This window comes from Massilia aurea (genome assembly GCF_014200505.1).
In the GTDB taxonomy this organism is placed as follows: Bacteria; Pseudomonadota; Gammaproteobacteria; order Burkholderiales; family Burkholderiaceae_D; genus Telluria; species Telluria aurea_B.
Genome location: NZ_JACHBX010000001.1, coordinates 1,659,887 through 1,717,557 on the forward strand (window position 1 = coordinate 1,659,887; position 57,671 = coordinate 1,717,557).

Annotated in this window: 44 protein-coding genes (2 of these 44 running past the window's edge); 20 read left to right on the forward strand and 24 right to left on the reverse strand. The window is 63.1% G+C overall.

Features of this window, described 5'->3' with window-relative positions; translation table 11 throughout:
• The 4 genes from HD842_RS07375 to HD842_RS07390 all read right to left on the reverse strand — a co-directional run.
• Positions 1-1,000: the 5' portion of an MFS transporter gene (locus HD842_RS07375; protein ID WP_183552719.1), read on the reverse strand. It extends 389 nt beyond the left edge of the window; the window shows 1,000 of its 1,389 coding nt (coding positions 1-1,000); its start codon is at positions 998-1,000; the stop codon falls past the left edge of the window.
• A gap of 73 nt (positions 1,001-1,073) precedes the next feature.
• Entirely contained in the window at positions 1,074-2,660 is a 1,587-nt protein-coding gene (locus HD842_RS07380; RefSeq protein ID WP_183552721.1) for an aldehyde dehydrogenase (NADP(+)), read from the reverse strand.
• Positions 2,661-2,662: 2 nt separating this feature from the next.
• Positions 2,663-3,574 (reverse strand): 5-dehydro-4-deoxyglucarate dehydratase, encoded by a 912-nt coding sequence (gene kdgD, locus HD842_RS07385; protein WP_183552723.1) that lies wholly within the window; start codon positions 3,572-3,574, stop codon positions 2,663-2,665.
• A 107-nt stretch (positions 3,575-3,681) separates the two neighbouring features.
• On the reverse strand, positions 3,682-4,410 hold the full coding sequence (locus HD842_RS07390) for a FadR/GntR family transcriptional regulator (RefSeq protein ID WP_183552725.1): 729 nt from the start codon (positions 4,408-4,410) through the stop codon (positions 3,682-3,684).
• A 164-nt stretch (positions 4,411-4,574) separates the two neighbouring features.
• Here HD842_RS07390 and HD842_RS07395 point away from each other — a divergent pair, with 164 nt between their 5' ends.
• The 4 genes from HD842_RS07395 to HD842_RS07410 all read left to right on the forward strand — a co-directional run bounded on the left by HD842_RS07395 (position 4,575) and on the right by HD842_RS07410 (position 12,402).
• Positions 4,575-5,318, forward strand: a complete 744-nt coding sequence (locus HD842_RS07395; protein ID WP_370660798.1) for a rhamnogalacturonan acetylesterase — start codon at positions 4,575-4,577, stop codon at positions 5,316-5,318.
• Positions 5,315-8,473, forward strand: coding sequence for a pectinesterase family protein (locus HD842_RS07400; protein WP_183552727.1), 3,159 nt, complete (start codon positions 5,315-5,317; stop codon positions 8,471-8,473). The genes HD842_RS07395 and HD842_RS07400 overlap by 4 nt, the downstream gene beginning before the upstream one ends.
• A gap of 112 nt (positions 8,474-8,585) precedes the next feature.
• Positions 8,586-9,284, forward strand: a complete 699-nt coding sequence (locus tag HD842_RS07405) for a FadR/GntR family transcriptional regulator (RefSeq protein WP_183552730.1) — start codon at positions 8,586-8,588, stop codon at positions 9,282-9,284.
• A gap of 307 nt (positions 9,285-9,591) precedes the next feature.
• Positions 9,592-12,402 carry a TonB-dependent receptor plug domain-containing protein gene (locus HD842_RS07410; protein ID WP_183552732.1) on the forward strand — a complete coding sequence of 937 codons (2,811 nt, stop codon included), beginning with the start codon at positions 9,592-9,594 and terminating at the stop codon, positions 12,400-12,402.
• A 275-nt stretch (positions 12,403-12,677) separates the two neighbouring features.
• On the opposite strand, the gene HD842_RS07415 is transcribed toward HD842_RS07410, so the two are convergent.
• Positions 12,678-13,352, reverse strand: a complete 675-nt coding sequence (locus HD842_RS07415; protein ID WP_183552734.1) for a hypothetical protein — start codon at positions 13,350-13,352, stop codon at positions 12,678-12,680.
• Positions 13,353-13,572: 220 nt separating this feature from the next.
• Here HD842_RS07415 and HD842_RS07420 point away from each other — a divergent pair, with 220 nt between their 5' ends.
• Complete coding sequence (locus tag HD842_RS07420; RefSeq protein ID WP_183552736.1) at positions 13,573-13,929, forward strand: hypothetical protein; 357 nt, start codon at positions 13,573-13,575, stop codon at positions 13,927-13,929.
• A 167-nt stretch (positions 13,930-14,096) separates the two neighbouring features.
• Here the strand turns inward: HD842_RS07420 and HD842_RS23995 are convergent, their stop codons facing one another.
• The 10 genes from HD842_RS23995 to HD842_RS07470 form a co-directional block, all read right to left on the reverse strand.
• Complete coding sequence (locus HD842_RS23995) at positions 14,097-16,532, reverse strand: alpha/beta fold hydrolase (RefSeq protein WP_183552738.1); 2,436 nt, start codon at positions 16,530-16,532, stop codon at positions 14,097-14,099.
• A gap of 42 nt (positions 16,533-16,574) precedes the next feature.
• Positions 16,575-18,116, reverse strand: coding sequence for a galactarate dehydratase (garD, locus tag HD842_RS07430; RefSeq protein ID WP_183552740.1), 1,542 nt, complete (start codon positions 18,114-18,116; stop codon positions 16,575-16,577).
• Positions 18,117-18,475: 359 nt separating this feature from the next.
• Complete coding sequence (locus HD842_RS07435; RefSeq protein WP_183552742.1) at positions 18,476-20,053, reverse strand: methyl-accepting chemotaxis protein; 1,578 nt, start codon at positions 20,051-20,053, stop codon at positions 18,476-18,478.
• Between the two features lie 57 nt (positions 20,054-20,110).
• Positions 20,111-20,518, reverse strand: coding sequence for a hypothetical protein (locus HD842_RS07440; RefSeq protein ID WP_183552745.1), 408 nt, complete (start codon positions 20,516-20,518; stop codon positions 20,111-20,113).
• Between the two features lie 10 nt (positions 20,519-20,528).
• The gene (locus tag HD842_RS07445; protein WP_183552746.1) at positions 20,529-21,767 is read right to left on the reverse strand and encodes a porin; all 1,239 of its coding nucleotides are present in this window, start codon (positions 21,765-21,767) and stop codon (positions 20,529-20,531) included.
• A gap of 444 nt (positions 21,768-22,211) precedes the next feature.
• Positions 22,212-22,907: a putative type VI secretion system effector gene (locus tag HD842_RS07450; RefSeq protein ID WP_183552748.1), complete on the reverse strand. Its 696-nt coding sequence runs from the start codon at positions 22,905-22,907 to the stop codon at positions 22,212-22,214.
• 12 nt (positions 22,908-22,919) lie between these two features.
• On the reverse strand, positions 22,920-23,615 hold the full coding sequence (locus tag HD842_RS07455) for a putative type VI secretion system effector (protein ID WP_183552750.1): 696 nt from the start codon (positions 23,613-23,615) through the stop codon (positions 22,920-22,922).
• Positions 23,616-23,627: 12 nt separating this feature from the next.
• On the reverse strand, positions 23,628-24,323 hold the full coding sequence (locus HD842_RS07460; RefSeq protein ID WP_183552752.1) for a putative type VI secretion system effector: 696 nt from the start codon (positions 24,321-24,323) through the stop codon (positions 23,628-23,630).
• A gap of 105 nt (positions 24,324-24,428) precedes the next feature.
• Complete coding sequence (locus tag HD842_RS07465) at positions 24,429-25,118, reverse strand: putative type VI secretion system effector (RefSeq protein WP_183552753.1); 690 nt, start codon at positions 25,116-25,118, stop codon at positions 24,429-24,431.
• A gap of 148 nt (positions 25,119-25,266) precedes the next feature.
• Complete coding sequence (locus HD842_RS07470; RefSeq protein WP_183552754.1) at positions 25,267-25,938, reverse strand: hypothetical protein; 672 nt, start codon at positions 25,936-25,938, stop codon at positions 25,267-25,269.
• A 340-nt stretch (positions 25,939-26,278) separates the two neighbouring features.
• Between HD842_RS07470 and HD842_RS07475 the strand changes: the two genes are divergently transcribed.
• Together HD842_RS07475 and HD842_RS07480 are read left to right on the forward strand one after the other, a co-directional pair.
• A complete protein-coding gene (locus HD842_RS07475; RefSeq protein ID WP_183552755.1) occupies positions 26,279-27,346 on the forward strand; it encodes an OmpA family protein in 1,068 nt (355 codons plus the stop codon).
• 364 nt (positions 27,347-27,710) lie between these two features.
• On the forward strand, positions 27,711-28,679 hold the full coding sequence (locus HD842_RS07480) for an IS1595 family transposase (RefSeq protein ID WP_183552756.1): 969 nt from the start codon (positions 27,711-27,713) through the stop codon (positions 28,677-28,679).
• Between the two features lie 62 nt (positions 28,680-28,741).
• Here HD842_RS07480 and HD842_RS07485 read toward each other — a convergent pair whose 3' ends face one another.
• The 4 genes from HD842_RS07485 to HD842_RS07500 form a co-directional block, all read right to left on the reverse strand.
• Positions 28,742-29,593 carry a lysozyme inhibitor LprI family protein gene (locus tag HD842_RS07485; protein ID WP_183552757.1) on the reverse strand — a complete coding sequence of 284 codons (852 nt, stop codon included), beginning with the start codon at positions 29,591-29,593 and terminating at the stop codon, positions 28,742-28,744.
• Positions 29,594-29,648: 55 nt separating this feature from the next.
• A complete protein-coding gene (locus HD842_RS07490) occupies positions 29,649-30,656 on the reverse strand; it encodes a hypothetical protein (protein ID WP_183552758.1) in 1,008 nt (335 codons plus the stop codon).
• Positions 30,657-30,834: 178 nt separating this feature from the next.
• Positions 30,835-31,710 carry an aldose 1-epimerase gene (locus tag HD842_RS07495; protein ID WP_183552759.1) on the reverse strand — a complete coding sequence of 292 codons (876 nt, stop codon included), beginning with the start codon at positions 31,708-31,710 and terminating at the stop codon, positions 30,835-30,837.
• A gap of 17 nt (positions 31,711-31,727) precedes the next feature.
• The gene (locus tag HD842_RS07500; protein WP_183552761.1) at positions 31,728-32,552 is read right to left on the reverse strand and encodes an NAD-dependent epimerase/dehydratase family protein; all 825 of its coding nucleotides are present in this window, start codon (positions 32,550-32,552) and stop codon (positions 31,728-31,730) included.
• Positions 32,553-32,751: 199 nt separating this feature from the next.
• On the opposite strand from HD842_RS07500, the gene HD842_RS07505 reads away from it, so the two are divergent.
• The 5 genes from HD842_RS07505 (at position 32,752) to zwf (ending at position 42,001) form a co-directional block, all read left to right on the forward strand.
• A complete protein-coding gene (locus HD842_RS07505) occupies positions 32,752-34,149 on the forward strand; it encodes a glycoside hydrolase family 88/105 protein (protein WP_183552763.1) in 1,398 nt (465 codons plus the stop codon).
• Between the two features lie 15 nt (positions 34,150-34,164).
• Complete coding sequence (locus tag HD842_RS07510; protein WP_183552765.1) at positions 34,165-35,385, forward strand: DUF4861 family protein; 1,221 nt, start codon at positions 34,165-34,167, stop codon at positions 35,383-35,385.
• 2 nt (positions 35,386-35,387) lie between these two features.
• On the forward strand, positions 35,388-37,229 hold the full coding sequence (locus tag HD842_RS07515; RefSeq protein WP_183552767.1) for a glycoside hydrolase family 28 protein: 1,842 nt from the start codon (positions 35,388-35,390) through the stop codon (positions 37,227-37,229).
• A 156-nt stretch (positions 37,230-37,385) separates the two neighbouring features.
• Positions 37,386-40,334 (forward strand): TonB-dependent receptor, encoded by a 2,949-nt coding sequence (locus tag HD842_RS07520; protein WP_221290147.1) that lies wholly within the window; start codon positions 37,386-37,388, stop codon positions 40,332-40,334.
• A 200-nt stretch (positions 40,335-40,534) separates the two neighbouring features.
• The gene (gene zwf, locus HD842_RS07525) at positions 40,535-42,001 is read left to right on the forward strand and encodes a glucose-6-phosphate dehydrogenase (RefSeq protein ID WP_183552769.1); all 1,467 of its coding nucleotides are present in this window, start codon (positions 40,535-40,537) and stop codon (positions 41,999-42,001) included.
• 26 nt (positions 42,002-42,027) lie between these two features.
• Here zwf and HD842_RS07530 read toward each other — a convergent pair whose 3' ends face one another.
• The gene (locus HD842_RS07530; RefSeq protein ID WP_183552771.1) at positions 42,028-42,504 is read right to left on the reverse strand and encodes a MarR family winged helix-turn-helix transcriptional regulator; all 477 of its coding nucleotides are present in this window, start codon (positions 42,502-42,504) and stop codon (positions 42,028-42,030) included.
• 37 nt (positions 42,505-42,541) lie between these two features.
• On the opposite strand from HD842_RS07530, the gene HD842_RS07535 reads away from it, so the two are divergent.
• Positions 42,542-43,270: a siderophore-interacting protein gene (locus tag HD842_RS07535; RefSeq protein ID WP_183552773.1), complete on the forward strand. Its 729-nt coding sequence runs from the start codon at positions 42,542-42,544 to the stop codon at positions 43,268-43,270.
• 12 nt (positions 43,271-43,282) lie between these two features.
• Here the strand turns inward: HD842_RS07535 and HD842_RS07540 are convergent, their stop codons facing one another.
• Together HD842_RS07540 and HD842_RS07545 are read right to left on the reverse strand one after the other, a co-directional pair.
• Complete coding sequence (locus tag HD842_RS07540) at positions 43,283-43,918, reverse strand: SAM-dependent methyltransferase (RefSeq protein ID WP_183552775.1); 636 nt, start codon at positions 43,916-43,918, stop codon at positions 43,283-43,285.
• Between the two features lie 70 nt (positions 43,919-43,988).
• Entirely contained in the window at positions 43,989-44,939 is a 951-nt protein-coding gene (locus tag HD842_RS07545; RefSeq protein ID WP_183552778.1) for a 2-hydroxyacid dehydrogenase, read from the reverse strand.
• Between the two features lie 114 nt (positions 44,940-45,053).
• Here HD842_RS07545 and HD842_RS07550 point away from each other — a divergent pair, with 114 nt between their 5' ends.
• From HD842_RS07550 to HD842_RS07560, 3 genes are all read left to right on the forward strand, one after another.
• Entirely contained in the window at positions 45,054-46,199 is a 1,146-nt protein-coding gene (locus HD842_RS07550) for a DUF1624 domain-containing protein (RefSeq protein ID WP_441898950.1), read from the forward strand.
• A gap of 146 nt (positions 46,200-46,345) precedes the next feature.
• Positions 46,346-47,440, forward strand: coding sequence for an alpha/beta fold hydrolase (locus HD842_RS07555; protein ID WP_183552782.1), 1,095 nt, complete (start codon positions 46,346-46,348; stop codon positions 47,438-47,440).
• Between the two features lie 266 nt (positions 47,441-47,706).
• Positions 47,707-49,920, forward strand: coding sequence for a TonB-dependent siderophore receptor (locus HD842_RS07560; RefSeq protein WP_183552784.1), 2,214 nt, complete (start codon positions 47,707-47,709; stop codon positions 49,918-49,920).
• 13 nt (positions 49,921-49,933) lie between these two features.
• Here HD842_RS07560 and HD842_RS07565 read toward each other — a convergent pair whose 3' ends face one another.
• Positions 49,934-50,467: a hypothetical protein gene (locus HD842_RS07565; protein ID WP_183552786.1), complete on the reverse strand. Its 534-nt coding sequence runs from the start codon at positions 50,465-50,467 to the stop codon at positions 49,934-49,936.
• Between the two features lie 119 nt (positions 50,468-50,586).
• Here HD842_RS07565 and HD842_RS07570 point away from each other — a divergent pair, with 119 nt between their 5' ends.
• Positions 50,587-51,654, forward strand: a complete 1,068-nt coding sequence (locus HD842_RS07570; protein WP_183552787.1) for an SDR family oxidoreductase — start codon at positions 50,587-50,589, stop codon at positions 51,652-51,654.
• Positions 51,655-51,706: 52 nt separating this feature from the next.
• Here HD842_RS07570 and HD842_RS07575 read toward each other — a convergent pair whose 3' ends face one another.
• Entirely contained in the window at positions 51,707-53,311 is a 1,605-nt protein-coding gene (locus tag HD842_RS07575; RefSeq protein ID WP_308638234.1) for a methyl-accepting chemotaxis protein, read from the reverse strand.
• Between the two features lie 342 nt (positions 53,312-53,653).
• Between HD842_RS07575 and HD842_RS07580 the strand changes: the two genes are divergently transcribed.
• The 3 genes from HD842_RS07580 to HD842_RS07590 all read left to right on the forward strand — a co-directional run.
• The gene (locus HD842_RS07580; protein ID WP_183552791.1) at positions 53,654-55,975 is read left to right on the forward strand and encodes a putative bifunctional diguanylate cyclase/phosphodiesterase; all 2,322 of its coding nucleotides are present in this window, start codon (positions 53,654-53,656) and stop codon (positions 55,973-55,975) included.
• Between the two features lie 202 nt (positions 55,976-56,177).
• Entirely contained in the window at positions 56,178-57,311 is a 1,134-nt protein-coding gene (locus tag HD842_RS07585) for a PQQ-dependent sugar dehydrogenase (RefSeq protein WP_183552793.1), read from the forward strand.
• Between the two features lie 85 nt (positions 57,312-57,396).
• On the forward strand, positions 57,397-57,671 hold the beginning of the coding sequence (locus tag HD842_RS07590) for an IS1595 family transposase (RefSeq protein ID WP_183552795.1). It continues 700 nt past the right edge of the window; only the first 275 of its 975 coding nucleotides appear in the window; its start codon is at positions 57,397-57,399; its stop codon lies beyond the right edge, outside the window.

Below are 57,671 nucleotides of genomic sequence, written 5' to 3' on the forward strand. Positions count from 1 at the left end.
TGCGGCCATGATAGATGTCGGCACCCCGGTTCAGGAACCAGGTCGGCAGCCAGCCGCCACCGATACTGCCCACCATCGTCATGCTGTACAAAACAGCGAGCGGGATGATCATGTCGGTGGCCGACATGCCGTATTGAGCCGACATGTATTTGGGGAGCCAGAACAGGAAGAACCACCACACGCCGTCGGTCATGAATTTGCCGAAGGCGAAGGCCCAGGTCTGGCGGTAGCCCAGCAGCTTGAACCACGAGCCTTTGACTGGCGTGCCGGTGGGCGCCACCGTGACACCGGCGTCGCTGTTGATGTAGGCCAGTTCGGCCGCCTTCAAACGCGGCTGCTGTTCCGGCGCATCGTATAGCCAGATCCACAGGCCCATCCACAGGAAGCCGATGCCGCCGATGACGATGAAAGCCGACTGCCAGCCCCAGTGCGCAGCGATCAGCGGCACGGTCAGTGGCGCCAGGATCGCGCCGACGTTGGCGCCCGAATTGAAGATGCCGGTGGCGAACGAGCGCTCGCGTTTCGGGAAGTATTCGGCGGTCGCCTTGATCGCGGCCGGGAAGTTACCGGCTTCACCGACTGCCAGTACCGCGCGGCCGATCATGAAGCCGGCCACGGACACGGGCACGACGGCCAGGCCGATACTGGTGAAGACCGTGTTGACCGCTTCGCCGATGCCGATCGCGTACGCGTGGCCGATCGCGCCCAGCGACCAGATGACGATGGCCAGCACATAGGCGCGCTTGGTGCCCATGCGGTCGATCACGCGCCCGGCGAACAGCATCGAGATCGCGTAGACGAACTGGAAGGTCGCCGTGATGTTGGCGTAGTCGGTATTGGTCCAGTTGAACTGCTCGGTGAGCACCGGTGCGAGCAGGCTCAGGACCTGGCGGTCCAGGTAATTGATGGTGGTGGCGAAGAACAGCAGCGCGCAGATCGTCCAGCGATACCTGCCCACCACCGACTGCGCCGGTGTTACGTCGATGACTTGCTGATTCATGGTGATCAGTTCTTTTCAAGTTGGGTGACAGCCGGCGTCTCCTCCGGCTGGTACTGCGTTCAGGCGTCGTGTGTTACTTCCCTCCGCCCACTTGCAACGTGCCATCCTGCAGGCGCGACAGGCCCAGCGGATTGTCGTCACGCAGCGCCTCCGGCAGCAGGCTGCCCGGCACGTTCTGGTAGCAGACCGGCCGCAGGAAGCGGTCGATCGCGCTGGCACCAACCGACGTCGTACGGCTGTCGCTGGTTGCCGGGAACGGGCCGCCGTGCACCATCGCGTGCGCCACTTCGACGCCGGTCGGGAACCCGTTGAACAGCACGCGGCCCGCCTTGCGCTCGACGATCGGCAGCAGCTTGGCGGCCAGGTCGAGGTCGCCCTCGCGCGCGTGGACCGTGACGGTCAGTTGCCCGTGCAGGTGTTCGGCTGCCTGCAGCATCTGGGCAGCATCGGTAAAGCGTACCAGCACCGCACATGGGCCGAACACTTCATCTTCCAGTGCCGGGTTGCCCATGTAGGTGGCGGCGTCGCACACGTACAGCGCAGCCTGCGCAGCGCAGCCATTGCCTTCGGTCGTGCCTTGCGCAACCAGTTGCAGGCCGTCGACGGTGTTGAACGCCGTCACGCCCTTCGTGTAGGCGTCGTGGATGCCGGCGGTGAGCATCGTGCCGGCGCCCTTGGCACCCAGTGCCTGCGCGCTCGCGGCGACGAAGGCATCAAGCTCGGCGCCGGCCAGGGCAAACACCAGGCCCGGGTTCGTGCAGAACTGGCCGACGCCCAGCGTCAGCGAATCGACGAAGCCCTGCGCCAGCGTCGCACCACCGGCCTGCACTGCCGCTGGCAGCAGGAACACGGGATTGACGCTGCTCATTTCTGCGTACACGGGAATCGGTTCAGGGCGCGCCGCAGCCGTGCGCAGCAGCGCCAGGCCGCCCTGGCGCGAACCGGTAAAGCCCACAGCCTTGATGGCCGGGTGCGACACCAGTTGCTGGCCGACCGTGCGGCCATCGCCGAACAGCATCGAGAACACGCCTTCCGGCAGGCCGCATGCTTTTACTGCGCGCTGCACGGCGCGTCCGACCAGTTCCGACGTGCCGGGATGGGCGCTGTGCGCCTTGACCACGACCGGGCAACCGGCGGCCAGGGCCGATGCCGTATCGCCGCCCGCGACCGAAAACGCGAGCGGGAAGTTACTGGCACCGAACACGACGACCGGACCGAGGCCGATCTTGCGCAGACGCAGATCGGGCCGCGGCGGCGCGCGCTCTGGCAAAGCGCTGTCGATGGTTGCGTCCATGAAGTAACCGTCGCGCACGACCTTGGCAAACAGGCGCAGCTGGGTCACGGTGCGCATGCGCTCACCTTCCAGGCGCGCCTGCGGCAGGCCGGTCTCGAGCTGGGCGCGCTCGATCAGCTCGGGGCCGATCGCCAGGATTTCTTCGGCCACCATCTCGAGGAACGCGGCGCGCCCTTCAAGCGGCAGCGCGCGATACGGGTCGAACGCTTCGCTGGCCAGCGCGCAGGCGCGCTCGACGTCGTCACCGGTGGCCTGGCCGAAGCCGGGCTGCAGGTCTTCGCGCGTGGCCGGGTTGAAACCAAACACTTCCGTGCCGGCGCCGCGCACGCTGTGCGCGCCAATGATCATTTCACCGAGAATCGCCATGATCAGACCACCCCGTTCTTCTTGAGCAGGGCCAGCAGCATCGCGTCTTCTTCGGCCGTCAGGTCGGTCAGCGGTGGACGCACCGGACCAGCGCCATGGCCGACCAGGCGTGCGCCGGCCTTGACGATGCTGACCGCGTAGCCGGCCTTGCGGTTGCGAATCTCCAGGTACGGCAGGAAGAAATCGTCGATCAGGCGGTTGGTGGTGGCGAAATCGTCAGCGACGGTGGCGTGATAGAAGTCCATCGCCAGTTGCGGCACGAAGTTGAACACGGCCGACGAATACACCGGGGTGCCCAGCGCCTTGTAGGCGCCGGCGTAGACTTCGGCGGTCGGCAGGCCACCCAGGTAGCTGAAGCGGTCGCCCATGCGGCGCCAGATCGAGACCATCAGTTCGATGTCGCCGTTACCGTCCTTGAAGCCGATCAGGTTCGGGCAGCGATCGGCCAGCTTTTCCAGCGAATCCGGCGTCAGGCGGCAGTTCGCGCGGTTGTAGACCACGACGCCGATCTTCACCGAGCGGCACACCGCTTCAACGTGGGCGATCAGGCCATCCTGGCTGGCTTCGGTCAGATAGTGCGGCAGCAGCAGCAGGCCCTTGGCGCCCTGGCGCTCGGCTTCCTGGGCGTGCGCGATGGCGGTGCGGGTCGGGCCGCCGCAACCGGCGAGGATCGGCACGACGCCGGCGCAGGTGTCGACTGCCGTCTTGATGATCTGGCCGTATTCTTCGCCATGCAGCGAGAAGTACTCGCCGGTGCCGCCGGCGGCGAACAGCGCGGTGGCGCCGAACGGGGCGAGCCACTCCAGGCGCGCGGCATAGCCTTTTGGATCGAAATCACCCTGCGCATCGAAATCGGTGATCGGGAACGACAGCAAGCCGTGGGAAAGGACTTGCTTGAGTTCGTTTGGTTGCATCGTGCTGTCTCCGCTATCTGGTTGTTGGACGAGATACCTGCCATCGAGCAGGTTGTAAGTCATCGTACAACTGGTTGCGGTCATCCGCAAGCACAAAATGCGGAAATTCAGTTCATCGTGCTTTCCAGGCGGCGCTGCGCTTCCACCAGCCGTTCGCGGCTGTTGGACAGATGGGTGCGCATCGCCGCGCGCGCGGCTTCCGGGTCGCGTCGCTCGATAGCGCGGTAGATATCGTCGTGCTCGCGGCTGACGCGCTCGAGGAAACCGGCGGGCTTGTCCTGGTCGAGCACGGGCGTGTTGAGCCGCGCGCGCGGGATGAAGGCATTGCCCAGGCGGGTCAGGATATCGACGAAGTACCGGTTACCGGTCGATTGCGCAATCAGCAGGTGGAAGCGTTTATCCGCTTCGACTGCCGGCCTGCCCTCGGCCATCGCCTGCTGCATCTCGCGCAGCGCAGCGGCCAGCTCGTCCGCCTGCTCCTGGCTACGACGGCTGGCTGCGAGGCCTGCCGTCTCGGTCTCGACGCCGATGCGCAACTCCAGCACGGCCAGCACATCGCGCAGCGTCACGATATTCTCGGACTCCAGGCCCAGCCCCGCCTGCGCGCGCTCGATCACGAAGGTGCCGATGCCGTGGCGGGTCTGGACCAGCCCGGCTGCCTGAAGATGGGTGATCGCTTCACGCACCACGGTGCGACTCACGCCGTGCTGCCCCATCAAGGACGACTCCGTCGGCAATTTGTCGCCTGGCTTGAGCACGCCCTGCTGGATCGTGGCGCTGATCTGCTCGACCACTCCCTGGGACAGACTGCGGTGCTTGCGTTGCGGGAGCGTCATGATGGGAAATCGCGATGAATGGGATAGCCCAGATTATACGCGAAGCGCAAGTTGTACGACATCCTATAACTAGCAAAACTGGTATAGCTATCTGCGGTATAGCCACGTTGCAAAATTGGTCCGACCAACCTAGAATCGGATGATCATAAAAATATGGAGACACCGTGGCCAACATCCGCTCTTCTGCCCTGACCCTGCTATGCCTGCCGTTATGGTTATTGGGCGGCGCCGCCACGGCCACGCCACCCGTCCACGACCGCGTGATCCTGGTGGGCGACTCCACCATGGCCAGCACCACCGGCTACGGCGACGCGCTGTGCGAACGATTCACGTCCGAGACGGCCTGTCTGAATCTGGCACGTGGCGGGCGCAGTTCGGGCAGCTTCCGGGCCGAGGGCCGCTGGGACGAGGTGACCGGCCTGCTGCGCGCCGGCGGCTACCGGCGCACTTTTGTGCTGATCCAGTTCGGCCACAACGACCAGCCGGGCAAGCCGGGCCGCTCGACCGACTACGTGACCGAGTTCCCCGCCAATATGCAGCGTTACGTGATTGAGGCACGCGCTCTGGGTGCGGTACCGGTGCTGGTCACGCCACTCACGCGGCGCAGCTTCAAGGGAGGCTATGTACAGGATGACCTGGCGCCATGGGCGGCCACCGTGCGCAACATTGCCGCGGCCACGGCCACCCCGTTGATCGAATTGAATGCGCTGTCGCTGGCGGCCGTGCAGGCCATGGGACCGGACGAGGCCGACAAACTGGCGCGCGTCGGCGAGAACTTCGACCGCACGCACGTGGGACCGCTGGGTGCCCGGCGCTTTGCGGACATCGTCGCGCGCGAGATCGTACGCAAGGTGCCGCAACTGGCTGACGACCTCGTGGCTGCCGACGGCGCCGGAGGCGCGCAATGAACGCCGCGCTGACGGCGGCCGCACTGGCACTGGCACTGGCGGCGGTGCAACCCGTCCACGCACAGACCCTGGCGCCGGCAAGCGCCGAGCGCCAGCACGCACCGGCCGATGGCTGGGCCGCGCAAGAAGGCGGCACTCGGGGCGGCGCACTGGCGCTGCCTGCCCATGTGTACACGGTGCGCAACCGCGCCGAACTGGTCGCGGCGCTTCAGGCGTCGGCGCCTTCGCGTATCGTCCGGGTGGCGGCAACGGTCGACATGACCGAAGGCCGGCCGTTTACCGACAGCGCCGATCAGGCGCGGCGCGGCGCCGTGACCATTCCTTCCAATACCACGCTGCTGGGCGTGACGTCCGGGGCCGGCTTCGTCAACGCCAGCTTGACGATCGACGGGGTCGAACAGGTGATCGTGCGTCATCTGGCGATCCGCAATCCGTGCGACATCCAGCCGGCATGGGACCCGCACGACGGCCCGCAAGGCAACTGGAATTCGGATTACGACGGCATCACGGTGCGGGCCGCGCGCCATGTCTGGATCGACCATAACAGCTTCACCGATGCGCCCGACACGGACGACCGCGCGCCGGTCGAGAAAGGCAAGATCAAGCAATGCCACGACGGGGCACTGGATATCTCGCAGGGCGCGGACCTGGTCAGCGTCACTTACAACCATTTTGCCGATCACGAAAAGAACATGCTGATCGGCGCCAGCGACCGCGCCACCGGTGACACGGACCGGCTGCGCATCACGCTCAAGGGAAATCTGTTCGAGCACGTCGCCGAGCGCGCGCCGCGGGTACGCTACGGCCAGGTGCACCTTTTCAATAATTATTATGTGGGCGAGCGCAAGCGAGCCGTCTACCGTCACCACTACAGCATCGGCGTGGGACACCAGGCACTGGTGCGCTCCGACGCCAATGCCTTCGATGTGACCGGCGCCCGGGGCTGCGCGGACGTGGTGCGCGACCCGGGGTCGAGCCACGGCGTGTTTGCTGACAGCGGCTCGCTGCTCAATGGCCAGCCGCTAGGCGCCTGTCCGTTTGGCGGGCCTTCCATGGCGCCCCTGCCCTACACCCATACGGCGCTCCCGGCCCAGCTGGTGCCCGAGCACGTGCGCACCAACGCCGGCCCGCGGCCGACCCAGGGTGGCGACGGGATCGCCGAAGCGCGCCTGTCGTTGGCGCCAGGTGCTCCGTTCGTGCTGCGCGCGCGCCGTCAGGCGAATGGCGACTGGCAGGGCGTGAGCGTGCAACTGGCCGATGAAGAAAAAACCCTCCAGGTCGAACTGCTGGCGTCGCGCAGCGGCAAGGTCGAACGCCTCAAGCAGGTGCGGCGCCGTCTTGCGCCAGCGTTCGTGGCATCCCGCACCCCGCTGACCGTGGGCCTGACATCCGAGGGCGGTGTCCTGTTTGCGCTGATCGATGGCGAACGCGTCACGAGTGCGCTGGAAACGCCGTTGCCGGCAACCCTGCCGCTCGACTGGGAAGCAGGCGCGCACAAGGTGCTCGACGTGCGCACCGGGCCGGAAGGTACGGTGCCGGCCCGCGTGACCCCGCAGGTCGCCGACAACCGGATCGCGCTGCAGGCCGGCGATCCGGCCGAGACGGTCGGCATCGGCGGCGCGGTCGACCTGGTCGCGGTGGTGGCCGATCCGCGCATCGCGAAGGCTGCGGTGGTCGATGGCGCGCTGCAGATCACGCCGCTGACGCCCGGTCAAACCACGGTTGCACTGACCAGCGCGAGCGACCCATGGGCCGGGGCGAATCTGGCCGTGGCCGTCGGCCCGCGCTTTGCCGAACCGACGGGCGCGCCGGTCGGCATCGGCATCGATCCGGCGCGCGGCGCACGCGGCGTACCGCCAGACACGCTGCTCCGCCTGATGCTGGCACCGGGCGCGCAACTAACCGGCGAAGGCAGCATTCGAGTCTGGCGCAAGCGCGATGGCGCGCTGGTTGGCGTGATCCGCCCCGGCGAGACGGTGAGCAGGATCGGACCGGCGCCGCGTCAGCGCCTGGTGCGCGAGCATCGGCTGAGGCTGGTCGACGGGCAGTTGCGCGCCCGCTTGCCGCAAGCGCTTGACTACGATACCGAGTATGTCGCAACGGCCGAAGCGCGCCTGGTGCGCGGCGCGGACTTCGCCGGCGCACGCTGGGCGTTTCGCACGACCCCGCACCGCCCGGTGGGCGACAGCATCACCGTGGCCAGCACGGGCCGTGCCCACTTCCGCACCGTGCAGGGCGCGCTCGACTATGCGATGAGCCTGCCCCGCGCCCTGCCGCTGACGGTCAATGTGCGCGACGGCGTCTATCCCGAGCTGCTGTACCTGCGCGACAAGGACCGCTTGACCCTGCGCGGCGCCAGCCGCGAAGCGACGATCATCCGCGCCACCAACAGCGACACGCTCAATCCCGGCTCCGGCAGCGGTCAGGCGCCGCAAGAGCCTGGGCTGCTGGGCGGGCGCGCGCTGTTCCTGGCCCAGGACAGCGACCTGCTCGAACTCCGTGACATCGCCCTGCACAACAGCACGCTGCGCAGCGATGGCCATTCGCCGCAGGCCGAGACGCTGTTCTTCAACAGCCCGGACGGGCACCTGGCGGTGCGCAATGCGCACTTTTCGAGCGAGCAGGATACGCTGCAACTGAAAGGCTATGCGTGGATCTACAAATCGCTGGTCGAAGGCAATGTCGACTTCGTCTGGGGGAACAACCGGACGACACTGTTCGAAGACAGCGAAATCCGCACGGTCGGCGACAGCGCGAATCCCGACAGCGGTGGCTACATCGTCCAGGCGCGCACGGTCGGCCCCGCCGAGACGGGGTTTGTCTTCCTGCGCTCGCGCCTGACCCGCGGCCCCGGACCGACGGGCAACCTGCCCCCGAATGGCAGCGCCTACCTGGCGCGCTCGCCGGGAACGGCGAACACCTGGGACCACGTCGCCTTCATCGAGTGCACCATCGGCCCGCACATCGCGGCCGACGGCTGGCTGCGCCGTCCGGCGCCCAATCCGCTGCAGGGCGGCTGGCGCGAATACGGCAACCGCACGCCGGATGGCCAGCCGCGCGACTACGGCGGCGCGGTCCTGGACGCCACGCAGGCGGCGCGCTACCGCACCCGGGCCGCTGTCTTTGCCGGCAGCGGCTGGGATCCGCAGCCATGAGCGGGTAGTAACCACGATAACTATTTGCCGCGAGCCCTTGCCACATCAGGCCGGCCAAACTAAGATTCGCTAGTTTTGGCAGAGCTGCCAATTATCCAGGACGAACCGACCGATGAAGATTACTCCAGCGCCGAATGAACCAGGCACCACCGAGCCGCGGCTGTACCGGGTCGTGGCGGCCAGGATCGAAGAACTGATCCGTGCCGAGAACATCCGCGGTGGCGAGCGCCTGCCGGCCGAGCGCGAGCTGGCAGCCAAGCTCGGGGTCAGCCGCACGTCGCTGCGCGAAGGCCTGATCGCGCTCGAACTGGGCGGCAAGGTCGAGGTGCGTGGCGGCTCCGGTGTGTATGTCAGCGAACAGGCAGCGCCGCAGGCAGTGGTGCCGACAGCCGGGCCGGGCCCGTTCGAAGTGCTGGCCGCGCGCCGCATGATCGAGGTCGAAGTCGCCGCACTGGCAGCCAAGCACGCCAATGATTCGGCCATCGACGCCATCCTGCTCGCGGTCGAGGAGATGGAACAGCATCATGAAGACCGCAGTGCCAATGAAATGGCCGACCGCAATTTTCACCTGGCCATCGCGCGCGCGACCGGCAACAGCGCCATGGTCGGCGTCATCGAATACCTGTGGAGCCAGCGCGGCTCGCTGTGGCACAAGCTCAAGGAGCACTTCCAGACCGAAGAACTGCGCCAGCAAACGCTGATCGACCACCGCAATATCTTCGCCGCCATCGCATCGCACGATGTCGCCGGCGCACGCCAGGCGATGCGCGCCCACCTCGACCGCGTCACCCGCACCTTCTCGCGCGGCTGACCAGCCTCGTCACAACAGCGGGCCGCGCCGCCGCCCGCTTCATGGGCCAGCGCCGCCCGACGCCTGCCCTTCCCCGCCCCTTCGCCCTGCCGCCTTCTTTGTCATCCGACATCAATAAGACAATATCTGTATAGACCAGAAGATATTTCGGCACGTCCAGATTGCCTAAAGTGGTCTTACCAAAGTAAAATTGAACATACCAGTCGCCGGTTGCGCACGATTCATAGAAATCACGAACCGCCCGACATGCATGCGATCCCGAGACACATCCGGACGCACTCTCACGATGACAGGCAGGAGACACTCAGTGAATATCAACCGTACAACCCCATTCCCGGGCTTTCTGCTCTCGGCCGTCGCATTGGCCGCTATGACCCTCGCCAACGGCGCGGCAGCGCAGGAAGCGCAGCCGCAGCGCGTCGAAGTGACGGGCTCATCCATCAAGCGCCTGGCGACCGAAAACGCCCTGCCCCTGACCACCTACAAGGCCGAGGAACTGGTCAACCAGGGCCTGACCACGATGTCGGAAGTGGCCGTGGCCCTGACCGTGGCCGCGACCAACGAACCGGTTGGCGGCGGTGGCGGCGGCACCATGATCAATATGCGCGGCCTGAACACCAACCGCACGCTGGTGCTGCTCAATGGCCGCCGTCTGGCCAACGAAGCGCTGGGCGCGAGCTCGGTCAACGTTGACGTGATCCCGATGGCCGCCATCGAGCGCGTCGAAGTGTTGCGCGACGGTGCTTCGGCCCTGTACGGCACCGATGCGATCGCGGGCGTCGTCAACTTCATCACCAAGCGCACGGTGCAGGAGGTGACGATCCACGCCAGCACGGTGCAGCCGGAGCAGTCCGGCGGCGGCGAACAGAAGCGCGTGACGATCCTGGCCGGCAAGGGCGATATCGCCACCGACGGCTGGAACGTCTACACCGCGTTCAGCGCCCAGCGCCGCAGCTCGCTGCTGCAGCGCGACCGGCCACAGATCTGGGACGCCGATAAACTCGCGTCGCTGGGCGGCACGCCGTTCACGGCCAACACCTCGGGCGGCTCGGCGTCGCCCGCCAACTTCACCATCTACCGCAACGGGCGCCCGGCCAACATCACTGGCAACCCGTACTTCGCCGCCGGCTGCGTGGCCCCGGGTCTGGCCCAGACCACGGTGCCGTCCACCCGCACCGCTGCCAACGGTGCTCGGACCTGCATCACCGACCCGGGCATCTACCCGGAACTGCTGCCGGAAAACCAGCAAGTGACCTTGTTTACCAAGGGCAGCCTGGCGCACGGCGACGGCAAGATGCTGACCGTGGAGCTGAATCTGTCGCGCTCGTACATCGACGCGATCAGCCCGCCCCAGCCGTTCGGCAACAACACCGACTACGACCGCCTCACCGCGTCGCGCCGGCCCCTGATGATTACCAAGGCGAGCCCGTATTACCCGGGCGGTCGCGGCGGCGTGCCGGCCGTGGCCGGCCTGAACGGCGAAGACCTGGCCCTGACCTGGAGCCTGGATGAACTGGGCGCGGCCAAGCTGCATGACGTGCAGACCAACCACCGCCTGGTGATTGCCGACGAAGGCGAGTTCAAGGGCTGGGACTACCGCGTCGGCGGCTCGTACGGCTACAGCCACCGCGACTCCGGCTTCAAGGAAAACTTCGTGCGCACTCCGGCCGTGTATGCCGGCGTGGCCAACGGTATCCTCAATCCGTTCGGCGCGCAGGATGAGGCGGGCCGCGCCTACCTCGAGGACATCTCGGCCGACGGCCAGCTGTTTCGCCAGGCCGACGTGCGCTACTACGGCGCCGACTTCAACCTGAGCCGCACGCTGATGGCGCTGCCCGGCGGCGATCTCGGGATTGCGGTCGGCGGCGACTGGCACCGTGAAACGTATGCCGAAAACGTGCCGATGATCGGCAACGAGGTGGTCTGGCGCGTCAGTGGCTCTCCCGGCAACAACCCGAGCGGCCAGCGCCGCGTGGCCGGTTTGTACGCCGAACTCGACGCCCCCGTGACGAAGGACCTGAACCTGAACTTCGCCGTGCGTGGCGACCACTTCAGCGACTTCGGCTCGACCTTCAATCCGAAGGCCAGCTTCCGCTACCAGCCGATCAAGGCACTGATGGTGCGCGGCACGGTCAGCACGGGCTTCCGCGCGCCGACCCTGCCGGAACTGTACGGCGTACCGCGCACCTTGACGCCATCGACGTCGAGCTGGGACGATCCGCTGCTGTGCCCTAGCCCGACACCAAACGTGGCCGGCTCCGGTACCCTGACCACCGACCCGCGCTTTGCCGGCCTGGGCCTGGACGCCGAGCGCGTCTGCAACACGCGCCTGACCACGCTCGTCGGCGCCAACCCGGACCTGGAGCCGGAGAAATCGAAGACCTACACGGTCGGCTTCGTGATCGAACCGGTCAAGAACTTCGTCGCCACGATCGACTTCTGGAAGATCGACATGAAGCGCACGATCGCCCAGATCAACGAAGACTCGATCTTCGATAACCTGGACCGTTACCAGGACCTGTTCGTACGCAACCCCGACGGCACGCTGCAGTACATCACCAAGACGCGACTGAACATGGGGGGGCTCAAGACCCAGGGCATCGACCTGAGCCTGAACTACATGCTGCCGACCGCGCACTGGGGACGCTTCGGCTTCTCGATGGACGGCACCTACACCGACCGCTACGAAGGCCAGAACGATGCGGGCAGCCCGTGGGTCGACAGCGTCGGACGCATCGGCGCGCTCTCGACCGGCTCGACCTCGGCCAATACCTATATCTTCAAGTGGAAGCACCAGGCGCGCGTGAACTGGCAGTACGGTGCGTTCTTCGCCCAGCTCACGCAGCAGTACAGCTCGAGCTACGAAGACACGAACGCGCTGCCGACCCAGCAGCCGGGGCAGCCGTTCTACAACGTGATCGAGCCGTACCGCGTCTACAACCTGTCGACGACGTACAAGGTCTCGAAGCAGCTCAAGATCGGCGCCGGCGTGAACAACCTGTTCGATACCGATCCGCCGCTGTCGAACCAGCGTCTGTCCTCGCGTGTGGTGTTTGCCCAGAACATTGCCAAGCCGATTGGTCGGGCGTTCACGGTAAGGGCTGATTACACGTTCTGATCGTTGGTGAGGTCCGCCGTTTCCGCTTGTGCGGGAATGGCGAGCGCACGCGTTCTGGCGGAACGGGCACGTGGCTGCTTCAGAAATAACCCCGACGATATTGCCCGTCACGGCGGGTAAGATTGCGGCGCCAACGGCGCCCGTCGATCGCTTTAAAATCCGTGCCGCCTGGTGCTGGTGTGTTGATCACTGCCGAGCGCCATTGTGACCCGCACCCAAAGTGCACTTCCCTTGACTCGTGTGTCGTCGCTGCGCAAGTTGCCGATTAAACGATCTTAGTTCGCCTCGTCAGAATGCGTACTACGCGGAAAATTGATCGTATCCAGCAAATGGCGTGCTGCGCGTGTGACAGCATTGCTGTTTACTTCGATCAAAAGAACATGTTTGAAGAAATCGATCTTTGCTTGATTCGTTGGTGTTTGATCGATCGCATCGATGACCAAGGGCCGTACCTTATCCCTGTATTTTGCGTAATCTTCAATCATATGCTGCTGATACACCAAATCGCCGGTATATTTAACCAGCTGCTGCTGCAATATGTAAGCGTCTTCTCCATCTTTGTTACGCATTTCTTTTTCTATTTCTCTTGCAACCGACGCTGCCTTTTGTGCATCCAGTATAAATAACCACTTGGCCGACCAGGGCAATTCTTTCAGTAGCAGCTCAAACGCAATCTTCTTCTCCTTCCTGCTCAGCCCTATAAGCGCATCGACACTGTAACCGTCAGCTTTCTCGCTGCCGGTCATCTGATATTCTTTCATGAACAGCTCGAGCGCTGATGTCATATCACATTCTTTTGAACAAAGCTTTTTCATCGACGGTTCTTGCTTTTTTAGGAGCGTCAATGTATGGCTGCAACATGCTGTCGTCGAAATAACGCAGGCTTTCCACGTGCGACGCAGCGACCGGGTAAGGCTGACCAGCTTGCCAATAAGCTGGCCCATCGCCATAATCAAGTCTTTATCGTGTTTTGTACATACGGTTCGTGATTTGGTGCTATTTATTGGTGCGCAACAGCGATCAGACACCGCTCGACCGTCCGCGTAGAATCGCAAGCGGCTGCCGTTCAGGCCGCGATATTTCCAGTTCGACAGGGGCGGTCACTCATGTTGCTGTGGTTGTACTTGAATTCGGGACGGCAGCGCATGATAACTCAAAGGAATTTTTAGTATGACGAAAATGTTATTGCTCTGCTTATTGATCATGACGGCCACAGCGCATGCAGGTACGACTCGAACGAACTGCGCATTTGGGTCGAGCTACGACGTTTCTCGCTCGTATACTATCCAGGAAATAGAACGCGCTGAATTGGCGCAAATTGAAGCATTTGTGAAGGTTTCACCAGATATACCGAAATTGCCTTTTGGCTTTCAAAACCCTGAATGGATTTATCTGAAGTCTATAGTCCAGCCAGGCGACAAGATAGTCTACTTCCGCTGGCGCCCCCGCCCCCAGGCAAGCGACGCGGGAGTCGCGTTGGTCCGCGCCTGCCGTGTCATCCATCAGATTGTTACGAGTCAGGGCTAACCTGATGGTCTGCTTGGTTGTCGAGCCACACACAGGCACTTGTGCGCTGTGCCGGCTTTCGCAAACTGTATCGCTTGAAGCAACCGGTGCAAAACGCTTTGCTGCCGCGGTAAGCAACGTTCGTATCAACGACAAGACGTTCTACAAAGTGCTCTCTACCCCGCCCCTCAAGGCGTAACGCGCACGTAGTCGATGTCCGCCCACGCGCCCGCCGCGCCGGTCGCAAACAAGCCGACCTGTGCGCCCACCCAACGCCCCATCGCCGCATCGAATGGCTCGCCCAGCGGCGTGAACATAATCCCATCCTGGCTGTACGAGAACGCCACGCGTGCGCCATGCGTCACCTGCGCGCGCAGCAGCACCTTGTAGCCGGCCAGCGCTGGCCCCAGCGTGTCGCCGCACTCGCCAGCCGCCTCACAGCGCGCAGCCACCATGCGTGGCTTGCCGTCGACGCGGCGCAGTCCGAACCACTGGCTCGACAGTCCCAATATGCCCAGCCCAACCTGATCGCCATCGCGCCCCGCGCGCAGTTCCACACTGGCCGTCAAGCCAAAGGCCGGTGACGGGAATTTCTGCGTCAGCACCGACGCCAGCGTGCGCAGCGGCGCTGCTGGCTGCGCGAACAGGCGCAGCATGCCGGGACGGGCGTCGAGCGCATACCAGCCGGGTTGCGGGTTGGCTGTCCATTGCCACTGGCGGCCCAGCACAGCGCCATTGAATTCGTCGCTCGTCGCCGGCTCGCGGCGGGCAAACACGCCCGGCACCGGCTTGACATACTCGCTGACCGGCTGGCCCACGCCCGGCGTGGCGGACGGTTCACCGATCAGCGGCCAGTCATCGTTCCAGCGCAGCGGCTGCAGATGCACGACGCGGCCGTAGGCGCGCAGGTCCTGAAAGTGAAAGAACCAGTCCCCGCCCTGCGGGGTCGTGACCCAGGCGCCCTGGTGCGGGCCGTTGATGCCCGTTGCGCCCTGCGCCATCACGATCCGGTCTTCGTAGGGTCCCTCAATGCGACGCGAGCGGAACACCGATTGCCAGCCTTGTTCAACCCCGCCAGCCGGCGCGAACACGTAATACCAGCCATTGCGCTTGTACAGCTTCGGCCCTTCGAGGGTCCGGTAGCCCGGCAGGCGGTTGCCATCGATGATCACCCGGCCTTCGTCCAGCAGACTGCGTCCGTCGGGCGCCATGCGGCGCAGGGTCAGCACATTGTTGATGCCGGCGCGGCTCTTGGCCCACGCATGGATCAGCCAGGCCTGGCCATCGTCATCCCACAGCGGGGCCGGATCGATGATGCCCTTGCCCGGCAACAGCAGGTACGGCGCACTCCACGGGCCGGCAAAGTCGGAGGCCGTGGTGACGTAGATGCCGTGGTCCGGGTCGGGATAAAAGATCCAGAAGCGCCCATCGTGATGGCGCAGGCTGGGCGCCCACACGCCCTTGCCGGGCTGGGGCGCGGCGAATGCGGCCGATGGCGTGAGTTGTGGCAACGCGTGGCCCACCAGCTCCCAGTTCACCATGTCGCTTGACGCGAGCAGCGGCAGGCCCGGCGCGTTGGCGAAGCTCGATGACACCATGTAGTAGCGCTCACCGACGCGGATCGCATCGGGGTCGGAATAATCGGCGTGCAGGATCGGGTTGCGATAGCGGCCGTTGCCGAGATCCGGCGACCACGGCGCGCGTGCGGGCACTGGGCCGAGCGTCTTGCGCAAGAAGCGGTCCATCGCATCGACGGTCGTCGCCAGCCAGGGATCGAACAGCCAGAAGGAATGCGGCGCGCCGTCCAGCGCCACGGTATCGGTGGGGATACCGTGGCTGGCCAGCGTGGCCGCCAGCGCTTCGCGTCCACTCGAAAAGCGCGGCGCGGCGCCGACGATGAATTGCACCGGCGGGCTGTCCTTGCCGGCATGGGTCAGCGGCGAGGCGTCGCGCCAGAGTGCGCTCTGCTCGGCATAGCGCCCGCCAAACCAGGCGCCTGCTGCCGACGGGCGCTTGGCCGGGTCGTCCTCGAAGCGCAGCGCCAGTTCGGACGTGAAATCGGACAGGCCGTCGATGTTGATCACGGCCCGCACCGCATCCGGCCGGGTCATGCCCACCAGCGCCGCGATCTGGCCGCCGGCCGAGCCGCCCGCGATGGCGACGCGCGCCGGGTCCAGGCTCAGGCCGGACGCCTGCGCGCGCAGCCAGTCCAGCGCGTCCTTGACGTCATCGATTGCCGCCGGATAGCGCGCCTGGCCCGATAGCCGGTAGCTGACGGTGGCCGCCGCATAACCGCGCGCAGCCAGGCGCGCGGCCAGCGGCGCCATGTTCGAACGCTCGCCGCTGGCCCAGCCACCGCCATGCACGAGCACCACCAGCGGCGCCGGAGTGTCGCCCGCTGCCGGCAGATACAGGTCCAGTGCAAGGGGGAGCTCTCCCCTGCGTGCGTAAACGATGTCCTTGCGCACCTGCACCGGCGCCGGTGCGTCGGCGCTGGCAATCCGGATGAACGGGTAGTCGCGTACCAGCTTGTTATAGGTGGTGGCGGCGTCGTAACGTGCCTGCGCCGTTGCCGGCGCCGACGCCATGAACGCGAGCGTGCCCAGCGCAAGGCAGGCCAGCACGATGCGTTTGCACGCTGTGCCTTTCGCAGCCCCGGCCATCGGTCAGGTCACGGGTGCAGGATTGAACAGCGCCAGCGAGTTGTGCAGCTTCCAGTGCTCGGCCCAGGTCTTGCGGCCGCTCGCCACATCCAGGATCAGCCGGAAGAGTTGCCAGCCGACGTCCTCGATGCTCGCTTCGCCGCTGGCGATCGTGCCGGCATCCAGGTCCATCAGGTCATGCCAGCGGCGCGCCAGCTCGGTGCGGGTGGCAACCTTGATGACCGGGACCGCGGCCAGGCCGTACGGGGTGCCGCGCCCGGTGGTGAAGATGTGCACGTTCATCCCGGCGGCCATCTGCAGCGTGCCGCAGATGAAGTCGCTGGCCGGGGTTGCTGCGTAGATCAGGCCCTTCTGCGTCAGTTTGTCACCCGGCGAGAGCACGCCGGTAATCGCCGTGCTGCCCGACTTGACGATCGAGCCCATCGCCTTTTCGACGATGTTCGACAGTCCACCCTTCTTGTTGCCGGGCGTCGTGTTGGCGCTGCGATCGACACTGCCGCGCACCAGGTAATCGTCGTACCACTGCATCTCACGCACCATGGCCGCCGCTACTTCCGGCGTCGCGGCGCGCGCGGTCAGCTGGTCGATGCCGTCACGCACCTCGGTCACTTCGGAAAACATCACGGTGCCGCCGGCGCGCACCAGCAGATCGGTCGCGTAGCCCACGGCCGGATTGGCCGTCACGCCCGAAAACGCATCGCTGCCGCCGCACTGCACGCCGACCACCAGGTCGGACGCCGGGCAGGTTTCGCGGCGGCGCGCGTTCAGTTCCGCCAGGTGCTGTTCGGCGGTGACCATCAGCGCGTCGATCATCGACATGAAGCCCACATGCTGCCGGTCCTGCAGCGTGACCACCGACGGCGCGCCATTGCCGATCGGGATCGAGCCAGCCGGGAACAGGCGCGCCGGCGGCAGCTTTTCGCAGCCGAGGCTCACCACCATCACGTTGTCGCCGAAATTCGGATTCTTCGAGAGGTTGCGGATGGTCCGGATCGGAATGTCGGCGCCGGGCGCATCGATCGCCACCCCGCAGCCATACACGTGCTCGAGCGAGACCACGTCCTCGACGTTCGGATAGCGCGGCAGCAGTTCATCCCGGATGCGCCGCACGGCGTACTCGATCACGCCCGAGACGCACTGCACGGTGCTGGTGATGGCCAGCAGGTTGCGGGTGCCGACCGAACCATCCTTGTTGCGGTAGCCCTCGAACGTGTACCCGTCCAGCAGCGGGCCGGCCGCGATGGCGTGGGTGCCCACCGGCAGATCGTCGAGCGAGCGCGCCGCCGGCATGCGCAGCACGCGCTCCGATACCCAGCTGCCGCGTGCAATCGCACCGCTCGCGTAGCCGATCGTCACGCCATAGCGGATCACCGGTTCGCCGTCGGCCAGGTCGCTCAGCGCGACCTTGTGGCCCTGGGGAACGCCTTCGAGCAGCACCAGCCCGCCGGGCAGCACGGTGCCGGCGGGCAGGCCGCCATCGTTGACGACGATGGCAACATTGTCGCCTGGCTGCATGCGGATCGTGCGCGGAAGGTCGTGGTTCATGTGTCGTGTCTGCCTGACGGCTGAAGTTGGGAGGATCGTTTTAAGTATGCCATAAAACGTTCCAATGCGGCTAGTCCACATCTTCATTTTGGCCGGACCAAATATGAATGGCCTGACCAAATCGACACAAAAACGCAACGCTGGGCCAGCGTCGTTGACGCGCCATGCTACCGGACGAGCGGTTGAACAATCGAGGGGATTACAGGAGTAACAGCGATGGGTGCGGCCTGCGCAGACCGGAAATCAGGCAGGATATTGGAGGGGGTATGGCCTGATACCGCGGCCGAGACATCGTTTGCCTGGCGACGAAGCAGGCACCGGGGGCGCTGCACGCAGCAGCGTCCCCAGTGCCGACAGCATCAGTGATGCGCCAGCGTCAACGGCGCGGGACGGCCGTTGCCCAGCGCCGTCAGCGCTTGCGTGTGGTCCAGCTTGAACACCGCCAGGGCTTCCGACAATTGCGCGGTCTGGTCCGTCAGCGATGTGGCCGCCGCCGACGCTTCCTCGACCAGTGCCGAGTTCTGCTGCGTCATCTGGTCCATGTCGCTGATTGCCAGGCCGATCTGCTCGATGCCTTCGCTCTGGCGCTGACCAGCGTCGCTGATGTCGCCCATGATCGTCTGCACACGGCGCACAGCGGCCACAATCTGTTCCATCGTGCTGCCTGCCTGGTCCACCAGCGCGCTGCCGGCGTCGACCTTGGAGACCGAGTCGCCAATCAGCTCCTTGATTTCCTTGGCGGCGGTGGCGCTGCGCTGCGCCAGGTTGCGTACTTCAGAGGCCACGACCGCGAAACCGCGGCCCTGCTCGCCTGCACGCGCCGCCTCGACGGCCGCATTCAGCGCCAGGATATTGGTCTGGAACGCGATGCCATCGATCACCGAAATGATCTCGACGATTTTGGTGGCCGACGTATTGATGGCGCTCATCGTCAACACGACGTTGCCCACTACCTCACCACCGCGCGTGGCGATGTCGCTGGCCGTCACCACCAGGTCTTTCGCCTGGTTGGCGTTGGCGGCATTGGTACGCACGGTGTCAGTCAAGGCTTCCATCGCACGGGTCGTGTTTTCCAGGCGACCGGCCTGCAGCTCGGTGCGGCTGGCCAGGTCGGCGTTGCCGCTCGCGATATCGCCACTGGCCGACGCGATCGTATCGGCCGACGTCTTGATGCCGGCCACCATATTGGCCAGGCGATCACGCATGTCGGACAGCGCAGCCAGCAGGCTGCTGTTGTCGCCCGGCTCGATGCGGATGGCCATCGACAGGTTGCCGTCGGCAACCATGCGGGCGATGTCGCGCGCATATTCGGGTTCGCCACCCAGTTGCTGCCAGATCGTGCGCACCATGAACCAGGACACCCCGATCAGCACGGCAATCACGATCAGGCCGGTGACGATGGTGACCGTCACGACATTCGTCACGCTGGTTTCGCTGCGCGTGATGCCGGCCTTGAATTGCTGCTGCGCTTGTTCATTGACCTTGGCGACGTCGGTATTGAGTGTCGCGAGCGTCGACTGCATGCGCGTCACGACCGCCTGCGGATCGCCCTGCTCCATCTCGAGCATGATCTTGGCCGCCGAAACGGCCGGTGCATAATACTGTTCGAATTCTTTGCTGAGGCGCTCGCCGGTTGGCCCCATGCCGTCGATCTTGCCGAAGCTGGCCAGCTTGGCCCGCACCTTGTTGGCTTGTTCGCCCACCTGCGTCAGGCGCGCCTTGTCGCCTTCGCTGACGGCGTCACGCAGGCCATTGGTGACCGACTCGATGTCGCCCGCCAGTTCCTTGCTGATGTCGAGCGCCGGGTAATCCACGCTTTCAGTCGTGTGGATCGACGTGAGTGCCTTGTTGGCGATGCCGGCACTAACGGCGACACCGAGGGTAAAAATGATGGCCGAAATGATCGGCAGTGCCCAGATCCTGCGTTTGATACTCATGCTGCCTGCTCCTGAAGTCAAAACCCGCCGCACGCGCGGCGGGGTACCGATAAATGATCAGGAACCGGAATAGACCACTTTGACCGACGCGTCGACCGCGCTCTTGTCGATATAGCCGATCGCTTTCGGGTCGGCTGCAACGGCTTTCTTGACGCCGGCGTTGTCGCCGACTTCCTTCGGCATCGTGGCCTTGCCGGTAAACACCAGCTTCGACCACAGGGCCTTGATCTGCGACGGATCCTTGTCCGTGACCTTCTTGTAGAACTCGGCGCGCGCCGGCGCGTTTTCTGCCTGGTCGACCGGCGTCATGGCGGTCGATTTACCCAGGAAGAACTGGGACACCTGGTCCTTGGTCAGCGACGATTCGGCGGCTTTCGCATTGACGACGACGACGACTTCGGCAGCGGCTGGCAGTGCGAGCAACAGGACGCTCAGGGTCACGCTTGCTTTGAACAATTGATTCATTGGTAAATCCTTAGAACACGAAGTCAAGCGCAACGGCGCCGACGGTCACCGGGCCCTTGAAGCCAGGCTGGACGTTGATGAACTGGCCGTTGCCTTGTGGCTTGATACGATCGACCTGGACCTTCAGCGCGGCCGAGGTCGTGAAGTCCCAGCGCACACCGATGCTGTCGGTGGTCTGGCTCGTGCCATCGATGGCCGTGGTCAGCGTGTTCATCAGGCCCGACAGCGCTGCCAGCGTTGGCGCGCACACGAACGAGGCACCTGCCGGGCAGTTCGCAGGAATGGTGTTGGTCACACCCTTCGAAATGATCTTGGCGCGGGTGTAGTACGGCAGGAACTTGCCGACGCGGTAGCCGCCCATCACGTAAAACGACTTGGACGAACCCAGGAACGAATCCGGCATCTTGCGCTTGGCGTACTCGGTCAGCACGACGATATTGTTCCAGTCCATGGACAGGCCAGCGGACGTGAACGTGTACTTGCGGTCCTTGGTGTTGAGCAGCACGCCCATGTCCGCCACTTGCGGGACATTGAATGCGGCAGCGGTATTGTTGAACGTGATCACGGCGGCGTCCAGTTGCGCGCTCTCCGACGACAGCTTGGTGCCGCTACGGCCCACGCGCACGATGAACGGGCCATGCTCGGCCGTCAGGTTCAGCGCGTACTGGTCGCGAGATTTGGCGGTAGGGCCGCCCGAGGTCTTGAATTCGCTGCGGCCATAAGCGGCCGTTGCCGTGACAGTCGTGTCGGCGTACTGCTGCTGCCAGGTGATGTCGGCACCGTCGATGTTATTAAGCGGCATCTGCGAATACAGTTCCTGCGGCGGACGCAGGAAGGTGTTGGCGTAGCCGACGTTGCGATATTCCGAAATCATGAAGGCCGGCATGGCCATGCGGCCAACGCGGATGCTCAGGTCATCCGACAGCTTGGCCTTGACGAAGGCCCACGACAGTTCGGCGCCGTAGCTGTCTTCGCCATCCTTGCGCACCAGGCCCTGGCCGGTGACCGACAACCACGAGTTGACGGTGTAGTCGGCCTGCAGGCCGAGATTCGAATCGACGCCAGTGCGTGGATCCTTCTTGACACCCGACGACTGGTTCGAACGGCCGAACTCGGCCTGATCGGTGTCGGAGAAAGTGAGAGCGCCGGTGCCGAAACCGCTGATACGAACGGCGTTACTATCCTGAGCAAAGGCAGATGCGACGGCGAATGGCAAAGCGAGTGCCACCACGATGTTACGTGTTTTCATAAATTCCTGGGGATTACGGTGAAGTAGTTTATTGAATGCAAAGACGGCGACATGGCCTGCGCCGCATCGCATTTGCTGAGGCAATTGTATCCATCTGGAAACTGTTGCCGCAACGAAAATTCACGAAAAGTCACTTTTTCTGTTCAATATGTGTGATTTTGTTGTGAACTTCTAACGCATTATTGCAATTAAACTACTTTGGTATTTACACCAAGTAGGTGCCCCAGCGCATCTGCAGCATGGATAAGACGCCATGCGTATCTATAGCATCCAGGTCTGCGCCCCCGCGTACTGACTGTCTGTCAGCAGGTTGTTCTGTCACCAGTGACGAGACCTATGTCGATCCTGTCTGCGCGCCCTCTTCTTCGCAGGCGACAGGAAATGAATCGCCCACCGGTTCATTGATGACTGGCTAACCAACACAAAAATTTGTTGGAATGATACTCAGTAATAGTAGACGCCCATTGGCAATTCTGGTTTGCCATTCTTTATCATGACGCTGGTGGACTTGGCAAGATTGATATTTTCCGGAGAATCCAGGCCAAGCGCTGAACCAGCTTGCGTCATTTGACAGGCGAAGCCCATCAAATCGTTCCAACTCATACCGACGGTGATCACTAAGGAAAGCACCGCCGTTGACGATGCGCACAAAAGGTAAAACCAGAATGTCATCTTTGGAACGGTGAACAGATAGCTTGACAAAATAAATATTGCCAATACGAATAATAGGGAATTCCTTAAAAGATATTTGCGCTGCGCTGAGGTCCCTCGTTCGCAATGTGGCTGCATCCAGATCATTCGATCTGCCGGAGATGTCACCGCCACCGCATCGAATACACCGTCAAGCATGGAACCGATAACCTTCACATGATCGCCATTCTTGAACGTGGTTTTCCAGAAGCTGCCCTGGATGGGCTGGCTTCCGATCGTCATCGTGAATGCCTCGACTGGATCGCCAGAATCACTGGCTGCTTGCGCACTGCTCACTGCGCCGGGAGCACCGACCGCCGCTTGCAATACCGACACGATGCCTGCCGTCTGAGCAGTTTGATCGGCGTTCGCCAGATAGTTAACATCGTCATCAAACACGATCAAGTTTTCGACAACACCTTCAACGATTTCATAGTGACTATTTAACATTAGGCAGACTCATCAGTAGTAATAGACACCCATTGGCAATTCTGGCTTGCCGCTCTTGATCATTTTTCTCGTAGACCGTACAAGATTGATATTGTCAGGCGATTCTAACGCCAGGGATGCACCAACCCGGCTCATACAATGCGCAAATGTCATTAAATCCTTCCAGCTCAAGACCACAGTGAAGAACAAGATGGTAATCGACAAGGAAGTAGCGGAGACCAGATAGAACCAGAATTCAATGTTCTTATCTTTGACGAGGAATGCCAGACCGGCGAACACGACGAGGACAAATATAAGAGAATTTCTTATAAGATACTTCCTCTGTTCTATCACACCTCGTTCGCAATGTGGTTGCATCCAGATCACTCGATCTGCCGGAGACGTCACCGCAACGGCATTGAACACACCGTCTACCCGGGACCCGATGGCCTTCACATGATCGCCATTTTTGAACGTCGTTTTCCAGAAGCTGCCCTGGATGGGCTGGCCTCCAAGGTCCATCGTAAATGCCTCGACCGGATCGCCAGAATCACTGGCTGCTTGCGCACTGTGCACTGCCCCGGGAGCACCGACCGCCGCTTGCAATACCGACACGATGCCAGCCGTCCGAGAATGTTGGTCGGCGTTCGCCAGATAGTTAACATCGTCATCAAACACGACCAGGTTGTCGACAACACCTTCAACGATTTCATAGTGACTATGTAACATTAGGCCGACTCATCAGTAGTAATAGACACCCATTGGCAATTCTGGCTTACCGGTCTTGATCATTTTCCTTGTAGACCGTGCAAGGTTGATGTCGTCAGGCGATTCCAACTGGAGGGCTGCGCCAACCCGGCTCATACGCTTTGCAAATGTCATCAAATCCCCCCAGCTCATGCCCACAGTGAAGAACAAGATGCCAGCCGACGTGGAGGTGCCGCATGCCAGGTAGAGCCATAATTTCATCTCCTCATCTTTCACGAGGAATGCCAGAGCGGCGAACACGAAGACGACAAATATAAGAGAATTTCTTACAAGATACTTCCTCTGCTCTACCACACCTCTTTCGCAGTGTGGTTGCATCCAGATAACTTGGTTCTCTGGATCTGCTACTGCGATCGCATGAAAGATGCTCCCCTCCCTGAATGCGACTACCTTGACATGCTCTCCATTTTGAAACGTGGTCTTCCAAAAACTGCCGTGAATCGTTTTACCGCCAACGGTCATCGAATAGGCCTCGACCGGATCGCCTGCATCATTCGACGCCTGAGCACTGTGAGCAGCGCCGGGGGAGCCGGTAGCTGCTTGAAGCACTGAAAAGATGCCTGCTGCTCGCGAGTTCGCCTCCGAATTGGCCAGGTAATTAACATCTGCATCGTAGACATTCAAATTTTCGATCACGCCTTCGATCACTTCATACGTGGTCTCATCCATATTTCATCCTAAGAACTCTTTTTCGAACGCTACATAATGCGTAATTCAGCATTGCCCACGAACCGGCGCTTATCCTGATGAAGCCATCTGCAATATACATCAGGATTAGTAATAATAGACACCCATTGGGAGCTCAGGCTTCCCGCTTCCAATAGCTGCCCTGGTTGATCTGACAAGATTGATTGTGCCTGGGGATTCAATTTCCAGTGCCGCGCCTACTTGCGTCATGCGGTTGGCGAACGTCATCAAATCACCCCAACTCATTCCGACAGTCGCTATCAAACAGATGACGGACGATAACGAGGCGCATGCCAGATAAAACCACAACTTCATGTTGGGGTTTGTGAAAAAAACGGTGGTAACAGAGAAAATTGCAATCACGAACAAGATTGAATTTTTAAGAATATATTTTTTCTGCTCAATCGTCCTTCTTTCGCAGTGTGGCTTCATCCAGATGGTTCGCGTGATTGGATCTGCAACTGCAATCGCCAGAAACACGCTGTTTTGCTTGATCCCAATGACCCTCACCAAGTCGCCATTTTTAAACGTTGTTTTCCAAAAGCTGCCTGCAACCGACTGGCCTGCCACGCTCATTGAATATCCCTCAACCGGATCGCCGGCATCGTTCGCCGCCTGCGCGCTATGCGCCGCGCCCGGAGAACCGGCGGCCGCCTGCAGCACGGAAACCAAACCCGCTGTTTGAGAGTTTTTCTCCGCATTCGCCAGGTAATTCACATCAGCATCGACAACGACCAGATTCTCCACCACGCCTTCGATGACGTCTAATTTACTCATATCTATGATCCACACTAATTTAGTCCTTGCAGCGCGGCACCAGGCCTGAGCATCAACTTTCTACGTCCCGCACATCCGGTCTTCATCCATTCGCGCATATATTGTCGACGGCCGCTTACGTCCTTGTCGCAAGTCGCCGCACTTGAAATTACTTTTGAGGCCGAAAGTCATGGCCATTGTCGAAGCCGAACTGGTGTTCGTCATACATCCGGCGCATCTTGCGCACCAGGTGTTTTTGCAGGACGGGCGGCAGTTTGAAATAAGGGGCACTGGCGGTGGTCGAGCGATGCGGGTCAAGGTCGCCAGTGATCGCCCGGATGGCAGTCTTGGTGTTGCGGTGAAAAACGATGATCTTCAGCCGCCCTTCATAGGCATCATCCACCAACTTACCCTCCTCGCTGGGGTAGAAGCGATACACCAGGATCGGATCGACGAGCCCGTCGCCATCAATATCGTTCAACTCGGTGAGTTTGGTCCACCACTGCACGCCGGCCATCCCGACCGATGCGCTATCGTTGACCGTGCCTCTGGGCACCAGGATTGGCCCGGCATGTATCTTGAATAAATGTGCACCGATTTTGCTCGACAATGTCTCGCCATCGTAGCGACGGTCGCCGCTTTCAGTCAGGTACACCACGTAGTTGCCGCTATCGTCGCGATAGCAAAAGTGGGCAAAGACCGGCAAACTCACCTTGGCAATCCTGAGGGTATCCTGATGCAGCAGAAAGTTATCGCTGGCGCAGTGCGAGCCGGATACGGCATGCGCAGTCGATGAGACCAGTGTGGCGAGGGTTAACAGGAATTGTTTAAGGTGGCGCATGGTGAGATGTATGGACCGTGAACGCAAATGATAGCTGATGAACGTTTGCCTCATGATTACGCCTGGTACAAAACCATTTTCAAAGCAGCTTATCTGGTTCACCACGGCCTCAGCTTGCCGGTATAAAAATTTTTTGGTTTCTTACGAGCGACGATTCAACCCGAATTGCATAGCGGGTGCGCCCTCCGATTCAAGATAGTGCGATACCCCTGGCCCAGTTGGTGGTCATTTTCCGAAACAACTTGAAACTGAAGCGACGCATGAAACTTAACGTTCAAACGCGAATAAAACTCTGCTATTCTGGCGTTCCGTTAATTCTTTATCATGAAAAAAAACTCCCATGATGCGTTTATCGACACTTGTGCTGTCCCTGCTCCTGGCTGCCAGCCTGACCGCCTGCAAACGCGACCGAACCGAGTCGCAGGATGTAGCGAAAGAGGTGACCGCTGCCAACCAGCCTGTGGAAACACCAGTCGCCTCAGCCCCTGATGCGCCTGCCGCAGCACCAGCCTCGAACGTGGTCAAGCCTTTCGATCTTGCATCGGTACCAGTAACGACCAAGGCACTGCCGCCGTTCCCGTATGTCGCGATGCCTGCTGACCTGAAGCCAGCCGACATGCGCACGGACAGCAATTCTGATTTTGATAGCGTCTACGTGCTCGCTGGCGAAGAACTTCGCCGGGTTGAGGGCAAGTTAATGTCGCGTGAGTTCATGTTGAGCGATCTGCAGTGGTCAGTGCTGGCGGCACACCGTAATTATGAAGCCGCCTTGAAAGCCCTTGGTGCGACGCGGGTCGATGCCATCCACCCGATGAACGAGAAATTCATCGAGCGCAACGGTGGACGGTACCAGGCGATCTACGACAAGATGAAGCTTCCTTATATCGGCGCGAGCACAGATGAAAACACGCCTGGATTCGAGCAATGGCTACTACGGACTCCCCAGACGAACATCTGGTTTTCGTTCCGTGTCGACGGCGGCGAGGTCGGCATCATGACTCTCGAGGAAAAGGCAATGCAACAGCAGGTGCAGGCATTGCCGGCTGCCCAGCTGTCTTCCGCCTTGAAAAAGGACGGCCATGTCGCGGTTTATCTGAACTTCGATACCGACAGCCAGGTCATCCGGCAAGATAGCCTGGCTGTGATTGACGAGGTCGTCAAGCTGATGCAAAGCGAACCCGGGTTAAAGCTGCGCGTCGAAGGCCACACCGATGCAACCGGCGATGCCACGCACAATCGCAAGCTGTCGCTTGCACGTGCCGAGTCGGTCGTCAAGGCAGTCACGGCCCTGCAGATTGCGGCGAACCGCATGAGCGCCGCCGGCAAGGGCCCTGACCAGCCGCTCGCTGACAACGCCACCGAAGAAGGCAAGGCGAAAAACCGCCGCGTCGAACTGGTGCGCGTTTAAGTTTCCAGTCCTATGGCGCCAACGCTGCGCCGATTCACGGTGGTAATATCGGCCAAAATCAGACGCCTCTTACCTGCCTGCCCTTCCGTTCATTACCTCGCGTGGTGGCGTGTCAGGGCTCTTGCATCAATTGTCGGGTTCTTGCCCGAACCAGATTCTCAACGGTGACTAACTGGTCACTATTCTCAAGTCCGACGACGATCACCAGGACGTGGCCCTGCGTATGCCGCTCCGCCCTGTTTGCTCGCGCCTTGGCTAGTAGACTGCGTTTCCGGAAGGCGAAGTCAACGTTAAATAGTGCCGAGCTGTGAACTGATGAGCACTTTCATGGTCCAACCCCTGTCATCAGCGCCAGGAGTCGAGCATGAAAGCACCCCGTTTCACGCGTTGGTTCGCCAACTTGCCATTGCTGAACGTCCCGCAGCGCCGACAGGTGCTGGATGCCTTGCATCCTGCCGCCGGGCTCGACCAGGTCGTCGCACTCATCGCGCACGCCAGGTCGCCGGGCCGCTGTTGCCCCCGCTGTGGCAGCGTGCGCTGTAACCGGCACGGGTTCGCCAACGACCTGCAACGCTTCCGGTGCTGCGATTGCGGACGCACCTTCAATGACCTCACCGGAACGCCTCTGGCGAGGCTCAGGCACAAGGCCAAGTGGCTCGCCTATTCACAAGTTCTGCTCGATTCACTGCCTGTACGCAAGGCGGCAGGCCTGGTTGGCGTGCACCGCAACACGGCGTTCCGCTGGCGCCACCGCTTCCTGCATTGGATCAAGCTCGACCGGCCGACGCCCCTGAATGGCATCGTCGAAGCCGATGAAACCTTTCTGCTCGAATCGCAGAAAGGTTCGCGCGCACTCGACCGGCCCGCGCGGCGGCGGGGTGGCCGCGCCGCCAGGCCCGGCATTTCCGGAGAACTCGACTGTATTCTGGTGGCGCGTGACCGCAACGGACGCACGGTCGATGCCGTCACGGGCCGCGGCGCATTGACGGCCGCGCAGCTCGAACGCGACTTGCTGCCCAGACTCGATCCCCATTCTTTTCTGGTCAGTGACAGCCATTTGGCCTACAGGGCTTTTGCACGCAAGCACGGGATCACGCACGAGACCGTCAATCTGCGTGCGGGCGTACGGGCCAGGCGCCTGGGCAGCCTGGCCATTCACGTGCAAAACGTGAATGCCTATCATCAGCGCTTCAAGGATTGGTTGCGGGGCTTTCGCGGTGTGGCGTCGCGCTATCTCGCCAACTATCTGGGTTGGCGCTGGGCTCTGGATGGCGAGAGAGTACGTTCACCAGAACAATTGCTGCACATCGCAATCAGAGTCATCAATACGTAATGCTGACTGCGCCTTCCGGGAAGCGGTGCGAAAAACCGGAACTGCCCTGAGACAGTTCTCCATCAACGGGGTGGAAGCCAGTTCCTCAGACGCTGCTGCTGCTGACTATATTGCTGTGCGACGCAGTCGGCTAACTGCACAGCCTTAGCGCAGGTGGCGTCCCGGTGTTTCAGCCATTCGCGCTGGAATGCCCTCACAGCGTCCTCGTCGCTGACGGTGTCGAATCCGTGTCGCAACTGTCTGACGTGCGCCGCCATCTCGAGATCCTGTTTTGACAGACCGGGATCGTTGCAAATCGCCAGCTCGATTCTGGTTTTCGCCCGCGTACAATCGAAGGACGGGCCTTGTGGGCGCGGGCGGAAGACGCTGGCCGGCATCAATTCAGACCGCGCGAGCGGGCTGACCGCCCCATTCGCATTCACGAATTCTAATTTGCTCGGTTCAATGTCGTTATCGCTCAGCCATGCCGAGAGCGCCTGGCGAGCCGGTGTTGGCAGAGCTGTGCCGGAGAGCCTCTTCGATCCGACGAGCAGAACGTTGTCAGCGACGACCGCTCCCAGCGCAGCGCCGCCTTGTACATCGGTCCAGAAGAAGCCCTTCATCATGCAGGCGTGCGCGACGCAGGCAGAGACGCTCACGTAGCGGCTCTCGATAACGCGCACCGGATCTGGCGGACCACCCAACCCATCCATGACGTCTTTTGCAAGTTGCGCCGGAACGCTCGCGCGGATCAGGCCTTTTGCGCGTTTATCCCAAATGAACGCGTTGGTCGATTTGCCTTTGTAAGCGAGCACCCATGCGTTCTTATTGTCAGAGGCCCGCGCTGGACCGGCACCCCAGAAAAAGCAGCTGGCAAGGCCCAGCAACACCAGGCCGTGCCATTGGCGACAACACTGATGGAAATCGATTTTCATACGTGTCCAAAGTTCAGGATAGGGTGTAAAGCGCAGCTGTTACGGGCATGCCCGATCACCCCGGGGCAGGCGTCGACAGGGCAAGGTCGGTCGGGACAAGGTAAGTGAAGCTCTTCGGATCGAACATCACCTTCCACTTGCGCGCCTCGACCGCCTGGCCGTCCTGACTGCCCGACAGCGTCACCGTGATCGGCGCCGGAATCGTGCCATTGACGACGCCGACGCGGTAGCGCCAGCGCCGCTTGTCGCAGCGCAGCGGCTCTTCTGGCTCCTCGATATCCATCTCTGCTTCATCGACGCCGTGGCTCCCCAGGTCGGGCGGGGTCGTGCTGTTGTACACATCGTAGGCAGCCTTGGCCTCGGCGCATGGCTGGGGCGGGACAGAGTCACTCGAGCCAGGGAATTCAGCCAGGATCGCGACGCCGCCCTTGTGCGGTGCCAACACGTTATTGGTCACCGTGACCGGCGAATGGGTCGGATCGCTCCCGGTCTGGGTCTTGATCACCCAGCCCCACAGGTTCTCGCTCAATGCCTCGAAATAGACCTGTTCGGGCTGCACGGCGACGCCTGCACTGTACTGCACCTGCAGATTCGCCGCGGTCAGGTCGCCATCGCGCGGCTCGGTGGGATGCACGTGGAATGCGCCGTAGCGCGCACGGTCGCTGCCGTCGACGGCGACGCCGCTGGCGACGAAGTACATCTCGTCGCCAGCGAGGTTATCCGGAATTTTGACTTGTTGCACTACCCGCATGACGTAGGTGACGTCGTCGTCGTCGACATACACCCAGCCTTTTTTCGCGGCCGAATATTTACCATAGACTTTGCCCATCACATCATCGATGGCGGTCGCTTCATCGATGACAATGCGCTCGGGCGCTGGCGGCGTGGTGTTGTGACGGTAGATGGCGTAAGCGAGCGTCAACAACGCCAGCAAACCAACAACAGCCAACAGGTACAGCAGCGCGCGCAGCCAGCGGCGGCGCGGACGCCCGCTTGCGACCACTGCGGCACCAACCTCTCCTGCAACCGGCATAGCAGCCGGGTGTTCCTTCAGATCGTCCATCGAGCCACCACGCAAATGAAAAAATGTTATCAATAATTAATCATTGTACGTTCACTGCCGGCGGGGTGAAACAGCATCCGTGCGCGGCTATGCACCGTGGTTGAATGCGTTGTGCAGGGTGCGCTGAAGGTGCTGTCAGAACACGCCGGGATCGAACTCGGGTTTCTGCCGTAGCGCATCAAAGCGATTCGCCCCGGAAAATGACCGAACGGCTCACACTGGCCCCAGGCGCCAGCACGGTCAGGCCGGGATAGCCCGGCATGTTGTGGGCATTGATCGGATGGTCGACCGGCTCGAAACAAAAGAAGTCGCGGCCCGGTGGCGCATACAGGATGAAGTAATCCATCGCCGCTTCGATCGAGAGGCCCACGCCCCGCCCCGGCCAGCGCACACGCGCCACGCCGTCCCAGCCGGCAAAGGCATTGTCGACGGCCTCCTTCGGCAGCGGCGCGGACATGCGGTAGTCCCAGGCAGGCGGCACAGCGCGCCGGCTCGACGGCAGCTTGTCCGGGCCCGACAGCCAGACCGCATCGGCCCGCACCTGCAGCTGCGCACCGCCCGGGTCGGGCAACCACGGATGCAGGCCCAGTCCGAATGGCAGCGCCACCGCGCCCGCGTTGCGCACGGTGAGTTCCACGATCAGCGCGTCGCCATCGAGCGTGTAACGCAGCGTGGCGTCATACGCGAGCGGCGCAAACGTGTGGCGCGTCAGGCGCAGCAGGATCGAATCGAATGTCAGCGACTGCACGTCCCACGCCTGCTGCCAGCCATCGCCATGAATGGCGACTTTCTCGCCCGGGCGGTTCGGCGTCGGCACATACCGCTTGCCGTCGTATTCGAAGCCGGATGGCGCGATCCGGTTCGACCATGGCACCAGCGGGAAGCAGGCCAGCTGGCCCGGTTGCGGCACGTCCGTGAAATCGGGCGGCAGGCCACGCAGCAGCGGCACCGGCTCCGCGCCGCGCAGCCAGTCCAGGCGCGCGAGGCTGCCGCCGATCTGCGGCACGATGACGGCCGCCAGGCTGCGGTTTTGCAGTACGAGGCGTTGCAGCATGGGGCGCGCCGCCGGCATCAGTATTGCGGGCCGTCGAGCAGGAACTTGCCGCCCTGGTAGATCGTCGTCACATCGTCCGGCGCCGGGAATTCGGCCGAATCCGGGAACAGATGCGCAAAGGTGCGCGAGCTGTCCTTCGGCTTGAAGCCCAGGTGCGCGACCAGGCGGTTGTCCCACCAGACGCTGTCGTTGTCCGACATGCCGTAGACGATCGTGTGGCCCACACGTGGCGCAAACAGCGCACAGCGCAGCAGTTCGGTCAGATCGTCATACGACAGATACGTGCTCATCATCCGCTTGTTGGCCGGCTCCGGGAAGCTCGAGCCGATCCGCACGCAGACCGTCTCGATACCGAAGCGGTCATAGTAATAGCGCGACATCTGCTCGCCGAATACCTTCGACAGGCCGTAGTAGCTGTCCGGGCGCGTCGGCGAATTCGCGTCGAGCATCTCGGTCGTGCGGTGGTAGCCGATCGCATGGTTCGAGCTGGCGAAGATCACGCGCTTCGTGCCGGCCTTGTGCAGCGCCTCGTACAGGTTGGCCACGCCGAGGATATTGGCCTGCATGATTGGCTCGAACGGCTTTTCGGTGGAGACGCCGCCAAAGTGCAGCACCGCATCCACGCCCTCGAGCAGCTTGATGACTGTTTCCTTGTCGGCCAGGTCGCACTGGACGATCTCTTCACCCTCACGGGCCTCGCCCATGTCGACGACATCCGACAGCCGCACCACGTCGGCCCACGGCTTGATGCGATCGCGCAGCACCTTGCCCAGGCCGCCGGCCGCGCCGGTCAGCAGTATGCGTTTGAATGGTTTGCCGACTTTCTGTACTGCTTGGGTCATGCCCGTCTCCTCATATGTTCTATTAAATTCTGCCGCGACCTTGTTCGGGGAAAGTATGCCATACAACATCGAAAAGTGGCTAGTCCAGCTTGCGATTTTGGTCAGACCAAATTAGAATGAGCCGACCAAAAGAGCGTTACCTGCACTTCCGCAACACAGGTAATACAACAGTGAATATCACGATGCCGATTGGAGACAAATGAAACTGCACTTCGTTGCCGCCCTGCTGGGCTGCGCATTGGTATCCTCGCCCACGCTGGCCCAGGGTCAATACCGCAATACCGACAACACGAACCTGGGCGACGCCGGCGAAGGCACCTACCCGATCCCGTATAAAAAGCCGGTGGTGGCCGAGGTCACCGCCCAGTTGCAGGCGATCCGCGCTTTCATGGACCGCGCGACCCCAACCCGCATCGTCAGCAAGCGCACCGGCCAGCCGATCACGGACCTGAAAAAACCGAGTGCGGACGCCATCTTCGAAAAGAGCGCCGGCGACTACGGCATCCAGGTGTACGAGATGGGCGTCGTGCATTCGGGCCTGCTCAAAGCGGCCCAGGTCACCAAGGACCCCGGCTTTACCGCGATGACCAAGCGCCACTTCGCCTTCTTTGCCGAGACGCTACCGTATTTCCGGGCGCAGGAACAGCAGTTCAAGCTCGAACGCGGCAACAGCTTCTCGCGCTTTCTCGACCCGCGCTCGCTCGACGACGCCGGCTCGATGTGCGCGGCCCTGATGCGTGCGCGCGCCGCCAAGGTCGGGCCGGATCTGAAACCCATGATCGATACCTGCAGCGACTGGGTCGCCAAGCGCCAGTTCCGGCTGGACGACGGCACGATGGCCCGCAAGCGCCCGCAGGAAGTCTCGCTGTGGGCCGACGACATGTACATGAGCATCCCGGCGCTGGCCGAGATGGGCCGCCTGACGGGCGAGCGCGCGTACTTCGACGATGCAGTCGCTAACGTGATGGGCATGTCGAGCCGCATGTTCAATCCGCAGCTCGGCCTGTACACGCATGGCTGGCACGCGAACCACCCGGAGGCGCCGCGCTTCTACTGGGCGCGCGCCAATGGCTGGGCGGTGCTGGCAATGTCCGACCTGCTCGACGTGCTGCCGAAGGACCATCCTGGCTACCCGAAAGTGCTGGCGCAGCTGCGCGCATCGCTCAAGGGCATCGCCGAACTGCAAAGCGGCAGCGGTCTGTGGCACCAGATGATCGACCGCAACGACTCGTATCTCGAGACGTCCGCCAGCGCGATCTTCACCTATGTGTTCGCGCACGCCGTCAACGAGGGCTGGGTCAGCCCGACGACCTACGGCTCGATCGCGCAAACCGGCTGGAACGCGCTGTCGACCCGCATCACGGCGCTGGGCCAGGTCGAAGGCACGTGCGTCGGCACGACGCTGGCCGGCGACATGGTCTATTACTACAACCGCCCGACCAGCGTGGACGCGCTGCACGGCTACGGGCCGATGCTGCTGGCCGGCGCTGAGATCATCCGCCTGGTGACGAATCCCGCGTTCGAGGTGCAGCACAAGGTGCGCACCTACCACTACATGCCCAAGGGTGGGCAGACCGATTACCGCGAACACCACTGACCCTGGAGTGACATCATGAACCGACTCGTACTCGCCGCGCTGCTCATTCCCGCAGTGGCCGCGCCGCTGGCGCACGCCCAGGCGGATGGCATCCGCGTGACCGTCCAGCAGGACCTGGCAATCGCCCGTCCCTCCGAAACCATCTCGATCCCGTGGAAGGATGTGAATGCCGCGCTGCCCGGCGCGATGGTGCAGAAAATCGCGGTGAAGGATGCGCGTGGCCGCGTGCTGCCGCACCAGGTGACGAATATCGCGCCACAGGCGAAGGACCCGAAAAATGAGGGCGTCGCTTATGGTGAACTGCTGTTCCAGCACAGCTTTGCCCCTGGCGAGAAGAGCGCGAACTTCACCATCGAACGCATCGACGGCGTCGCCCCGCCGTTCCCGATCAAGACCTTCGCGCGTCAGGTGCCCGAGCGGCTGGACGACTTCGCGTGGGAAAACGACAAGATCGCCCACCGCACCTACGGACCGGCGCTGGCAGCGCCCGCACCGGCCGGCGTCGTCAAGGAAGTCCTGGTGACGAGCGGCCTGGATATCTGGTTCAAGCGCGTCGGGTATCCGATCGTCGACCGCTGGTACAACAAGGGCCACGACCATTATCACAAGGACCAGGGCGAAGGCATGGACATGTACAACGTCGGCAAGTCGCGCGGCGCCGGTGGTATTGGTGTCTGGAGCGGCGAGACCTTGTACCCAGGCGTGAACTACGCAACCTTCAAGATCCTGGCCAATGGCCCGATCCGCACCGTGTTCGAACTGCACTACGCACCGTGGGACGCGAACGGGCGCCAGGTCAGCGAAGTCAAACGCTTCACGGTCGACGCCGGCCAATGGTTCGACCGCATCGACAGCACCTTCACCGCCAGCGGCGACGGCCCGCTGACGGTGGCCGTGGGTCTGAACAAGACGCCGGCCGACAAAGGCCAGTCGCCAAAAATCGCCACCACCCGCGACGGCAAGGTGCTGCTGCAGTGGGTCGAGCAGTCCACCAACGACGCCTTCGGCACCGCGGTCGTGCTGCCAGCGGCCGAAGGCTTCGCACAGGACGCGCTCAATGACCTGATCGTGGCCAAGGCCACGCCGGGCACGCCGCTGCGCTACTACGCTGGCGGCGCCTGGCGCCGCGCGGGCGAGATCACCAGCCGCGAACTGTGGCAACGCGAGGCGGCAACCGTCGCAGCGCGCGACGCCAGCCCGGTGCGCGTGACCATCGCACCGACCAAAGGAAACTGACCATGCCATTTCACCCGAAACGCCGCGCGCTGCTGCGCACCGTGCCGGCAGCCTCGCTGCTACTCTCCGGCGTCACCGCTGCTGCCCCCGCCGCCCGCAAAGCGGTAACGCCACCCGACCCGTGGCAGCGCGCCAACGACATCATCGCCCGCTTTGCCACGCCGCTGGTGTTTCGCAAGGAAGACTTCGACGTCACGACCTACGGCGCTAAACCGGCATCGCTGGTGCAGGTGCGGGGCCAGGTCGCTTCGCTCGTCGACGGCGTGCTCGATACGCCGGCGCCCGGCTCGCCCGACAGCTATCCGGCCATCGCAGCCGCCATCGCTGCCTGCCACGCCAAGGGGGGCGGGCGCGTCGTGATCCCGAAAGGCGACTGGTACTGCGCCGGCCCGATCGTGCTGCGCTCGAATGTCCACGTGCACCTGGCGGCCCGCGCGCGCGTGCATTTTTCGGCCAACCCGGAGCACTACGCGCGCCACGGCGCGCATGACTGCGGCGCCAACGGCAAGCTGGTGCTGTCGCGCTGGCAGGGCAACGATTGCCTGAACTATTCGCCGATGGTGTACGCGATCGATCAGCAGAATATCGCGCTGACGGGCGAGGACTGGACCAGCATCCTCAATGGCCAGGGCGGCGTGCCGTTCGAGCCGGGCTTTGCGCAGCAAGCCGAATGCTGGTGGGACTGGAAGGGCCGCGCCCAGTCCGGCCAACCCAAACGCACCCGCACTGAGGTCGCCGCCAACCAGGCCAACGCCCCGCTCGACCGCGTCGTTCCCGGCATCGACGCGGGGCTGCAGGCGAGCATCCAGGGCGAGGGAAACCGGTGGCAGACCGACTCGCGCTACCTGCCCGCGCTGTCCGAGGCCGGCGTGCCGGTCGAGCGGCGCGTGTTCGGCCACGGCCACTATCTGCGTCCCTGCATGATCGAGCTGATTGGCTGCAGCAAGGTGCTGCTGCAGGGTTACCAGGTCAATGCCGCGCCGTTCTGGCTGCACCACCCGGTCGATTGCAAGGACCTCTTGATCCGCCGCGTGAACATGGAAAGCCTGGGTCCAAACAGCGACGGGTTCGATCCGGAAGCCTGCGACGGCGTGCTGGTCGACGAGTGCCAGTTCAATAATGGCGACGACTGCATCGCGATCAAGGCCGGCAAGAACAGCGACACGCAGCACGGCCCGACGCGCAATATCGTCATCCAGAATTGCGTGATGAACAGCGGCCATGGCGGCGTCACGCTCGGCAGCGAGATGGCCGGCGGGATCGAATACATCTACGCGCAGCAGCTCGATTTTCGCAACACGCACTGGAAAGACGATCCCCTGAACACGGCGATCCGGCTCAAGACGAACATGAACCGCGGCGGTTTTCTGCGCCATCTGTACGTGCGCGACGTGACGCTGCCCAATGGTGTGGCGCTTGAACCAGGCCTGTATAAGCCGCTCGCCGGCGCGCGCGACATCAAGCAGCCGGTCGCGTCTGGCGCCGGCGCCATCGTCACGATCGATTGCGATTATGTGCCGGGCGACGACACGATGCGCAATCGCCCGCCGCAGGTGTCGGACATCGACATCCGCAACGTCCACACGAAGAATGTCGATACGGGCAAGGGCCAGTTCTCGTGCTACCAGGCGTTCGTACTGCTCGGCCCCGTGGCGTCGAGCTTCAACGGCAAGCCAGGCACGGCGATCCCACCGATCGCGCGCGTGCGCATCAGCGACTCGGACTTCGGCACGCCCGTCAACACCGCGCAACCGTGGTTCGTGCACAACGCCGTGGACATCACGCTCGACAACGTCACCATCGGCGGCAAGCGCTACAAGCAGGTGCTGCATAAAAAGACCTGACTCGCAACAGGTCAGGCCAAATTAAAATATTTTTTAATTGGCCTGACCAAAATTACAAGTTGTGTCATAGAATCTAGAAACTGGCCTGACCAGATAAATAAATGCAGCGCCGGTGGACCTTCCGTGTCCACCCCGATAAAAACGCATGGAGACAGCATGAACCAACACCCGCACCGCGCATCGCTGCGCAAACTCACCCTGTGCCTGCTCGGCACGGCCTCGGTATCCGCCATGTCGCTGGGCCCCGCGTTCGCGCAGGAAGTGGCCGCGACACCGGCTGGCGCCGGCGCAGCGCAAACGGTGGTCGTCACAGGCCTGCGCGCCTCGCTCGAAAGCGCCCTGAACGCCAAGCGCCAGGAAAACGGCATCGTCGACGTCATCAAGTCGGAAGACATGGGCAAGTTCCCCGACACGAACCTGGCCGAGTCGCTGCAGCGGGTGCCGGGCGTCGTGATCGACCGCGACGCGGGTGAAGGCCGTTCGATCACGGTGCGCGGCCTGGGCCAGGACTTTACGCGTGTGCGCATCAACGGCATCGAAGGTCTTGCCACCACGGGCGGCACCGACAGTTCGGGCGGCACCAACCGTGGCCGGGGCTTCGACTTCAATGTGTTCGCGTCTGAACTGTTCAGCGCCCTGACGGTGCGCAAGAGCTCCTCGGCCGACGTGGACGAAGGCTCGCTCGGCGCCACCGTCGACCTGCAGACGCTGCGGCCGTTCGACCTGAAAGGCTTCAACGCCACGGTCGCCCTAAAGGGCAAGTACAACGACGGCTCGGAGAAGACCGATCCACGTGCGGCCTTCATGATTTCGGATACGTTCTTCGACCGCAAAGTCGGCGTGCTGGTCTCGGGTGCGTTCTCGAAACGCCGTGTGCTGGAAGACGGTTTCAGCACGGTGCGCTGGGATAACGGCCCGTCGTCGGGCGGCTGGTGCGCACCGCAAGGCGCTGCTGCTGCCAACCCGGCCAACTCCACCGCGACCACCTGCGGCCCGGCCGCACAGGGCGTCGCGCGCCTGCCGAACACCCCGGAAAACCAGGCCGCCTACAACGCCGCCAGCAGCCCGGACAACTTCCATCCGCGCCTGCCACGTTATGGCCGCCTGACCCACGACCAGGATCGCCTGGGCCTGACCGCCTCGGTGCAGTGGCGTCCGCAGCGCGGCACCCTGCTCACGTTCGACATGCTGTACTCGAAGCTCGACGCCACGCGCCAGGAAGACTTCCTGGAAGCGACCTCGTTCAGCCGCAGCGCCAGCCAGGGCGGCAAGCCGCAAATGAGCGTGGTGCAGGCCGAGTACGCGCCGAACGGCGCTCTGCTGTACGGCAAATACAACGGCGTCGACATCCGCTCCGAGCAGCGCTTCGATGAACTGAAAACCACCTTCACGCAGCCGACGCTGACGCTCGAACACAAGCTCACCGACACGCTGAGCATGAGCGCCCGCTATGGCCGCGCCAATTCGAAGTTCCGCAATCCGGTGCAGACCACCGTCACGCTCGACGCGCTGAACGTCGACGGCTACACGCTCGACTTCCGCAACGACGACCGCCGTCCGGTCATCGGCTACCCGTTCGACCCGATGGGCAACCGCCTCGGCCTGGTCGGCGTACCGCAGGTGGCCAGCGGTACCCAGCCGTCGACGGTCGCCAACACGACCACCAGCGAAATCCGCACCCGGCCGCAAGGCACCGACAACGTCAACAACGTCGGCCAGTTCGATCTGGCGTGGGAAGCCAGTGACATCTTCACGATCAAGGGCGGCGTCAACAGCAAGAAGTACAGCTCGGACACCTACGAATTCCGGCGCGTGAACCAGAACGACACGATCTTCGCGCCGCCTGCAGGCGCCACCGGCCTCACGTCCAACCTGACCGGCTTTGGCAGCAACCTGGGCATGCCAGCGGGGAACGCGAGCGGCTGGGTCGTGCCGAACCTGCAGGCGATCGCCGCTGCCTACGACATCTACTGCAACTGCATCAAGAGCGGCCCTGCCGGCGGACCGGGTGACTTCCGGCTGTCGTCGATCGAGAACGGCAATGCACGCGGCAACAACCGCTCGGTCACCGAGAAAAGCGATGGCCTGTACCTGATGGGCGAATTCCGCTACGACCTGTGGAATATCCCGGTGCGCGGCAACGTCGGCGTGCGCCACGTGAAGACGGATCTGTCGACGACCGGCTACCAGGCTGCCGGCGGTGGCACCGCCGTCACGGTCGATCACGATTACAAGGACACGCTGCCGTCGTTCAACCTGGCTGCGAACATCACCGACGAATTCATCGTGCGCGTCGGCGCCGCCAAGGTCATGACGCGCCCGCAACTGGGCTTCCTGTCGCCGGGCGGCAGTATCGCCACCACCGGCAACCTGTCGATCAACACGGGCAACCCGTTCCTCAAGCCGTTCCGTGCCAAGACCTTCGACACCAGCTTCGAGTACTACTTCAAGAACAAGGCGTTCGTCGGCGTGGGCCTGTTCCAGAAGAACATCGACACCTACATCCAGAGCCTGCGCACCAACGTGGCGTTCCGCGATTCGGGCCTGCCGCTGTCGCTGCTGCCGGCGAACTTCACGGGTGAAGAAGTGTTTGCGCTGACCACCCCGGTCAATACCGACGGCGGCAAGCTGAAAGGCTTCGAGATCAACTACCAGCAGCCGTTCACGTTCCTGCCTGGCTGGGGCAAGAACTTCGGCACGCTGCTGAACTACACCCGGGTCTCGTCGAAGATCGAATACCTGGTCTCGCCGACCAGCGACGCGCGCATCACGGACGACCTGCTGAACCTGTCGCCGAAAGCGTGGAACGCCACGCTGTTCTACGACGACGGCAAGTTCAGCGCGCGTGTCTCGGCCGCCCAGCGTTCGGGCTTCGTGACCCGCGTGCCGGGCCAGAACAACAACGACGTCGAAGGCAAGAACGAAACGCTCAACGTCGACCTGTCGTTCTCGTACAAGGTCAACGACAAGCTCGAGTTCACGCTCGAAGGCGTCAACCTGACCAACGAAGAAAGCGACCAGTTCATCAGCCGCGCGCGCAACAGCGTCGTCGTCAACAACGTCACGGGCCGCGAATATCTGTTCGGGCTGCGTTACAAGTTCTGAGCGAACGCGTCCTCGCGTCCTTGGGCCCGCGCTTGCGCGGGCTTTTTTTCGTCCGCGCCCACCCTACCGATGTTGCCAGCGTCCCCCGCCCGCGCCCCGCATGCCACAGCGGCACGCCGGGGCATCCCTTGGTCTCAGGTACGCTACAATCTACGGCCCGCGACGCACGCGATTTTCTCCAACCTGCCAGCGAAAGACCCATGAGCACCTCGACCGAGATTGACAACGGCCTCCCCCTCGACATGACCATCTTCGGCGGGATGGGCGACCTTGCCATGCGCAAGCTGCTGCCCGCCCTGTACATGGCCTACCTGCACGGCAACCTGCCGGCATCGACCCGCATCCTGTCGACCGGCCGCCAGGACTACGACCGCGCGGCCTATCTCGCCTTCATCGAAGAGCATTCGCGCTCGTTCATCAGCGGCGACAACTTCAACGAGAAAAGCTGGGCCGGTTTCCTGGACCTGCTGGTCTACGTGAAGGTCGACGTCGCGACGGCGCCGGTCTTCGACACGCTGCGCGATGTCTCGCGCGATGGCGCCCAGCGCGTGTTCTATCTCGCCACGGCACCATCGTTGTTTACGATGATCTGCGACAAGCTCGCCGCCACCGGTCTGGTCGACGCCAACGCGCGCGTCGTGCTGGAAAAACCGCTGGGGCGCGACCTGGCCTCGGCCGTCGAGATCAACGAGGCGGTCGGCAAGCACTTCGCCGAATCGCAGATCTACCGCATCGACCATTACCTGGGCAAGGAGACCGTGCAGAACCTGATGGTGCTGCGCTTCGGGAACTCGATCCTGGAACCGCTGTGGCGCGCGCCGAACATCGCCAGCGTGCAGATCACGGTGGCGGAAGAAGTCGGCGTGGGCAGCCGCGCGGGCTTCTACGACAGCGCCGGCGCGATGCGCGACATGGTGCAGAACCACCTGATGCAGCTGCTGTGCATCGTGGCGATGGAACCGCCAACGTCGCTCTCGCCCGATGCCGTGCGCGATGAAAAGCTCAAGGTGCTGCGCTCGCTGCGCCGCATGGGCCTGGCCGATATCGCGCGCGACACCGTGCGTGGCCAGTATTCACGTGGCGTCAGTGGCAACCAGGAAGCCAAGGGCTATCACGAAGAAAGCAACGTGCCGGCCGACAGCCACACCGAGACCTTCGTCGCCCTGCGTGCCCACATCGATACCTGGCGCTGGTCGAAGGTGCCGTTCTATCTGCGCACCGGCAAGCGCATGGCGCGTCGCTCGTCGAAGATCGTCATCGAGTTCGCCAATCCGCCGTTCCCGCTGTTCCCCGAAACGCCGGGCGGTGTGGCCAATCGCCTCGTCATCGAGCTGCAGCCCGAAGAAGCGATCAAGCTGCAGATCTTCGCCAAGCAGCCAGGCAGCGGCATGCTGATGCAGCAGGTCGCGCTGAACCTGGATCTGCAGTCGGCATTCGCGCAGCGCCGCGCCGAAGCCTATGAACGCCTGCTGATCGACGTCGTGCGCGGTCGCCTGACGCACTTCATGCGCCGCGATGAACTCGAAGCGGCGTGGGAATGGGTCGAGCCGATCATCAATGGCTGGGAGACGCTTGGCGAAAAGCCGCATGCGTATGCGGCCGGCTCGTGGGGGCCGCCGGAATCGTTCGCGCTGCTGGCGCGTGACGGCTTCGGCTGGGTCGAGTAAGCGGGTCGATCAAACCCGGCGCGGCCTCAGGCCGCGCCGGCTTCCAGGTTGGCGCGCACGCGCGCCAGCAACGCCATCAAGCGGGCCTGCTCGTCCGTGTCCAGCCCTGCCAGGGCAATCTGTCCCAATGCGCCGCTTTGCCGGTGCAACTCCTCACACACCGCCTGCCCTGCACTGCTCAGTGTCAGCCGTGTGCTTCGCCGGTCGGCTTCGTCGGCGGTCGCATCGAGCATCCCCGCATCACGCAAGCCCTTGATCAGGCGCGCAACCTGCGCCTTGTCGCGGCCCGAATGCGCGACCAGATCGCTCTGCGTCGCGCCGGGATGACGGCCGAAAAACCGCAGCACCTTGATTTCCATGTGCGCCAGTTCGTGCGAACCCGACTGCACATCGGCGCGCAGGCCGCGCATCTGCTGCGAACGGTACAGGTGCACGATCGCGTGCATGACCTCGAGCGCATCTTCGCCGCTTTTTTGGTTGACTCTATCAACTTCTTTTTGCATAATGGTGGACGTTATCAACTAATTGATGGAGTGTAGCATGAGTGAAACCGACATCCCCACGATCGAACGCGTGCGCCACGACCTGAAACTGCGTGAGGTCACCGTGGCGCGCATCAACCGCGTCAGCCCCGGCTTTGCCAGCATCACCTTCCAAGGTGAGGCGCTGGCGGACTTCACGTCGCTGTCGTTCGACGACCACGTCAAGTTCATGTTCAACGACGCCAATGGCGAGCAGGTACGGCGCGATTACACACCGCGCCGGGTCGACACCCACGCCCGCGAGATCGACATCGAATTTGCGCTGCACGGCCATGGCGGCGCGGCCGAGTGGGCGCGCAATGCGACCGTCGGTCAACGCGCGATCATCGGCGGGCCGCGCGGCTCGATGATCCTGCCGTTGGCGATGGACTGGCACCTCTTGATCGGCGACGCCAGCGCGCTGCCGGCCGTGACGCGCCGGCTCGAAGAATTGCCGGCAGGCGCGCGCGTCGTCGCGGTGCTGCTGGTGGATGCAGCGGACCGCCGCGCGTTTGTGACCCGCGCCGATGCCCGCATCCACTGGGTCGACAGCGACGACGCGCTGTTGCAGGTGCTGAAGGAGTTGCCGTTGCAGACCGGCGCCGGGCTGGCCTGGGGTGGCGGCGAAGCGGCGCTGATGGCGCGTGTGCGTCAGGTGCTGGTCGACACGGGCATGCCACGCCAGGCCGCCAAAGTATCGGCCTACTGGAAGCGCGGCGTGGCCGATCATCACGAGCGCCTGGACTGACAGGGAAGCCGCTCAGCGCGGATAGGTGAACCCGGTGGCGATATCCATCGGCACCAGGCGTTTGCCATCGCGTACCATCAGGCGGTCGGGCGGCTCGTCGCCGGCCAGTGCGCCCGGCGTGTTCAACAGGCCTTCGCCCTGGCGCACGAGCGGGTCGCTGCGTTCGTAGACGTTGCGGCACCCGGTGGCTTTCAATAGCGCTTGCACGACCGGCACCTTCCACATGTCGACACCGGCAGCGTTGAACTGGCAAATCAGGTAGCCGTCGGCGCCACCATACTGGTGCACCTGCAGGCCTGGCAAGCCATCCTTTTCACCATCGATCAAGCCAATCAGCGCCTGCGGATCGGCAGTGCGCAGCGTGGCGGCGCGCTTGTCGATGGCGGCCTGCACGCGGCGCTTGATCATCGCATGATCGACCGGCTCGTCCTCGCGCAACGACCACATGCGCCCGACGATCTGCGACTTGGCGTTGTAGGCGGCGCGGCCGATGAACTGACGCGTCGACGTTTGCACGATGGCGGTGATGCCCGGCTTGTTGCGTTCGTGGCCCTTGCCGTCGACTTTTTCGACGGCCGACAGGTAAATCCACGGGTCGCCGGCGAGCAGGGCTTTTTCCTTGCCCTGCTTGATGGTGATGATGAGCATGTGTGACTTTCGTTTGCAGGACGGGGATGATACAGCAATCGCGCCCCCTCACTGCCCTTGAATAGCGACCTCAGTCCACCGGCGTTGGCAGCGGCTCGCCGTTGAAGTGTGCGACCAAATTGGCCACCGCCAGTGCGCCCATTGCGCGCCGCGCTTCGACCGTGAAGCTGCCCACATGCGGCGTCAGCACAACATTGTCCAGCGCCAGCAGCGCCTGCGGCACCTGCGGTTCGTGTTCGAACACGTCCAGGCCCGCGGCGCCCAGCCGGCCGTCCTGCAGCGCTGCTAACAGCGCCGCTTCGTCGACCACAGTGCCGCGCGCGATGTTGATCAGGGTGCCTTCAGGGCCCAGCGCCTCGATGATGGCGCGGTCGATCATGCCCTGCGTATCGGCGCCGCCCGGCATGCACAGCACGAGCATGTCGCTCTCCTGTGCCAGCGCGAGAAGCGATGCGCTGCGCTGCGCCGGCGCCGGACCGGGGCTGCGCTGGTAGTAGCGGATCTGCAGGCCGAAGCCCTGCAGGCGCGCGGCGACGGCCTGGCCGATGCGCCCGAAGCCGACGATGCCGGCGACCTTGCCCTTCAAAGCGCGCGCCTGCACGTGCCCCAGCGGCGCCTTGGCCAGCCAGTCGCCGGCGCGCACATAGCGATCGAGCACCGGCAGGCGGCGCACTGTCGACAACAGCAGCAACACGGCAAAATCGGCCACGTCGTCGGTCAGCACGTCGGGCGTGTTGGTCACGTGGATGCCCTTTTCGGCCAGCAGCGACAGCGGCACGGCATCGACGCCCACGCCGTGCACCGTGACGATTTCAAGCCGCGGCAGCTGCGCCACCAGCGCGGGCGTGACGCCGACCGTGCCGGTGGTGAGCACGCCGCGGATGCTGCCGGCAATCGCGTCGAACGCGGCGTCGCCCGCCTGCGGGATCGCCTTCATGAAGTGACAGTCGAAGGCTTGCGCCACCTGTTCGCGCACGTCGTCCGACCAGACGCTGCCCAATACGAGAATGCTCGGTTTCATCGTTCAACACCCTGCCGTTTCGTCATGGAAGATGGCCCGAGTATGCCAGAGGCGCGGCTGGCCGGGCGCGACGCAGGGTAGAATGCCGGGCTTTGCCACTGCATGAACGCCGCCGTGCACAGCCTCCCAGTCACCCCGCCAAGCCCACGTATCGCGTCGATCGACGTCGTGCGCGGCCTCGTCATGCTGATCATGACGCTCGACCACGTCCGCGAAACCTTCTACCTGCAGCACCAGGTCACCGACCCGATGGATGTCGCGAGCACCGACCCGGCCCTGTTCTTTTCGCGCCTGGCCGCGCACTTCTGCGCGCCGATGTTCGTGTTTTTGACCGGCCTGTCGGCCTGGTTGTACGCCAATCCCGCGAGCGGCCCGAGGAGCGCCACGGGTTTTCTGGCGAAACGCGGCGCCTTCTTAATCCTGCTCGAAGTCGTCGTGATCAACTTCGCCTGGACCGGCACCTTCACGCCGCAGACCGTGTATCTGCAGGTGATGTGGGCGATCGGCCTGTCGATGCTGGCGCTGGCCCTGCTGCACCGCCTGCCCCTGCTGCTGCTGGCGGCCATTGGCGCGGCGATCGTAGCCGGCCACAATGCATTGGCCGGCGTGGCGTTCGCGCCGCATACGTGGGCCGCCAGCGCCTGGACGATCCTGGAGCAACGCGGCAACCTGATGGACGACCCGGTGCGGGTGCGCATCAGCTATCCGCTGCTGGCATGGATCGGCGTGATCCTGCTCGGCTACGCCTGCGGCCCGCTGTATGCGCGCGGCATACCCGCTGTGCAGCGCCGGCGCTGGCTGACGCTGGCCGGCGTGGCCAGCCTGCTGCTGCTTGCGCTGCTGCGCACCTGGAACGTGTATGGCGAGCCGCTGCCGTGGATGCCGCAAGAGACACTGCTTCGCAGCGCGATGTCGTGGCTGAATTTCACGAAGTACCCGCCATCGCTGGACTTCCTGCTGCTCACGCTCGGCGTGGGCCTGCTGGTGCTGGCCTGGATCGAGCGCATCGACGCCGGCTGGGTACGGGTCGCGGCCGTGTTCGGCGGCGCGCCGTTGTTCTTCTATATCGCGCACCTGTATCTGCTGCTGGTGGCGCAGCGGGTTGCCGCGTTCGTGCTGGACCTGCCGCGCGTCGATGTCGGGCATGTCTGGCAGGTCTGGCTCGGCTCGGTCCTACTGGCGCTGCTGCTCTACTGGCCAACGAAACGTTTCGGCCGCTACAAGCGCGAGAGCGGCAAGGCCTGGGTCAAGTACCTGTAGCCACCGGCTGCAATGTCAGTATGGCCATTGCCAGAGCAGCCCGGGTGGTAGCGAGCGCAAACCCGATGGCGATTCCTGCACGCCCCGATTGGCGCAGATCGCCGAAGCAGGTACAGTTTGAGGGTCGCCACTTCGATGGGATTGCCATGTACGCCAGCAACTGGACTACCCTGGGGCCGCAGCAGGTACAAGCCCTCAGAAATATGGACCGCAGCCGCCAGGAACGCGGCCGGCAACTCGAGCAGGCCGGTCACGGTCCGCAGGAAACGCCGTTCACGGTCATCCTGGCCGAGACGGGCCTGCAACTGCGCCGCTACGAGCCCGCCGCCGCTGGCGGGCCGGCGGTGCTGCTGGTGCCGGCGCCGATCAAGCGCGCCTACATCTGGGACCTGGCGCCCGCCATCAGCGTCGTGCAGCGCTGGCAGGAGCGTGGCTACCGCGTCTATCTGGCCGAATGGCTGCCGATGCCCGATGGCGACCCGGCCATCGGCCTGGCTGACTATGGCGATCGCATGCTGTCGAGCTGCCAGCGCGCCATCGAGGCCGATAGCGGCGAAGCCAGCCTGACGGTAGTGGGCCACTCGCTCGGCGGCATCCTCGCCGCGATCTACAGCGCCATGCATCCCGAGCACGTGACGGCCACCGTGCTGCTCGAATCGCCACTGCGCTTCGGGCACGGCGCCTCGTGCTTTGCGCCGCTGGTCAAGGCCACGCCAGATGCGCAGCAGATTGCCGACACCTTCCGTCACGTGCCGGGCGCCTTCCTCAATCTGATGAGCGCAATGGCCGAGCCGCAGGCCTTCGGCTGGGAGCGCGCGACCGACCGCTGGCTGTCACTGTTCGACCCAAAAGCGCTGGCCACGCACATGCAGGTCGAACGCTGGAGCCACGACGAATTTCCCCTGCCCGGCAAGCTGTTCGTCGACATCGTCGAGTCGCTGTACCGCAACGATGACTTCATGGGCGGCCGGCTCGTCATCAATGGCCGCACCATCGGCCCGGCCGATCTGCGCGCGCCCTTGATCAGCGTCGTCGATTTTCGCAGCAAGGTGATTCCGCCGGCCGCCATGGTGCCATTCCACGAGGCGACCTCGAGCGCGCGCAAGCAGGTGCTGCAATACCATGGCGACATCGGCGTGAATCTGCAGCACGTCGGCGTGCTCGCCGGGCGCAATGCCCATGCGACGCTGTGGCCCACCATCTTCGACTGGCTCGGCGCGCCAGCAGCGTCAGGCGCCTGATCCGCGGGCCGCGGCGCGCTCTGCGCCGCGGCCGCTTCCTGTCCACCTCCACGCATATCGCTGGCACCTGTTCCAGTGCCGCCATCGGTCATCCCTCGAGCTGCCGCCCACCTGGCCTGCCTATCCGTTGTTCAATAACAAGTTGACACCCTTAGATGAGAATGGTTATCATTCCGGTCGATCAGTCATGTGGCCATGGCTGGCGCAGATCATCCGGATCCCGGGTAGTCGCCTTACGTACCAATCACGAACAACAGGAAACAACGATGGATAAGCTGGTTCGCCCTGTCGGGCATCTTCACTTGACGACACTGACGGTCTGCGTGGGCCTTGCCCTGCCGCTACTGGCCCAGGCCCAGTCCACCGACGCGGGCACCACGTCGATGCCGCAAGTGCAGGTGCAGGCCCAGAAGCTGGGCGACGCCGTCGGCTCGTACACCATCGGCCGCACCCGCACCGCCACGCCACTGGACATGTCGCTGCGCGACACGCCGCAATCGGTGTCCGTCATCACCCAGCAGCGCATCGAAGACCAGGGCCTGCTCACCATCACCGACGTCGCCAATAACGTCACCGGCGTCTCGGTCAACCAGTACGAAACCCACCGCGCCAGTTTCACCGCGCGGGGTTTCGAAGTGACCAATCTGCAGATCGACAATATCCCGACCACCTGGGATGCTGCCTGGAGCGCGGGCGAAGTGCTGGGCAGCCTGGCCCTGTACGACCGCGTCGAAGTCGTGCGCGGCGCGACCGGCCTGATGACCGGCGCTGGCACCCCGTCGGCCGCGCTGAACCTGGTGCGCAAGCGCGCCTTCAGCAAAAAGCTCGATGGCACGATCGAGGCCACCGTCGGCCGCTGGGACAAGCGCCGCATCATGGCCGATGTCTCGACGCCCCTGAACGCGTCGGGCAGCATCCGTGGCCGCGCCGTGGCCGAGTACAGCGCCGGCGACAGCTGGGTGCAGTATCTGGAAAACAAGGATCGCACCATCTACGCCACCGTCGAAGCCGACATCGGCCGCGACGGCACCTTCTCGACCGGCTTCTCGCGCCAGAAAATGAGCCCACGCGGCTCGATGTGGGGCGGGCTGCCGTACCGCTACAGCGATGGCTCGATCATCGACTGGGACCGCTCAAAAACCACCGGCACCCCGTGGACCGGCTATGAAAACCAGTACGACAATTTCTTCGCCGACTATGAACACCGCTACGCCAACGGCTGGAACCTGCGCCTGACCTACACCGATGCCACCCGCGACGGCGACTCGCACCTGCTGTACCTGTCGGGCGTGCCGGATCGCGTGACGGGTGCCGGCCTGGGGGCCTTTGCCGGCTCTTACGTCATCCAGACGAAGCAGAAAGACCTCGGCGTGCACGCCAGCGGCCCCTTCTCGGCCTTCGGACGCCAGCACGAAGCCGCGTTCGGCTACCTGCATGCCAAGACCGACTTCCACTCGAACAACCGCCTGGCCAGCTTCGCGGGTGAACCTGACGGTGCTGCACCAGTAGTCCGTGATTTCAACAACTGGAATCCGGCGTCCTATCCCGCCCCGGTCTGGGGCCAGCAGGCCCGCTACGAGACCAGCGAAACGAAGCAGCAAGGCCTCTACGGCATGGCGCGCTTCTCGGTCACCAACGATCTCAAGGCAATCATCGGCGCGCGCGTGACCAAATACGAAAAGCAAGGCGGCGGCCAATGGCAAGACCCGTACTCGCTCAAGTACGACAACGAAATCACGCCCTACGCCGGCCTCGTGTTCGACCTGAACGATACCTACTCGCTGTACGCCAGTCACACCAGCATCTTCGAGCCGCAGAACCTGAAGGACTTCGCGGGCAATATGCTCGACCCGATCGAAGGCAAGGCCAACGAAGCCGGCATCAAGGGTGAATTCTTCGACCGCCGCGTGAACGCCTCGCTGGCCGTCTTCCATCTGAAGCAGGACAATCTGGGCCAGGTCGCTGGCCGTCTCGACCGCGATGGCGACGCCGGGCCGCTGCTGCCGGAAGACTACTACCGCGCCGCCCAGGGTGCTACCAGCAAGGGGATCGAGCTGGACGTGTCGGGCGAAATCGTCTCGGGCCTGAACGCCAGCGTCGGCTACGCAATCTTCCGCGCCAAGGATGCGACCGGTGTCGACTTCAACTCGATCTACCCACGCAAGACGCTGCGCGCGTTTGCCAGCTATCGCCTGCCGGGCCAATGGAACAAGCTGACCGTCGGCGGTGGCGTGAACTGGGAAGGCAGCACCTACACGACCGACGGTACCGTCGCCCCGGGAATCGACGGCCGCATGGAGCAGGAGTCGTACGCACTGGTCAATCTGATGGCGCGCTACGAGTTCAACAAGCAGTTGTCGGCCCAGCTGAACGTCAACAATGCGACCGACAAGAAAACGTTCGCCATGTTCGCCGCCTACAACCAGTTCACTTACGGCGCACCGCGCAACACGTCGCTGACGCTGCGTTACCGCTTCTGATGGGATGACGCGGTCAGCGCGTCGCCACGGCCCCTGCCGCATCGCGCCAGGGGCAATTTTGCGCGGCAGCGGACCCCTTCAGAAACGCGCGCCGCACCGAGCCCGCCGCGATGCAGGCCGAGACGTGCTTCGAATGGCGCTCTGCTCCGCTTAGCTTGCGCACCCAGCCGCGAAACGGGATCAGGCCTTCGGCCGTACGCTGGAGCACGCCCACCGCCTGGTCCTGGGCCAGCGATGACGCGCGGTGCACCAGCGAGAGATCGGTTGGCGACACCACCGCGTCGAGGTCTGCACCTAGTACCTCGTCAAGCGCGCGGATTTCCAGCGACAGCGCCACACAGTTCTGGCTGTCTGGAAGCTGGTAGGGATTCTTCAGAGCTGCCAGCAGCACGTCGGGAACATCCTCTCTTGTCACGTTCAGGTCGGCGAGCGGCGTGGTCGCTGCCGTCCCGATCCTGGTCGCGGTCGTCGATGCACAACCCGTTAGTACGACGAGCGCAGCAATACAGCCAAACCCGCAAAACAGGCACTCACGAATCGTCGTCATGATTGAATTATTTCTAGTTGGAAATGAATTCAACTGTAGCGAGTACGGCGCAGCCCGCCAGCACGCACATCAATCGTGCGCAGTAAAATGAACGACAATTGTCAAATCAGGAGTCACACATGAAACGAACCGCACTCGTTGTTGGTGTTACCGGTATTGGCGGCAACCACACCGCCCGTGAACTGCTGGCGCAAGGCTGGGATGTGATTGGCCTGTCGCGCCGCGCACCGCGCGACCTGCCGCAGGTGCGCCACATCGCCGCCGATCTGCTCGACCCTGCCGCGCTCGGCGCTGCACTGAAGGACGTCGCCCCGACTCACGTCTTCATCACGACCTGGATGCGCCAGGATACCGAAGCCGAGAATATCCGCGTCAACGCCGCACTGGTATGCAATCTGCTGGACGCGCTGTCGTCGCACAAGAGCGTGCGCCATGTCGCGCTGGTCACGGGCCTGAAGCATTACCTCGGGCCATTCGAAGCGTACGCCAGTTCGGGGACGCTGCCCGACACGCCGCTGCGCGAATCGCAGCCGCGCCTGGCGCTCGAGAATTTCTATTACGCGCAGGAAGACGAAGTCTATGCTGCTGCCGAGCGCGACCGCTTCACCTGGACCATCCACCGTCCGCACACCGTCATCGGCCTGGCGGTCGGCAATGCGATGAACCTGGGTACCACGCTGGCCGTGTATGCAACGATCTGCAAGGAAACGGGGCGCCCGTTCCAGTTCCCCGGTTCAGCCGCGCAGTGGAATGGCATGTCCGATGTGACCGATGCCCGCATGCTGGCCAAGCAACTGGTCTGGGCCGCCGACACCGATGCATCGCGCAACGAAGCTTTTAACATCGTCAATGGCGACGTGTTCCGCTGGAGCTGGTTGTGGCCAAAGCTGGCCGCGTTCTTCGGCGTCGAGGCGGCCGGTTTCAACGGCACCGTGCAGCCACTCGAAGCGGCGATGGCAAACGATGCGCCGCTGTGGCGCGACATCGCGGCGCGCCATGGCCTGGTGGAAACCGATCTGGATCGCCTGGCCTCGGCCTGGCATACCGACCTCGATCTGGGCCGGCCGCTGGAAGTCATGACCGACATGAGCAACAGCCGCCGCCTTGGCTTCACGGCCTACCAGGCCACCGATGCATCGTTCTTCGACTTGTTTGAACGCCTGCGCGCAGAACGTCTGATCCCGTAATCAACACGGCAGGTGCGACCGCTCATATCGCGATCGCACCGTAACGCCATGTTCAAGCAACCGCGGCAAGACGCAGCGGCGCAGCGCCAGGCGCGGTGCGCCCTTGCCGGCTCGTTTCCCCACTGCTGTTGGCAAGCCGGAATTGGCCCACCAGACTGGCAAGACCGGATGCCTGCGCCTGCAGTTCCTGCGATGCGGCGGACGCTTCTTCAACGAGCGCCGTATTCTGCTGGGTCATGCCATCCATTTCGCCGATCGCGTTGCTCACTTCGCCCAGGCCGACGCTTTGCTCGGCGCTGGCAGTTGAGATGTCGCCCATGATTTCGGTCACGCGCTGGACGCTCTCCATCAGGTTCTGCATGGTGCTGCCTGCGCGCTGGACCAGTTCAGAACCCGTGTCCACCTTGCCGACCGAGTCTTCGATCAGGACCTTGATTTCCCTGGCGGCGCTCGCCGAGCGCTGCGCCAGATTACGCACTTCACTGGCCACGACGGCAAACCCGCGCCCTTGTTCGCCTGCGCGGGCTGCTTCCACGGCTGCGTTGAGCGCCAGGATATTCGTCTGGAACGCGATGCCGTCAATCACCGAAATAATGTCGACGATGCGCTTGGATGATGCATTGATGGACGCCATCGTCTCGGTCACCTGAAGCATGACTGCACCACCTTCCTGCGAGACCGAGGACGCCGACTGCGCAAACGTATTTGCCTGCTGTGCATTGTTGGCGTTCTGCTGGACCGTCGTGGTCAGCTCTTCCATGGCAGACGCAATGCGTTCCAGTGACGACGCCTGTACCTCGGTGCGTGCGGCCAGATCGTAGCTGCCTTCGGCGATTTCTGACGAGGCACTGGCAATCGCATCGGTTCCATGGCGCACCTTGCCAACGATGGACGCGAGGCTGTCGCGCATGGTTTTCACCGAGAACAGCAGGCTCGTGCTGTCGCCCGCGCGCACCTCCACGTTCGTGGCAAGGTCGCCGGAAGCAATCAGGTTGGCGATCTGGGCCGTATAGGCAGGCTCGCCACCCAGCTGTTTGAGCAGCAGGCGCTTGATGGCGGTCGAGATGACGACACTCAGCACGAACGCGGCGATGGTCAGCCCGATGACCCAGTTGCGCGCGGCAGCTTCAGCATGTTCAGCCGAGGTGTCAGCGTCGGCCAGCTCCCGTTCAGCATTGGCGACGAGTACCGCAATGTCGTTGACGATCTGACGGCGCAGCGGGCTGCACTCTTCCACCAGGAATTTTCCAAACGCCTCCATCTGACCTGCCTCACGGAACTTGCGCGGTTTTTCCAGCGCACTGGCCATCGCCAGCAATCCTGCGCGCACCTTGTCGAACTGGGTATCGCCGGCAAATGCGGGCGACATGCCCTCAAGCGCGGCCAGATACACCTTCTTTTGCTGATCGACCAGATCGAGCTCGTTCCTGGCCTGCGCGTCGCTGGTGAAGACGTAGGCGTTGCGCGCTGCCAGCCCGGTCTGGGCCAACGCTTCACGCGCAATATACAGCGGCTTGAGGTGTTCTTTGTTAACGCGGTGAAGTTCCTTCGTTGCGCCGTGAATCGCCGTCAAGCCGAATAGAGAAAACGCGCCAAGTAACAGCATCAGCGCGGTGACCAAGCCAAACCCCAACGTGAGTTGGGTGCCGATTTTCATGTTCTTGAACGCATACATAATTTGCCTTAAAAGAGTTTCCGCTAGTCACCACAATACTGAGTTAGACAAGCGTCAATGTCAGTAAAAATCCTGTCTACAAAGGCGATGCGAGGCGCTTAACGTATTTACTGTTGCCGTGAAACAACATATTGAACGATGGACCGCGGTGCTCATACCAGGCGTCCACGAGCATTGAATTTCAATGCGAGCTCGCCCTCGAAGACCGCCGATTTTGAAACAACAAATTCCGCTGGATCAGACCGAAATTAGCTGAAAGTGATAAAATATTTCCCTTGCACAATAAAGATGATCAAAAAATAATATCTTTGATCTCTACTTTTCATGACCGATCTCGCCGATATCGCCCAATGGCGCGTCCGTATTTTTGCCTCCCTCATGTCGACCTTGCGGATACTGGCAATCATCGGCGTGGTGCCCAGTGCGGCGCTGGCTGTGTATCGAGGTGCGCTCGCCGTTGCACTGATGGATGCCGTCGCACTGGCCTGGATCCTCGTCATCTGCCGCATCAAAAAGCTCGACTACAAGTGGCGTGCCCTGAACTACCTGGTCATGCTGTTCAGCGCTGCGGTATGCACGATGATGACCGTCGGTCCCCTGGGGTTGTTGTACCTGCTGGCAGCGCCGGTCATGTCGGTCATATTATTGGGCGTGCGCGCCGGGCTGGTCATGGTGGCCCTTGGTGCGACATCCATGATGCTGCTTGGCCTCACAGGCTTAAGCCATTTCCCGATAGACAACGCCGATGCCAATTCGTTCGGCACCGTTGCGATCTTTACATTGAACTATGCCTGCGTCGGCGCGTTCATCACACTCACCTGCGGCAAGCTGTTAAAGGGATTGTCTGCATCGCTCGACGGCCAGCGTTTTGTGGCCGAAGCCCTGGTTGAACGGCAGGCTGCCTTGAGTGCCTCGAACGACGATTTGCGCCTGACCTCCGCAGCACTGGCCGGACTGAACGATATGGTGTTGATCGCCAAGGTTGCCCCCGAGGGAAGCCCGAAGCACCCGGTCATTTTTGCCAACGCAGCGTTCGAGCGCCGCAGCGGCTACCGTTCCGATGAAATCATCGGGCGCAGCATGCGCGTACTGCACGGTCGCGATTCGGAAGCGGCGGTCGTCGACAAGATCGCGCTGGCGATGGCCCGGCAAGAGCCGGTCTCGGGCGAACTCATCCACTACACCAAGTTCGGTGAGCCGTGCTGGATCGAAGTGGAGATGGTGCCATTTGCGAATCAGAGCCGCGAGGTCACTCACTGGGTTGCCGTAGGACGCGACATTACCGAGCGGCGCCGCTCGGCCGATGCCATCCACCAGCTGGCATTTTTCGACGTGCTGACCGGTTTGCCGAACCGGCGCCTGCTGATGGAACGGCTGGACCTGATGGTGGCGCGCACGCATGCGGGCGACAGCATGGGCGCGGTGCTCTACATTGACCTGGACAATTTCAAGCACGTCAATGACGCCCGCGGCCATGCGACCGGCGACGCCGTTCTGCGCCATATCGCCGCATGCCTGTCACGCGCCGTGCATCCAAAGGACACAGTGGCGCGCCTCGGCGGCGACGAATTCGTCGTGCTGGTCGAGCATCTCGACTGCGCGACCAAGAGCGCCACCCACGCCGCGCTGGCGCTTGCCGGCAGGGTGCGCGCGGCAATGACCGAAGGCGTTCACATCGACGGCCAGTTGTATCAACTCACCGGCAGTATCGGTATCGCCCTGCCAACCAGGCCAGGGCACACGGTGCCGGACCTGCTGCGCGAAGCGGACACGGCGATGTATCACGCCAAGGACAACGGGCGTAATGGCGTGGCGCTGTTCGAGCCTGGCATGCTGGCCGAAGCCGAGAACAAACTGATCCTGGAGCGCGACCTCGCCCATGCGATCGCCAACGATGAACTGGCATTGCATCTGCAACTGCAGGTAGACCACGATGGCACGCCCATCGGGGCCGAAGCCCTGCTGCGCTGGCGCCGGGCGGATGGCGTGCTGGTGCCGCCGGACGTGTTCATTCCGGTGGCCGAAGCATCCGGTCAGATCGTGGCGCTCGGCGCCTGGGTATTGCGCCAGGCCTGTCTGACCTGGCGCGAGCTCGACCGGGTGGGCCACGCACTGCCGCTGTCGATCAACATCAGCCCGCGCCAGTTCCGCGAACCGGATTTCGTGTCACAAGCCAAGGCGATCATCGGCGCCTCCGGTGTGCCGCCACAGCAACTGATCTTTGAAGTGACCGAGGGCCTGCTGGTCGATGACCTTGACCTGACGATTGCGCGCATGAACGAACTGGCGCAGTTCGGCATCCGCTTTTCGATCGATGATTTCGGCACCGGTTACTCGAACCTGGCTTATCTGCGGCGCATGCCGCTGTATGAACTCAAGATCGACAAGAGTTTCATGCGCGATATGCCGCATGACATCAATGGCACCGCCATTGTCCAGTCGATCCTGGCCATGGCGGGCCATCTCAAGCTGCGCGTCGTTGCCGAAGGCATCGAAACGGCTGAACAGGCGCACTTTTTGACCGAGCATGGCGGCCCCTGCATGCAGGGCTACCTGTTCTGCCGGCCAATGGCGCTGGCTAATCTGCTCGAACGCATGATGGCGTCCCGGCAGGCCCTCGCCGCGCTGGAAGCCGTCGCCAGCTGATGAAAAGTCGCTGACGGCCTCGCCCGTCAGCCGCCGCCCCACGCGGCCGCCACCAGCGCAGCGTCTGCAATGGGCGTTTTGCTCTACACTTCCTGTCGCCCCTTTGGACCAATAGCGCTGGCGCCTGCTTCGCGCGCGTGGGCGACGGGCGCGCACCGCCTCGACAACCTGGCATCAATCCGCGAATGGAGATCTGGACAACATGAATACAAGCATGCTCGGCCTTGCCACCACTTTCTCGCTCACCCTGCTCGCGTTCGCCGCCCCGGCGGCCGCAAACGCGCAGGCCAGCGCAACCGCGACCAGCAGCCTGCCTTTCGAGGTCAAGCCGGTCGGCACATTCAACAACCCATGGGCCATGGCATTTCTGCCTGACGGCAAAGTGCTGGTGACGCAGAAGGAAGGGACGCTGATCCTGTTCGATCCTGCAACCGGTACCAAGCGGACCGTGTCCGGCACACCCACCGTCAGCAGCAAGGGCCAGGGGGCGCTCATGGACATCGTGCCCGCTCCCGACTTCGCTGCCAGCAAAATGCTTTACTTCAGCTACTCGGAAGCGGCTAGCGGCGCCGACACTCGGGTGATGCTCGCCACGGCGACACTGGATCAGGCAGGCGGCGCCCTCAAGGATACCAAGGTCATTTTCCGCGGCCAGGATGCGTCGACCGGCGGGCACTATTCGGGTCGTATCGGCTTCTCACCGGATGGCAAGTACCTGTTCTTTACCAGCGGCGACCGCCAGCTGTTCGACCCGGCGCAAGACCCGAAGTCGACGCTCGGCAAGGTGCTGCGCCTGAATCTCGACGGCACGCCAGCATCTGGCAACCCGCTCGCGGCGAAGGGGTTCAACCCAGCCGTCTGGTCGTATGGCCACCGCAATCTGCTGGGCGTGGCCTTCGACAAGCAGGGGCGCCTGTGGGAAATGGAGATGGGCCCGCGCCATGGCGACGAGATCAACCTGATCAAGCCAGGCCTCAACTACGGCTGGCCGAAAGCATCGAATGGCAGCCACTATGACGGCCGCGATATCCCCGACCACAAGCCAGGCGACGGCTTCGAAGCCCCGAAAGTGTTCTGGGATCCGGCCATTTCGCCGGGCGGCCTCGCCTATTACGACGCGGACCTGTTCCCGAAGTGGAAAAATTCCCTCTTCATCACGGGCCTCTCAGGCAAGTCGCTGGACCGCATCGCGCTCGACGGCGAGAACGCGAAGAAGGTGGACCACTGGGACATGGGCGAACGCATCCGCGCCGTTCGCACCGGGCCGGACGGCGCAGTATGGCTGCTGGAGGACGGTCCGAGCGGCAAGCTCCTGATGCTGACACCGAACAAGTAGGCGCAGTCAGCGTTAAATAGGGACGAGCTTGAACTCGTGCGCAGTTCGGTGGTCAAACCCCCGTTCCCAGCGTCAGGAGTTCTCGATGAAAGCGCCCCGTTTCAACAGCTGGTTCGCCAGGCTGCCGTCGCTGAATCAGCCACAGCGCCGGCAAGTGCTTGATGCCCTGCATCCTGCAGCCGGTCTCGACCAAGTGGTTGCATTGATCGCGCAGGCCAGGGCGCCAGCGCGTTGCTGTCCCAGCTGTGGCAACGAACGCTGTCACCGGCACGGCTTCGCCAACGACCTGCAGCGCTTTCGCTGCTGCGTGTGCGGCCGCACGTTCAATGACCTGAGCGGCACGCTGCTGGCGCGGCTGAG

Excerpts from the sequence above, each read along its gene's own strand:
- HD842_RS07380 (WP_183552721.1), bottom strand. The coding sequence starts at position 2,660 with ATGGCGATTCTCGGTGAAATGATCATTGGCGCGCACAGCGTGCGCGGC.
- kdgD (WP_183552723.1), bottom strand. The coding sequence starts at position 3,574 with ATGCAACCAAACGAACTCAAGCAAGTCCTTTCCCACGGCTTGCTGTCG.
- HD842_RS07390 (WP_183552725.1), bottom strand. The coding sequence starts at position 4,410 with ATGACGCTCCCGCAACGCAAGCACCGCAGTCTGTCCCAGGGAGTGGTC.
- HD842_RS07400 (WP_183552727.1), top strand. The coding sequence starts at position 5,315 with ATGAACGCCGCGCTGACGGCGGCCGCACTGGCACTGGCACTGGCGGCG.
- HD842_RS07405 (WP_183552730.1), top strand. The coding sequence starts at position 8,586 with ATGAAGATTACTCCAGCGCCGAATGAACCAGGCACCACCGAGCCGCGG.
- HD842_RS07415 (WP_183552734.1), bottom strand. The coding sequence starts at position 13,352 with ATGGCGATGGGCCAGCTTATTGGCAAGCTGGTCAGCCTTACCCGGTCG.
- HD842_RS07420 (WP_183552736.1), top strand. The coding sequence starts at position 13,573 with ATGACGAAAATGTTATTGCTCTGCTTATTGATCATGACGGCCACAGCG.
- garD (WP_183552740.1), bottom strand. The coding sequence starts at position 18,116 with ATGAACCACGACCTTCCGCGCACGATCCGCATGCAGCCAGGCGACAAT.
- HD842_RS07435 (WP_183552742.1), bottom strand. The coding sequence starts at position 20,053 with ATGAGTATCAAACGCAGGATCTGGGCACTGCCGATCATTTCGGCCATC.
- HD842_RS07440 (WP_183552745.1), bottom strand. The coding sequence starts at position 20,518 with ATGAATCAATTGTTCAAAGCAAGCGTGACCCTGAGCGTCCTGTTGCTC.
- HD842_RS07445 (WP_183552746.1), bottom strand. The coding sequence starts at position 21,767 with ATGAAAACACGTAACATCGTGGTGGCACTCGCTTTGCCATTCGCCGTC.
- HD842_RS07450 (WP_183552748.1), bottom strand. The coding sequence starts at position 22,907 with ATGTTAAATAGTCACTATGAAATCGTTGAAGGTGTTGTCGAAAACTTG.
- HD842_RS07455 (WP_183552750.1), bottom strand. The coding sequence starts at position 23,615 with ATGTTACATAGTCACTATGAAATCGTTGAAGGTGTTGTCGACAACCTG.
- HD842_RS07460 (WP_183552752.1), bottom strand. The coding sequence starts at position 24,323 with ATGGATGAGACCACGTATGAAGTGATCGAAGGCGTGATCGAAAATTTG.
- HD842_RS07465 (WP_183552753.1), bottom strand. The coding sequence starts at position 25,118 with ATGAGTAAATTAGACGTCATCGAAGGCGTGGTGGAGAATCTGGTCGTT.
- HD842_RS07470 (WP_183552754.1), bottom strand. The coding sequence starts at position 25,938 with ATGCGCCACCTTAAACAATTCCTGTTAACCCTCGCCACACTGGTCTCA.
- HD842_RS07475 (WP_183552755.1), top strand. The coding sequence starts at position 26,279 with ATGATGCGTTTATCGACACTTGTGCTGTCCCTGCTCCTGGCTGCCAGC.
- HD842_RS07480 (WP_183552756.1), top strand. The coding sequence starts at position 27,711 with ATGAAAGCACCCCGTTTCACGCGTTGGTTCGCCAACTTGCCATTGCTG.
- HD842_RS07485 (WP_183552757.1), bottom strand. The coding sequence starts at position 29,593 with ATGAAAATCGATTTCCATCAGTGTTGTCGCCAATGGCACGGCCTGGTG.
- HD842_RS07490 (WP_183552758.1), bottom strand. The coding sequence starts at position 30,656 with ATGGACGATCTGAAGGAACACCCGGCTGCTATGCCGGTTGCAGGAGAG.
- HD842_RS07495 (WP_183552759.1), bottom strand. The coding sequence starts at position 31,710 with ATGCTGCAACGCCTCGTACTGCAAAACCGCAGCCTGGCGGCCGTCATC.
- HD842_RS07500 (WP_183552761.1), bottom strand. The coding sequence starts at position 32,552 with ATGACCCAAGCAGTACAGAAAGTCGGCAAACCATTCAAACGCATACTG.
- HD842_RS07505 (WP_183552763.1), top strand. The coding sequence starts at position 32,752 with ATGAAACTGCACTTCGTTGCCGCCCTGCTGGGCTGCGCATTGGTATCC.
- HD842_RS07510 (WP_183552765.1), top strand. The coding sequence starts at position 34,165 with ATGAACCGACTCGTACTCGCCGCGCTGCTCATTCCCGCAGTGGCCGCG.
- HD842_RS07515 (WP_183552767.1), top strand. The coding sequence starts at position 35,388 with ATGCCATTTCACCCGAAACGCCGCGCGCTGCTGCGCACCGTGCCGGCA.
- HD842_RS07520 (WP_221290147.1), top strand. The coding sequence starts at position 37,386 with ATGAACCAACACCCGCACCGCGCATCGCTGCGCAAACTCACCCTGTGC.
- zwf (WP_183552769.1), top strand. The coding sequence starts at position 40,535 with ATGAGCACCTCGACCGAGATTGACAACGGCCTCCCCCTCGACATGACC.
- HD842_RS07530 (WP_183552771.1), bottom strand. The coding sequence starts at position 42,504 with ATGCAAAAAGAAGTTGATAGAGTCAACCAAAAAAGCGGCGAAGATGCG.
- HD842_RS07535 (WP_183552773.1), top strand. The coding sequence starts at position 42,542 with ATGAGTGAAACCGACATCCCCACGATCGAACGCGTGCGCCACGACCTG.
- HD842_RS07540 (WP_183552775.1), bottom strand. The coding sequence starts at position 43,918 with ATGCTCATCATCACCATCAAGCAGGGCAAGGAAAAAGCCCTGCTCGCC.
- HD842_RS07545 (WP_183552778.1), bottom strand. The coding sequence starts at position 44,939 with ATGAAACCGAGCATTCTCGTATTGGGCAGCGTCTGGTCGGACGACGTG.
- HD842_RS07555 (WP_183552782.1), top strand. The coding sequence starts at position 46,346 with ATGTACGCCAGCAACTGGACTACCCTGGGGCCGCAGCAGGTACAAGCC.
- HD842_RS07560 (WP_183552784.1), top strand. The coding sequence starts at position 47,707 with ATGGATAAGCTGGTTCGCCCTGTCGGGCATCTTCACTTGACGACACTG.
- HD842_RS07565 (WP_183552786.1), bottom strand. The coding sequence starts at position 50,467 with ATGACGACGATTCGTGAGTGCCTGTTTTGCGGGTTTGGCTGTATTGCT.
- HD842_RS07570 (WP_183552787.1), top strand. The coding sequence starts at position 50,587 with ATGAAACGAACCGCACTCGTTGTTGGTGTTACCGGTATTGGCGGCAAC.
- HD842_RS07575 (WP_308638234.1), bottom strand. The coding sequence starts at position 53,311 with ATGAAAATCGGCACCCAACTCACGTTGGGGTTTGGCTTGGTCACCGCG.
- HD842_RS07580 (WP_183552791.1), top strand. The coding sequence starts at position 53,654 with ATGACCGATCTCGCCGATATCGCCCAATGGCGCGTCCGTATTTTTGCC.
- HD842_RS07585 (WP_183552793.1), top strand. The coding sequence starts at position 56,178 with ATGAATACAAGCATGCTCGGCCTTGCCACCACTTTCTCGCTCACCCTG.